Annotated in this window: 59 protein-coding genes and 1 tRNA gene (2 of these 60 only partly in view); 42 read left to right on the forward strand and 18 right to left on the reverse strand. The window is 38.2% G+C overall.

Features of this window, described 5'->3' with window-relative positions:
• The 10 genes from QEN48_RS04845 to QEN48_RS04890 form a co-directional block, all read left to right on the forward strand.
• Positions 1–37: the final stretch of a 4Fe-4S dicluster domain-containing protein gene (locus tag QEN48_RS04845; protein ID WP_280107772.1), read on the forward strand. It extends 482 nt beyond the left edge of the window; only the last 37 of its 519 coding nucleotides appear in the window; the start codon falls outside the window, past its left edge; the stop codon is at positions 35–37.
• A 55-nt stretch (positions 38–92) separates the two neighbouring features.
• The gene (locus QEN48_RS04850; RefSeq protein ID WP_280107773.1) at positions 93–356 is read left to right on the forward strand and encodes a hypothetical protein; all 264 of its coding nucleotides are present in this window, start codon (positions 93–95) and stop codon (positions 354–356) included.
• Positions 357–1,016 (forward strand): cytochrome b/b6 domain-containing protein, encoded by a 660-nt coding sequence (locus QEN48_RS04855; protein WP_280107774.1) that lies wholly within the window; start codon positions 357–359, stop codon positions 1,014–1,016.
• Between the two features lies 1 nt (position 1,017).
• Positions 1,018–1,197 carry a hypothetical protein gene (locus tag QEN48_RS04860; protein ID WP_280107775.1) on the forward strand — a complete coding sequence of 60 codons (180 nt, stop codon included), beginning with the start codon at positions 1,018–1,020 and terminating at the stop codon, positions 1,195–1,197.
• A gap of 180 nt (positions 1,198–1,377) precedes the next feature.
• Positions 1,378–1,833 (forward strand): AsnC family transcriptional regulator, encoded by a 456-nt coding sequence (locus tag QEN48_RS04865; RefSeq protein ID WP_280107776.1) that lies wholly within the window; start codon positions 1,378–1,380, stop codon positions 1,831–1,833.
• Positions 1,834–1,869: 36 nt separating this feature from the next.
• Positions 1,870–2,349 carry a hypothetical protein gene (locus tag QEN48_RS04870; RefSeq protein ID WP_280107777.1) on the forward strand — a complete coding sequence of 160 codons (480 nt, stop codon included), beginning with the start codon at positions 1,870–1,872 and terminating at the stop codon, positions 2,347–2,349.
• 2 nt (positions 2,350–2,351) lie between these two features.
• On the forward strand, positions 2,352–2,975 hold the full coding sequence (locus QEN48_RS04875) for a bifunctional precorrin-2 dehydrogenase/sirohydrochlorin ferrochelatase (RefSeq protein ID WP_280107778.1): 624 nt from the start codon (positions 2,352–2,354) through the stop codon (positions 2,973–2,975).
• Complete coding sequence (gene hemA / locus QEN48_RS04880) at positions 2,968–4,215, forward strand: glutamyl-tRNA reductase (RefSeq protein ID WP_280107779.1); 1,248 nt, start codon at positions 2,968–2,970, stop codon at positions 4,213–4,215. Before QEN48_RS04875 ends, hemA begins: the two co-directional genes overlap by 8 nt.
• Positions 4,212–4,994, forward strand: coding sequence for a uroporphyrinogen-III synthase (locus QEN48_RS04885; protein WP_280107780.1), 783 nt, complete (start codon positions 4,212–4,214; stop codon positions 4,992–4,994). The genes hemA and QEN48_RS04885 overlap by 4 nt, the downstream gene beginning before the upstream one ends.
• On the forward strand, positions 4,991–6,199 hold the full coding sequence (locus tag QEN48_RS04890) for a radical SAM protein (protein ID WP_280107781.1): 1,209 nt from the start codon (positions 4,991–4,993) through the stop codon (positions 6,197–6,199). The genes QEN48_RS04885 and QEN48_RS04890 overlap by 4 nt, the downstream gene beginning before the upstream one ends.
• A 221-nt stretch (positions 6,200–6,420) precedes the next feature.
• Here the strand turns inward: QEN48_RS04890 and QEN48_RS04895 are convergent, their stop codons facing one another.
• Positions 6,421–8,229 carry a type II secretion system F family protein gene (locus QEN48_RS04895; protein WP_280107782.1) on the reverse strand — a complete coding sequence of 603 codons (1,809 nt, stop codon included), beginning with the start codon at positions 8,227–8,229 and terminating at the stop codon, positions 6,421–6,423.
• A gap of 7 nt (positions 8,230–8,236) precedes the next feature.
• Positions 8,237–9,910: a type II/IV secretion system ATPase subunit gene (locus QEN48_RS04900; RefSeq protein WP_280107783.1), complete on the reverse strand. Its 1,674-nt coding sequence runs from the start codon at positions 9,908–9,910 to the stop codon at positions 8,237–8,239.
• Positions 9,911–10,188: 278 nt separating this feature from the next.
• Here QEN48_RS04900 and QEN48_RS04905 point away from each other — a divergent pair, with 278 nt between their 5' ends.
• The 10 genes from QEN48_RS04905 (at position 10,189) to QEN48_RS04950 (ending at position 17,467) form a co-directional block, all read left to right on the forward strand.
• The gene (locus QEN48_RS04905; RefSeq protein WP_280107784.1) at positions 10,189–10,728 is read left to right on the forward strand and encodes a pyruvate ferredoxin oxidoreductase subunit gamma; all 540 of its coding nucleotides are present in this window, start codon (positions 10,189–10,191) and stop codon (positions 10,726–10,728) included.
• 3 nt (positions 10,729–10,731) lie between these two features.
• Positions 10,732–10,998 carry a 4Fe-4S dicluster-binding protein gene (locus QEN48_RS04910; RefSeq protein WP_280107785.1) on the forward strand — a complete coding sequence of 89 codons (267 nt, stop codon included), beginning with the start codon at positions 10,732–10,734 and terminating at the stop codon, positions 10,996–10,998.
• A gap of 23 nt (positions 10,999–11,021) precedes the next feature.
• Positions 11,022–12,203 (forward strand): pyruvate synthase subunit PorA, encoded by a 1,182-nt coding sequence (gene porA / locus QEN48_RS04915; RefSeq protein ID WP_280107786.1) that lies wholly within the window; start codon positions 11,022–11,024, stop codon positions 12,201–12,203.
• Between the two features lies 1 nt (position 12,204).
• Positions 12,205–13,095 (forward strand): thiamine pyrophosphate-dependent enzyme, encoded by an 891-nt coding sequence (locus QEN48_RS04920; RefSeq protein WP_280107787.1) that lies wholly within the window; start codon positions 12,205–12,207, stop codon positions 13,093–13,095.
• Between the two features lie 53 nt (positions 13,096–13,148).
• Positions 13,149–13,481 carry a DUF167 domain-containing protein gene (locus QEN48_RS04925; protein WP_280107788.1) on the forward strand — a complete coding sequence of 111 codons (333 nt, stop codon included), beginning with the start codon at positions 13,149–13,151 and terminating at the stop codon, positions 13,479–13,481.
• A gap of 41 nt (positions 13,482–13,522) precedes the next feature.
• Positions 13,523–13,795 carry a 30S ribosomal protein S17e gene (locus tag QEN48_RS04930; protein WP_280107789.1) on the forward strand — a complete coding sequence of 91 codons (273 nt, stop codon included), beginning with the start codon at positions 13,523–13,525 and terminating at the stop codon, positions 13,793–13,795.
• A 248-nt stretch (positions 13,796–14,043) separates the two neighbouring features.
• The gene (gene dapA, locus QEN48_RS04935; protein WP_280107790.1) at positions 14,044–14,922 is read left to right on the forward strand and encodes a 4-hydroxy-tetrahydrodipicolinate synthase; all 879 of its coding nucleotides are present in this window, start codon (positions 14,044–14,046) and stop codon (positions 14,920–14,922) included.
• Between the two features lie 291 nt (positions 14,923–15,213).
• Positions 15,214–15,645 (forward strand): hypothetical protein, encoded by a 432-nt coding sequence (locus QEN48_RS04940; RefSeq protein WP_280107791.1) that lies wholly within the window; start codon positions 15,214–15,216, stop codon positions 15,643–15,645.
• A 75-nt stretch (positions 15,646–15,720) separates the two neighbouring features.
• On the forward strand, positions 15,721–15,963 hold the full coding sequence (locus tag QEN48_RS04945; RefSeq protein WP_280107792.1) for a hypothetical protein: 243 nt from the start codon (positions 15,721–15,723) through the stop codon (positions 15,961–15,963).
• A gap of 10 nt (positions 15,964–15,973) precedes the next feature.
• Positions 15,974–17,467 (forward strand): dihydropteroate synthase-like protein, encoded by a 1,494-nt coding sequence (locus QEN48_RS04950; protein ID WP_280107793.1) that lies wholly within the window; start codon positions 15,974–15,976, stop codon positions 17,465–17,467.
• Between the two features lie 90 nt (positions 17,468–17,557).
• Here the strand turns inward: QEN48_RS04950 and QEN48_RS04955 are convergent, their stop codons facing one another.
• Positions 17,558–17,881, reverse strand: a complete 324-nt coding sequence (locus QEN48_RS04955; protein ID WP_280107794.1) for a YbjQ family protein — start codon at positions 17,879–17,881, stop codon at positions 17,558–17,560.
• A 195-nt stretch (positions 17,882–18,076) separates the two neighbouring features.
• On the opposite strand from QEN48_RS04955, the gene QEN48_RS04960 reads away from it, so the two are divergent.
• The 4 genes from QEN48_RS04960 to QEN48_RS04975 all read left to right on the forward strand — a co-directional run bounded on the left by QEN48_RS04960 (position 18,077) and on the right by QEN48_RS04975 (position 22,508).
• On the forward strand, positions 18,077–19,000 hold the full coding sequence (locus tag QEN48_RS04960) for a universal stress protein (protein WP_280107795.1): 924 nt from the start codon (positions 18,077–18,079) through the stop codon (positions 18,998–19,000).
• A gap of 522 nt (positions 19,001–19,522) precedes the next feature.
• Positions 19,523–20,068: a nitroreductase family protein gene (locus tag QEN48_RS04965; protein WP_280107796.1), complete on the forward strand. Its 546-nt coding sequence runs from the start codon at positions 19,523–19,525 to the stop codon at positions 20,066–20,068.
• A 2-nt stretch (positions 20,069–20,070) separates the two neighbouring features.
• Complete coding sequence (locus tag QEN48_RS04970) at positions 20,071–21,009, forward strand: Coenzyme F420 hydrogenase/dehydrogenase, beta subunit C-terminal domain (protein ID WP_280107797.1); 939 nt, start codon at positions 20,071–20,073, stop codon at positions 21,007–21,009.
• 14 nt (positions 21,010–21,023) lie between these two features.
• The gene (locus QEN48_RS04975) at positions 21,024–22,508 is read left to right on the forward strand and encodes a DHH family phosphoesterase (protein WP_280107798.1); all 1,485 of its coding nucleotides are present in this window, start codon (positions 21,024–21,026) and stop codon (positions 22,506–22,508) included.
• Between the two features lie 54 nt (positions 22,509–22,562).
• Here QEN48_RS04975 and QEN48_RS04980 read toward each other — a convergent pair whose 3' ends face one another.
• Both QEN48_RS04980 and QEN48_RS04985 read right to left on the reverse strand, forming a co-directional pair.
• A complete protein-coding gene (locus QEN48_RS04980) occupies positions 22,563–24,182 on the reverse strand; it encodes a cation:proton antiporter (RefSeq protein ID WP_280107799.1) in 1,620 nt (539 codons plus the stop codon).
• Entirely contained in the window at positions 24,172–25,857 is a 1,686-nt protein-coding gene (locus tag QEN48_RS04985; protein ID WP_280107800.1) for a cation:proton antiporter, read from the reverse strand. The genes QEN48_RS04980 and QEN48_RS04985 overlap by 11 nt, the downstream gene beginning before the upstream one ends.
• 216 nt (positions 25,858–26,073) lie before the next feature.
• Here QEN48_RS04985 and QEN48_RS04990 point away from each other — a divergent pair, with 216 nt between their 5' ends.
• Positions 26,074–27,150, forward strand: coding sequence for a DUF5667 domain-containing protein (locus QEN48_RS04990; protein WP_280107801.1), 1,077 nt, complete (start codon positions 26,074–26,076; stop codon positions 27,148–27,150).
• Entirely contained in the window at positions 27,147–27,551 is a 405-nt protein-coding gene (locus tag QEN48_RS04995) for a hypothetical protein (protein ID WP_280107802.1), read from the forward strand. The genes QEN48_RS04990 and QEN48_RS04995 overlap by 4 nt, the downstream gene beginning before the upstream one ends.
• 314 nt (positions 27,552–27,865) lie before the next feature.
• Here QEN48_RS04995 and QEN48_RS05000 read toward each other — a convergent pair whose 3' ends face one another.
• Positions 27,866–29,437, reverse strand: a complete 1,572-nt coding sequence (locus QEN48_RS05000) for a catalase (RefSeq protein WP_280107803.1) — start codon at positions 29,435–29,437, stop codon at positions 27,866–27,868.
• 407 nt (positions 29,438–29,844) lie between these two features.
• Here QEN48_RS05000 and QEN48_RS05005 point away from each other — a divergent pair, with 407 nt between their 5' ends.
• Together QEN48_RS05005 and QEN48_RS05010 are read left to right on the forward strand one after the other, a co-directional pair.
• A complete protein-coding gene (locus tag QEN48_RS05005) occupies positions 29,845–30,003 on the forward strand; it encodes a hypothetical protein (RefSeq protein ID WP_280107804.1) in 159 nt (52 codons plus the stop codon).
• 116 nt (positions 30,004–30,119) lie between these two features.
• On the forward strand, positions 30,120–30,419 hold the full coding sequence (locus QEN48_RS05010; RefSeq protein ID WP_280107805.1) for an AbrB/MazE/SpoVT family DNA-binding domain-containing protein: 300 nt from the start codon (positions 30,120–30,122) through the stop codon (positions 30,417–30,419).
• Positions 30,420–30,615: 196 nt separating this feature from the next.
• On the opposite strand, the gene QEN48_RS05015 is transcribed toward QEN48_RS05010, so the two are convergent.
• Positions 30,616–30,690, reverse strand: a tRNA-Glu gene (locus QEN48_RS05015).
• Between the two features lie 179 nt (positions 30,691–30,869).
• Between QEN48_RS05015 and QEN48_RS05020 the strand changes: the two genes are divergently transcribed.
• The gene (locus tag QEN48_RS05020; RefSeq protein WP_280107806.1) at positions 30,870–31,697 is read left to right on the forward strand and encodes a hypothetical protein; all 828 of its coding nucleotides are present in this window, start codon (positions 30,870–30,872) and stop codon (positions 31,695–31,697) included.
• 235 nt (positions 31,698–31,932) lie between these two features.
• Positions 31,933–32,205: a hypothetical protein gene (locus QEN48_RS05025; protein WP_280107807.1), complete on the forward strand. Its 273-nt coding sequence runs from the start codon at positions 31,933–31,935 to the stop codon at positions 32,203–32,205.
• 82 nt (positions 32,206–32,287) lie between these two features.
• Here the strand turns inward: QEN48_RS05025 and QEN48_RS05030 are convergent, their stop codons facing one another.
• Complete coding sequence (locus QEN48_RS05030) at positions 32,288–32,929, reverse strand: fibrillarin-like rRNA/tRNA 2'-O-methyltransferase (protein ID WP_280107808.1); 642 nt, start codon at positions 32,927–32,929, stop codon at positions 32,288–32,290.
• Positions 32,926–33,843 (reverse strand): hypothetical protein, encoded by a 918-nt coding sequence (locus QEN48_RS05035; RefSeq protein ID WP_280107809.1) that lies wholly within the window; start codon positions 33,841–33,843, stop codon positions 32,926–32,928. Before QEN48_RS05035 ends, QEN48_RS05030 begins: the two co-directional genes overlap by 4 nt.
• Before the next feature lie 123 nt (positions 33,844–33,966).
• Here QEN48_RS05035 and QEN48_RS05040 point away from each other — a divergent pair, with 123 nt between their 5' ends.
• Positions 33,967–34,872, forward strand: coding sequence for a dihydroorotate dehydrogenase (locus QEN48_RS05040; RefSeq protein ID WP_347985105.1), 906 nt, complete (start codon positions 33,967–33,969; stop codon positions 34,870–34,872).
• Between the two features lie 128 nt (positions 34,873–35,000).
• Here QEN48_RS05040 and QEN48_RS05045 read toward each other — a convergent pair whose 3' ends face one another.
• Positions 35,001–35,177, reverse strand: coding sequence for a hypothetical protein (locus tag QEN48_RS05045; RefSeq protein WP_280107811.1), 177 nt, complete (start codon positions 35,175–35,177; stop codon positions 35,001–35,003).
• Positions 35,178–35,529: 352 nt separating this feature from the next.
• The gene (locus QEN48_RS05050) at positions 35,530–36,627 is read right to left on the reverse strand and encodes a DUF2117 domain-containing protein (RefSeq protein WP_280107812.1); all 1,098 of its coding nucleotides are present in this window, start codon (positions 36,625–36,627) and stop codon (positions 35,530–35,532) included.
• Between the two features lie 495 nt (positions 36,628–37,122).
• Between QEN48_RS05050 and QEN48_RS05055 the strand changes: the two genes are divergently transcribed.
• The 7 genes from QEN48_RS05055 to cfbB all read left to right on the forward strand — a co-directional run bounded on the left by QEN48_RS05055 (position 37,123) and on the right by cfbB (position 43,516).
• Positions 37,123–37,317 carry a hypothetical protein gene (locus QEN48_RS05055; protein WP_280107813.1) on the forward strand — a complete coding sequence of 65 codons (195 nt, stop codon included), beginning with the start codon at positions 37,123–37,125 and terminating at the stop codon, positions 37,315–37,317.
• Positions 37,318–37,383: 66 nt separating this feature from the next.
• Entirely contained in the window at positions 37,384–38,112 is a 729-nt protein-coding gene (locus QEN48_RS05060) for an amidohydrolase family protein (RefSeq protein ID WP_280107814.1), read from the forward strand.
• Positions 38,113–38,305: 193 nt separating this feature from the next.
• Positions 38,306–38,698 (forward strand): sirohydrochlorin nickelochelatase, encoded by a 393-nt coding sequence (gene cfbA, locus QEN48_RS05065; protein WP_280107815.1) that lies wholly within the window; start codon positions 38,306–38,308, stop codon positions 38,696–38,698.
• Positions 38,698–39,960, forward strand: a complete 1,263-nt coding sequence (locus QEN48_RS05070) for a hypothetical protein (RefSeq protein WP_280107816.1) — start codon at positions 38,698–38,700, stop codon at positions 39,958–39,960. The genes cfbA and QEN48_RS05070 overlap by 1 nt, the downstream gene beginning before the upstream one ends.
• Before the next feature lie 265 nt (positions 39,961–40,225).
• The gene (gene cfbD, locus QEN48_RS05075) at positions 40,226–41,329 is read left to right on the forward strand and encodes a Ni-sirohydrochlorin a,c-diamide reductive cyclase catalytic subunit (RefSeq protein ID WP_280107817.1); all 1,104 of its coding nucleotides are present in this window, start codon (positions 40,226–40,228) and stop codon (positions 41,327–41,329) included.
• Between the two features lie 18 nt (positions 41,330–41,347).
• Entirely contained in the window at positions 41,348–42,130 is a 783-nt protein-coding gene (locus tag QEN48_RS05080) for a P-loop NTPase (RefSeq protein WP_280107818.1), read from the forward strand.
• Positions 42,131–43,516, forward strand: a complete 1,386-nt coding sequence (cfbB, locus tag QEN48_RS05085; protein ID WP_280107819.1) for a Ni-sirohydrochlorin a,c-diamide synthase — start codon at positions 42,131–42,133, stop codon at positions 43,514–43,516.
• 278 nt (positions 43,517–43,794) lie between these two features.
• Here cfbB and QEN48_RS05090 read toward each other — a convergent pair whose 3' ends face one another.
• The gene (locus QEN48_RS05090) at positions 43,795–44,112 is read right to left on the reverse strand and encodes a hypothetical protein (RefSeq protein ID WP_280107820.1); all 318 of its coding nucleotides are present in this window, start codon (positions 44,110–44,112) and stop codon (positions 43,795–43,797) included.
• Positions 44,113–44,601: 489 nt separating this feature from the next.
• On the opposite strand from QEN48_RS05090, the gene QEN48_RS05095 reads away from it, so the two are divergent.
• Positions 44,602–45,099 carry a hypothetical protein gene (locus QEN48_RS05095; RefSeq protein ID WP_280107821.1) on the forward strand — a complete coding sequence of 166 codons (498 nt, stop codon included), beginning with the start codon at positions 44,602–44,604 and terminating at the stop codon, positions 45,097–45,099.
• Between the two features lie 227 nt (positions 45,100–45,326).
• On the opposite strand, the gene mtaA is transcribed toward QEN48_RS05095, so the two are convergent.
• Positions 45,327–46,331, reverse strand: coding sequence for a methylcobamide:CoM methyltransferase MtaA (gene mtaA / locus QEN48_RS05100; protein WP_280107822.1), 1,005 nt, complete (start codon positions 46,329–46,331; stop codon positions 45,327–45,329).
• 262 nt (positions 46,332–46,593) lie between these two features.
• Between mtaA and QEN48_RS05105 the strand changes: the two genes are divergently transcribed.
• On the forward strand, positions 46,594–47,667 hold the full coding sequence (locus QEN48_RS05105; protein WP_280107823.1) for an ABC transporter substrate-binding protein: 1,074 nt from the start codon (positions 46,594–46,596) through the stop codon (positions 47,665–47,667).
• Positions 47,668–48,216: 549 nt separating this feature from the next.
• Here the strand turns inward: QEN48_RS05105 and QEN48_RS05110 are convergent.
• Positions 48,217–48,426 carry a hypothetical protein gene (locus tag QEN48_RS05110; protein WP_280107824.1) on the reverse strand — a complete coding sequence of 70 codons (210 nt, stop codon included), beginning with the start codon at positions 48,424–48,426 and terminating at the stop codon, positions 48,217–48,219.
• A 34-nt stretch (positions 48,427–48,460) separates the two neighbouring features.
• Here QEN48_RS05110 and QEN48_RS05115 point away from each other — a divergent pair, with 34 nt between their 5' ends.
• A complete protein-coding gene (locus QEN48_RS05115; RefSeq protein WP_280107825.1) occupies positions 48,461–49,018 on the forward strand; it encodes an ABC transporter permease in 558 nt (185 codons plus the stop codon).
• Entirely contained in the window at positions 48,997–49,743 is a 747-nt protein-coding gene (locus QEN48_RS05120; protein ID WP_280107826.1) for an ABC transporter ATP-binding protein, read from the forward strand. The genes QEN48_RS05115 and QEN48_RS05120 overlap by 22 nt, the downstream gene beginning before the upstream one ends.
• 242 nt (positions 49,744–49,985) lie before the next feature.
• Here the strand turns inward: QEN48_RS05120 and QEN48_RS05125 are convergent, their stop codons facing one another.
• The 4 genes from QEN48_RS05125 to QEN48_RS05140 all read right to left on the reverse strand — a co-directional run.
• Positions 49,986–50,555 carry a DUF2284 domain-containing protein gene (locus QEN48_RS05125; RefSeq protein ID WP_280107827.1) on the reverse strand — a complete coding sequence of 190 codons (570 nt, stop codon included), beginning with the start codon at positions 50,553–50,555 and terminating at the stop codon, positions 49,986–49,988.
• A gap of 133 nt (positions 50,556–50,688) precedes the next feature.
• On the reverse strand, positions 50,689–52,344 hold the full coding sequence (locus tag QEN48_RS05130; protein WP_280107828.1) for a methylamine methyltransferase corrinoid protein reductive activase: 1,656 nt from the start codon (positions 52,342–52,344) through the stop codon (positions 50,689–50,691).
• Positions 52,345–52,692: 348 nt separating this feature from the next.
• Positions 52,693–56,991 carry a CARDB domain-containing protein gene (locus QEN48_RS05135; protein ID WP_280107829.1) on the reverse strand — a complete coding sequence of 1,433 codons (4,299 nt, stop codon included), beginning with the start codon at positions 56,989–56,991 and terminating at the stop codon, positions 52,693–52,695.
• Positions 56,992–57,531: 540 nt separating this feature from the next.
• Positions 57,532–57,671: the 3' portion of an LSM domain-containing protein gene (locus tag QEN48_RS05140; protein ID WP_280107830.1), read on the reverse strand. It continues 82 nt past the right edge of the window; the window shows 140 of its 222 coding nt (coding positions 83–222); the start codon falls outside the window, past its right edge; the stop codon is at positions 57,532–57,534.

The following is a 57,671-nucleotide window of genomic DNA, read 5'->3' on the forward strand; positions in this document are numbered from 1 at the left end:
AGTCGCGAAGACCGGAAAACCGATAGTGAGTCCCTGACCACAATGGTCACACTCCACTCACCACTTTATTTGGGTGACCAACAGTGAATAGTATGAACGAGATCAAGAAAAGAAAGAAACTATCGCTCGCCTCAGCAATAGCAGCGATAGCAATAACAGTAGGAACACTATGGTACGCAAGCGACTCAATAATCCCACTAACAGAAATCGATCGAATGCCAACACCCGACTACGGAGAAACAATGAACCTAGTATACCTAGTACAAGACATCATGTACATAGTAGTCGCACTTGGAATACTCGGTATATTATTTCTGGCACTACTAAGCGTAATGAAATGGAGGAGGGAACACTAAATGACAGACTACCTAACTAGATTCTCACCAAAACAAGTATACGTACACTTACTATACGCAATATCCGTCCTCGTACTCTACATAACAGGACTACCACTATTCTTCCCAGACCAACTTGGCTGGATACCCACAATAATGGGCGGCTTCGAAGTAACAATGGTAGTTCACAGAGTCGCGGCAGTAGTAATGGCATTCACAGTCCTATACTTCCTGATATACGTCGCAATAGCAACAGTCATCTACGACAAAGGCATCCTAAAAAGAGTAATCCCAAAACCAAACGACATCAAAGAAATGATGCAAGACGTAAAATACGCATTCGGACTATCCAATAAAAAACCACAACTACCTAAATACGGATACCTAGAAAAAACAGAAGTATGGATAATAGGAGTTGAAGCCGTAATATTCCTAATAACCGGATTAGTACTCTGGTTCCCAACAATATTCCTAGAATTCATGTCACTACAAACAGTACTCGCATTCAGATACATACACGGAGCATTCGCCGTACTAAGTCTAGCCGGATTCCTATTCCACTTCATGAACGTCCACATGCATCCGGAAAAATACCCAATCGAGATGTCAATATTCTCAGGAGAAATGGACAAACAAGAAGCAGAGAAAGAACACCCAAAATGGGTAGAAGGAGGACAATAACATGAACAACGACCTACTCAGAAAAATAGGAGTAATACTAGTACTACTATCAATAATCACATTACTACTCGGAGGAACAAGAATATACGAAGGAATATTAGTAACAATAGGCGTCAACATAGCCATACTAATCGCCATAATAGGCGTAATAGCCATGTTATATGGAATAATAAAAGCCTAAAACTACATTAAGGGGAGAGAAACATAGTTTCCCCACACAAAACCTCTCTCCCCCACCTCCCTACTATTTTTTATAAAAAAAAAGAAATCAATAACTCCTAGAAATAAAACTCCCGCTACATAGGAAAAACTCCCGCTAGATAGGAAATTTTTTACAGCGACAATTAAAATCAATATTACGATGGATAAACTAGATAAAAAATTACTTGAAAAACTCCAACACAATTTCCCAGTCACAAAAAAACCATTCCACAAAATAGCTAAAGACCTCAATACAGAGCCCCAAGAAGTCATAAAAAGAGTCCAGAAACTAAAACAAAAAGGATATATACGGCGAATCTCCCCAATAATAGATTCACGCAAAATCGGCCTAACAGGCACATTAGTCGCAATGAAAGTCCCAGAAAACCAAATAGAAGAAACAGCCAAAACAATAAACCAATACATAGAAGTCTCACACAACTACCAAAGAAACCATCAATACAACCTATGGTTCACACTCTCAACAACATCAAGACAAAAAATCGACGAAATAATAAAAGAAATAAAACAAAAAACAGGAATAAAAGAGATCATCGAACTACCATCAATAAAAATGTACAAAATAGGCGTATCATTCTCATTCACAGATAAATAAAAACCCAAAACATAATCTAACCAAGGTGGATTATAATTGAAAAAACTAGACCTAACCCCAAAAGAAAAAAAAGTTCTATATGCACTTCAAGACGGAATACCAATAACAAACCAACCATACAAAGAAATCGCCAACTCAATAAACATCGACACAGACGAACTACTAAAAATAACAAATAACCTAATAGACCAAGGAAAAATAAGGAGATTCGGAGCATCTATAAACCACTATAAAGCCGGAAAAAACTACAACGCAATGATAGTTTGGGACGTCCCAAACTACGATGTAGACAGAATAGGAAAAAAGATGACAGAATACGAAGAAGTATCACATTGCTACGAAAGACCAAGAAAAAAAGACTGGAACTACAACCTATTCACAATGATACACGGAGAAACAAAAAAAGAAACAACCAAGATAGCCAAAAAAATAAGCAGAGAAATAGGGCTAGAAAAATATGAATTAATATACAGCACACGCGAATTCAAAAAAACCGGCGTAAAAATACCAAAATAAAAATGAAACCCATAATTCTCTCATTAAAAAACAAAAAAATAGTCATCTTCGGCGGAGGCTCGGTAGGCCTCAGAAAATCCAAATACTTCAAAGAAGCAGATTTAATAGTAGTTAGTGAAAGATTCCATCCAGAATTCAGAGAACTAGATATAACCACAGAAAAAACAAAGATAACGAAACCAAAAATAGATAAATACATAAAAAACGCCTTTCTCGTTATTCCAGCAACAGATAACGAAAAACTCAATGAAATAATAACGAAGAAGGCTAGAAGAAAAAATATTTTAGTAAACCAAGTTGACGGAGAACTTGGAGACGTAATAATCCCATCCACTATACAAGACGAATATCTATTAGCCATATCCAGTTATGGCCGTAGTCCAGCCTTCTGTAAATATCTACGTAAAAAACTTGAAAACGAGTTAGGCCCTGAATATGGGTTGATGGTTAAGCTTCAAGAAGAGATGCGTGAAATATTAAAACAAGAAATTGAAAACCAAGGCCTTAGACGAGAAATATTATGGGAAATACTTGAGTCTGAAGAAATATGGGATTTATTACGAAAGAATTTTTACCAAAAAGCAGTTAAGAAGAGTAGAGAAATTATAGGAGAGAGAAATGGTTAATGTACTAGGCCTCCTGGTTACCCATAAATGGGCAGATATAGATCAACTTGAGTGTATTAGAATAGGTGAAACTGAGGAGGTAGTTCGTCAAATACTCTCCTATGAAGGCGTCAATGAATGCGCCGTCCTACAAACCTGCCACCGAGTAGAGATATACATAGTTCCTGACTCACTACAAGAAGGCAGGCAAATACTACTGAATTACATAGAAAACCAGACAGAGATAGATGTTGATAAATATGTCCGTTTCTATGCAGGAAAAAAACTATTACACCACATGCTCCGTCTAGCGTCAGGACTGGAATCAATGGTTATCGGAGAAGACCAGATACTTGGTCAATTAAGCGAAACCTATGAAGAATCAAGGAAATGCGATGCAGTTCAAGAAAACCTCTCAATTGCTTTTGAAAAATCTATTAACGTTGGTAAGGCTGTTAGAAACAAAACCAAAATAAATGAAGGCTGCGTATCCGTTGGTTCTGCCGCAGTCGACCTAGCGGAAGAAATACTCAACGACCTCACAGATAAAAAGGTTTTAATCATCGGTGCAGGTGAGATGGCAACCCTTGTAGCTAAATCACTAAACGAACACAACTTAGGTGGAGTTACAGTTGCTAACAGGACATATGAACGTGCTGAAAGGCTGTCAAAAAAGATTGACGGTAGACCAATAAAATACAACCAATACACAAAACACCTACCCCACGTCGATATAATTATCACCGCAACCGGAGCCCCACACCCAATAATAAATCAAGAAGACATAGAAGGCGTTAATGGAAACGAATTAATCATAATAGACATATCAAACCCACGGGACGTAGACAAAGAAGTCGGTGAAATACCCAACGTCAACCTATTCGACATAGATGACCTGACAATTGTTACAGAAAAAAACAGAGAAAAACGGTTAGGAGAGGCCGAAAAAGCCGAACAAATATGTAAGAGAGAACTAGACCTCCTAATACGTAAATACGAGGAAAAAAGTATAGATGACTTGATAGCTACACTACATGAAAGAGCTGATGAGATACGTAGGAAAGAGATGGAGAAAGCTCTACATAAACTGTCTATAGAAAACGGTGATGAAGAGATAATAGAAGACCTAACACGTTCTATAAAAAACAAAATCCTGTCAGACCCAACAATAGCATTGAAAAAAGCCGCTGTTGAAAGAGACCAAGAACTAATCGAAAAAGCATCTAAATTATTCCAAATTGATAATGAGGAGAAAAAATGAAGGTATTCGCCATAACAAGACCAAAACAATCAATAAAAAAATCTAAAAAAATATTAAAACAAAACGGATACAAACCTAAAGCAGTCCCAACAATCCAGCTTTACCCCGAACATAACAAAGAATATCAAAAACTCATAAAAAACATAAAAAACGGAAAAACAGATATATTAATATTAACAAGCCAGAACGGCGTTAAATATTTCTTCAAAGGCCTAAAAAACCCAGAAAAATTCAAACAAAAACTAAAAAATGTTATAGTCTACTCAATAGGCCCTAAAACACAGAAAGCCCTAAAAAAACAAGGCGTCGAATCGAAAATACCACGTAAATATTCATCAGAAGGCCTCGTAAACCAGATTAAAGAAGAAGTAGATGGCATGCATATCGAGATAGCTCGAAGCAACAAAGGTAGTCCAGCACTATCACAGGGATTGGAGAATGCTGGCGCCACCGTCCACGACGTATCAATATATAGTGTTGGAATGCCACAGGATATAGAGCCAATAAAACAACTAATCAAAGAAATAAATAGAGATAAAATAGATATTATAGGTTTCACAAGCCAGATGACGGTTAAAAACTACATGCAGGTTTCCAAACAAATGGATAAACACAGAATAACTGTAGAAAACATGAATAATATGTATGTAGCGGCGATCGGAGAGCCAACAAAAAACATACTAAATGAATATGGGGTTAGAGACGTAATATCTCCTAAGGACTATTTATTCAAGGAAATGGTTCAAGAAGTAAATAAAACCATCGAGGCAAAAGAATGATCGTATTTTCAAAACTACTCAGTGACAACGGAACCGTATACGAAGCTATGAGAGCTCGATACAAAAGATCTAAAGACGTAGATGACAGTCTAATTAGGTTTTCAAGTGATTTAAGGCCAGTTGTCATGTGGAACATAACCCGGCAATGCAATCTAGACTGCAGACATTGCTACCTCGATGCAAAAGACCCACATCCAGATGAACTCTCTCTCAATGAAGGCAAAGAACTCATCGATGACCTAGCAAAGATGGAGGTCCCGATGTTAATCTTCACAGGAGGAGAGCCACTAGCAAGTGATAAATTCTTCGACCTAGCCTACTACGCACAAGAGAAAGGCGTTAGAACCGTTATATCCACGAACGGAACATTAATAACCAGTGAGAAAGCCCGTAAATTAAAGGACGCAGGAATACGGTATGTAGGAGTAAGTCTCGATGGAGCAAGAAAAGAAACACACGACAACTTCCGAGGAATAGAAGGAAGTTTCGAAAAAGCATTGAATGGAATAAAGAACGCTAAAAAAACAGGAATCAGAACCGGAGTTAGGTTAACACTACACCAAAAAAACTGGAGAGAAGTACCAGAACTACTGGACCTAGCCTTAAAACACGACATAGATCGTTTCTGCATATACCACCTAGTACCAACCGGAAGAGGCCAGAAAATAATTGACATGGACATCACACTAAAACAAAGAAAACAAGTACTAGAATTCCTATACAACAAAGCAATCGAATTGAGAGACAGAGATATAGAGATATTGACAACCGACTCACCAATGGACGGAGTATACATACTAGAAAAAATGAAACAAGAAGGAGTAGACCAAGAACGCATAAACGAAATAAAAGAACTACTCCAACTATCCGGAGGCTGTTCAATAGGAGCAAAAGTAGCAAACATCGACCATCTAGGAAACATAAACCCATGCCACTTTGCACCACACAAAAAAATCGGAAACATACGAGACAAAAAACTCAGCGAGATATGGAACGAAAACCCCAACCAAATACTCTGTAACCTAAGACAAAAAGAAGAAAAACTAGAAGGCAAATGTGGAGAATGCAACTACAAACAGTTATGCGGCGGATGCAGACAAAAAGCATGGCACAAAAACGGAAGCTTCTTCTCAGAAGACCCCGAATGCCTCTACGACCCCAAACAAAAACAACTAAAAAAACTGACCAAACCAAAACAAGAATAAACCCCCATTTTATTTTTTGATAAAACTATAGTTCACATTACCTCCAGATTTAGGTCTAAAAAAACATTTTTTAAGCTATTTTTTATTTACTTTTGCCGAGAAGACACCTTCCTAATCGGTAGGTTAGGTGAGTGAGGATGTCACTTTTGTTAGAGTTTGACTGAAAAATAAGTCCTCTCTTTTTCTTTAGGTCCGGGGAGGATGTTAAAAAAAGGGAGGTGTTAAAAGATGAATGTGAACATAATGTAACCAATTAATAACATTAATAATGCGTGTTTGATTCCACTGTACATTGTTCCTTTTGACAGTTGACCCGCAACCAATCCAGATACAAAACCCATCAATAAAGCTGAATGAAATATTAAAGTCTCCATCATTTCAAGTTCTTCTTTATCGAAACCAAACTCTATTTGACCAACATCCTCCATCTCTTCAGCTAAAGGCATTTCCGCTAGAAATTGGGTTGATAAAATTGCGGCTGTGAACAAAAATATTAGAAATGAAAGCCATACTAAGGCTATATAAGGAACTATATCTCTCCTTAGCCTTTGATTGAGAATTCTTCGGTTGTTTATATCTTCAGTAGCAACATTTAAAACAGTACTAACTTGACTGTGGGCTCTTGTACCCTCTAAAATAAGGATTATTGACCTTAAAACCTCTTTGTTTTTCATTCGGAATGCAAACCTGGCTAAAGCCTCTCTAACGCTAAGGTTCCATTCAATACCACGGCGCACCCGACTGACCTCTCGACCGATAATACCTGGGACTTCAGAAATCTGTTTAATTGTTGCTTTAAGAGACATACCCGTTCTATTAAGACTACTAAACATTCTTAATAAATCCGGGAATTGAGATTCAATTTTTTGGCGCCGCCTTGCCTCTAATTCATAAAAAATAGACATAGGTAAGAATAAAAACAAAGCGATTAATACCGCTTGAAGCTCGATAGTTTGAACAAAATAGTAAAAACCGTTTATAGCTAAAACGTATGTTAGATACAATAGTGATAGAGGGATTGAGAAGTATAGAGTTTTAATTGGTTCAGACCGTAAAGCCCAGCCGGTTTTATCTATTTTATCTCTTAGACTTGTTTTAAATCCAACTTCACCTTTTAAATTGTTTTGGTTCATTCCCTCAAATTTCTGTGTAAATTTATCGTAATCCTCTTCTCTAATCGATTTTTCTTTTTCAGGAGCAACTGTTTTTAATAAAATAATGAAGAAAAAACCACCCAACGGCAGTAATAGGTATATCGAATAGGTTAATTCAACTGGGAACGCACCGAAACTCAGTCCTAATATCACGACTCCAAGTATAATAACTAAGGGACCTGCTACAAAACCAGCTACATATGCCTCTGAAATATATCCTAAGAAAGTGATGTATGTTTTCTGTTCTTCAAGAGAGTCTTTTAAATATTCCTTTGATTTATTTTCTAGATAGTTAGGTAGGTCGCCTCCAGCCCTAATAACCGGAAGCATGTCTGTGAGAAAATCCTTAAATTTTTGTGACGGTGTTACCTGAATGCATTCTTTTATTGCTTCTTGTATGTCTTTCGAGAAAAAATCCATTTCAGTAGTGATCAACTTTGCTTCCTTACTGATCTCACCATACGCCTCTTCATGCATAGCTAGACGCCTGAATATGTCTTCTATATCCATACCGCCTTTGGATAATGCGTACATGAATGTGACCGCACTACCCATATTAATGTTTATACGGCGTTTACGTCCGTCTATCAATAATTTAGGATAATATAAAATAAATAACCCAGTTATCAGGCCTAATAAAGCTGTTGTTATGATTCCAACTACGATATAGATATCGGTTAATAAAAATAGAGAACCTATTATTCCAATTAGAAGGATTATTGTTGTTGATAGAAATGCGGTTGTAACCAGTTTTTCTGGAGTTATGGATAGTCGAGCAGATTTTAGTTGTAAAGAGAGCTCATCATGATCTATATGTTTGGAGAGAAACTGTTTATAACGATTTAATACTATCTTTAATACTTTCTTTAGTTTCATTTTCTATCTAATTGGTTGGTTTTTTTATTTCTAGGTCTTTTAGTAGGCCTTCTTTGTCTTTTTGGTATTTTTTTATTGTTTTGACGACTTGTTTGTAGCTGCGGATGTCTTTTTCAACCATTTTTTTGATTATTTTTTCTCGGATTTTTAGTTCTTCTTCTAGTTCTCCATAGGAGATTCCTTGTTCTTCCGATATGTTTTTTATGTTTATTGGTCTTGACATTTTTTTGAACTTTCTTCTTGAGGTGTCCCATCGGTATAGTAGGTTTGTCATGATTCCGTCTGCTTCGGGGTCGTATTCTCCGATTTCTTGTATCTCGATTACTCTTCTATATTTTTTGTCTTCTTGTTTGACTAGTGATTGGACCATTATTATGTCGAGAGCGGGGATCATGTTTTTTGGTACGCTTATTGGGGGGTTTTCAAGTCTTCTGATGGCTCTATGAACGCTTGAGGCGTGTAGTGTTGAGAATGATGTGTGTCCTGTTGACATTGCTTGGAATAGTGATACGGCTTCTTCTCCCCTTACTTCTCCTACGATTATGTATTCGGGTCGTTGTCGGAGCGAGCTTCTAAGTAGGTCGTACATACCTATTTCTTTGACGTCTTTGTTTTGTGATGTTTTTGTTATAGATGGAACCCAGTTTTCGAATGGTAGTCTTATTTCGTGTGTGTCTTCTATTGTGACTACTTTTGAGTTTGTTGGTATGAAGAGTGTTATTGCGTTTAGTGTGGTTGTTTTACCTGTAGCTGTTCCACCGACTACCATTATGTTTTTACCGTTTTCTGAAAGTAGCCATAGGTATGCAAGTATTTCTGGTGAGAGTGTTTCCCATGCTACCAGGTCTGTTGGTGTTATCGGTTCTTCTGGGAATTTTCTTATTGTAAATGTACTTCCTCGTAATGTGACTTCTTTTCCAAGGCTTAGTTGGGCTCGACTTCCATCGGGGAGTGTTGCTTCTGCGGTTGGGCTTGCGAAATTAATTTGTCGATCGCTTCTTTGAGCGATTGTCATAACGAGTTTTTCAAGTTTTTCCTCACCTATCTTTATGTTGGTTTTTAGGTTTCCGTGTCGTTGGTGGTAGACGTAGATCGGTATGTTTACACCGTTACAGGATATATCTTCTAGATACCTATCTTTCATTAATGGCTCTATTACGTCAAAACCGAAAACTTGGTTTTTGATGTAATAATGTATTTTTAAGAAACTCTTGTTATCGATTTCTTGGTCTATGCGGCGGCAGACTTCGATTAGGTTGTTATGTAATATTTCTTTTTTGTCTCCGATAATCTCATCTTTCAGTATACGGTCTTTAAGTCTTTTATATATAATTTGGAGCAGTTCTTTTTCTCTTTCTGTTAGTTCTGGCTCTACAACTACGTATTGGCTTTGCATATCCTCTACGTCTTTGTATATTATGCATCGTGAAAACCCTGGGTCTAGCCAGTATGTATCGGTTGTGTTCCAATAACCGTCAACTATATCCATGTCTTCAAACCAACGAATTGAGTTGTAATGTAGATTTTGAAGAGATGGATCGAAATCAATTTTTCCCTTTAAAAGCCCTATCTCTTTTGCTAAATCGTTCACTTCATTCAGTTTAGGGTAGTCATCTTTATCTTCACCGTTTTCTGAAAAAAGTGATTCAAATCCATTTGACCATCTCTTAAATCTATTCATTTTTATTCCACAAATCCAAGAACTATTAACCAAAATAAATGGGGTGTATGTAGTTTGATTATATGTATCCAGTTTACTTATAAATTAATGAGTTGCATTTAACATTTTTGTGTTTCTGGTTTATTTACGTACCATTGTTTTTGGGGTTTCTGGGGGTTTGTACGATATATTTATCATGATTTATAATTATTAATGTATACATTATTATGTTGTGTGTCCCATAAACTTCGAGTTTTGGGAATGAGTTAAAATTGAATAAATAATTAGGAAGTGAGTTGATGAAAGAGATTAGGATACATGGAAGGGGTGGACAAGGCTCCGTTACTGCCGCCGAACTGCTTTCGGAGTCAGCGTTTGAAGACGGATTAGAGGCACAGGCATTTCCAGCTTTCGGTGTGGAAAGACGGGGAGCCCCCGTGAAAGCATTTGCAAGAATAGATGATGAACCAATCAGAATCCGAAGCCAGATCTACGAGCCCTCACACGTCATAGTTCAAGACCCAACACTCATCGGAACAATAGACGTAACTAAGGGAATACTGGATGGTGGAATGATAATAATAAACACATCCAGAAACCCTGACCAACTTGACCTCAACACACAAGCCGAAGTCGTAACTATAGACGCAACAAAACTAGCTCTCGACATACTTGGGAAACCCATCATGAACACAGCGTTACTAGGAGCCTTTTCAGGAGCAACAGGCATAGTAAGCATCGAAGCAATGAAAAACCGAGTTAAAGCAAGGTTCCCAGGAGAAATAGGCGAGAAAAACGCTTTAGTTATGGATAAAGCCAAAGAGAAAATGGAGGAATAAAAAATGGTAGATTTCGCTGGAAAAGCAGAACCAGGAACCACAAAAAAATACAAAACCGGTACCTGGAGAACATACAAACCAATTCTCGATAAAGAAGCCTGCATAGGCTGTGAAAAATGCTGGGAATACTGTCCAGACTCATGCAAAATAGAAACCGAGTACGATGGCGACATAATATTCGATACAGACCTTGACTACTGCAAAGGATGTGGCATATGCGCAGAAGAATGCCCAGTAGAAGCCATCGAAATGGAGTTAGATGAAAAATAACAAAAAACATTGAGGAATCATTTATGGTTGAAAGAAGAGTTATGGAAGGTTCACACGCTGTTGCACACGCAGTAAGATTGTGCGCACCAGACGTAGTATCAGCATACCCAATAACACCACAAACCCACATAGTGGAAAAAATAAGCCAGTTCGTCGCAGACGGCGACCTAAAAAGCGAGTACATGCGTGTTGAAAGCGAGTTCTCCGCAATGAGCGCAAGCGTAGGATCAAGCGCAGCAGGAGCCCGAACATTCACAGCAACAGCAAGCCAAGGACTCATGCTAATGAGCGAAGTCCTCTACAACGCATCCGGACTAAGACTACCAATAGTCATGTCCGTAGCCAACAGAGCAATGGGAGCACCAATAAACATATGGAACGACCACTCCGACAGCATGGGAGTCAGAGACGCAGGCTGGATACAACTATACGCCGAAGACAACCAAGAAGCACTAGACATGACAATACAAGCATACAAAATAGCCGAAAACCAAGACGTAATGCTACCAGCAATGGTATGCATGGACGGATTCATACTAACACACACATACGAACCAGTCTCCATACCAAAAAAAGAAGAAGTACAGGAATTCCTACCCGAATTCGACCCAGAAGTAAAACTAGACCCCCAAAACCCAGTAACACTAGGAACAGTCGGATTCCCATCAGACTACATGGAAATACGACACGAACAATACCAAGCAATGGAAAACGCCAGAGACATAATGCCAGACATATTCAAAGAATTCGAAGAAAAATTCGGACGAAAACAACACAGCCTAATAGAAGAATACAAAACCGAAGACGCCGAAATAATCATAGTCAGCCTTGGATCAATAATGGGAACAATCAAAGAAGCAGTCGACGAACTAAGAGAAGATGGAAAACAAGTCGGAGCAATCAAAATAAAAGCATTCAGACCATTCCCAGACCAAGAACTAAGAGACGCACTACAAAACACCAAAGCAGTAGCAGTACTAGACAAAAACATAACCCTCGGCAAAAAAGGAGCACTATACACAGAAATGAAAGACACATTATACCAAGCCGAAACACAACCCCAAATGACAAACTACATAATCGGCCTTGGAGGAAGAGACATACCAAGACAATCAATCAAAAACATAGTAAAACAAACAAAAGAAAACCTAAACTCCCCACAAACACGAGAAGTCAGGTTTGTAGACCTAAAGGAGGAAAAATAAAATGACAAAACTAAGAGAACAAGAAGACTTCGTATCAGGCCATAGAGCCTGCGCAGGATGCGGACTCGCATTAGGAGCCCGACTAGCAATGAAAGGAGTCGAACAAGACTCAATAGCAACCTGCGCCACAGGATGTCTAGAAGTCATAAGCACCCCCTACCCAGAAAGCTCATGGGAAATACCCTGGATACACTCATTATTCGAAAACTCAGCCTCAGTAGCAGCAGGAATAGAAGCAGCACTAAAAGCCAAAGGCGACAACAAAACAAAAGTAATCGCCCAAGGAGGAGACGGAGCAACCGTCGACATAGGAATGAGAGGCCTAAGCGGAATGTTCGAAAGAGGCCACGACGTAACCTACATCTGCTACGACAACGAAGCATACATGAACACAGGAATCCAGAGATCAGGAGCAACACCCCTAGCAGCAAGCACAACCACCAGCCCACCAGGAAAACAATCCTACGGAAACGAAAACACAAAAAAAGACGCACTCGCAATCGCAGCAGCACACGGAGTAGGATACGTAGCATCAGCAAGCATAGCATACCCAAAAGACGTAGTAGAAAAAGTCAAAAAAGCAAGCGAACTAGACGGTCCATCATACGTCCAAATCCACGTCCCATGCCCAACTGGCTGGGGCTTCAAAGAAAGAGACACAATAGAAATAGCACGACTAGCAGTAGAAACCGCATTATGGCCAGTATACCAAATGGAAGACGGCCAAATAACCAACATAAGAAAAATAAAAGACCGCAAACCCGTAGAAAGATACCTCGAAAAACAAAAACGATTCAAACACCTATTCAAAAAAGACAACGGCGAAAAAAGAATCAAAGAAATCCAAGCAATCGCAGACCGAAACGCCGAAACATTCGAACTAGACAAATAAAAAAACCAAGGGGGATAGAAACATCCCCAACCAACCAATTTTTTTGATCAAAAATGGAAGACGCCATACAAAAAAACAAAAACCACATAGAAATCAAAATAAACGCCAACCCAAACGCCAACCAAACCAAGATAACAGGATACAACAAATGGCGCCAAAGAATCAAAATAAACATAAACCAACCACCAAAAAAATCCAAAGCCAACAAAGAACTAATCAAATACCTCTCAAACACACTAAAAATAAACCAAAACAAAATATCAATAAAAAAAGGACACAACCAAAACAAAAAAACAATAACAATACAAACCAACAACAAAAACAAAATAACACAAAAACTAACAAACCAAAAACAAAAACAAAAACAAAAACAAAACAACCAATAAACTTTTCCTAACCAAAAAACAAACAAAACACGTAAATCTTAATGGACTGCGCGACTAAATACAACAAAAAACAAAAGGCCGGTGAAATATTGGGTAGAAGTAGACCAAAATTTATACGAAGTATTGGAGAAGAACTGATTAAGTACCATGGCGAAAAATTTTCAGACAACTTTGAAAAAAACAAAGAGATGGTTGACGAACTAACAAACGTCCAAAGCAAAAGACTGAGAAACAGAATAGCAGGAATAATAACAAAGAAAAACAGCCAAAACACAGTCAACGAAGAAAACAAAGTCGACGAAGAAAACACATAAAAACTGGATAACTTTATTATCCAGAAAAAACCGATACAACATAAACAACCAAACCAAAGAAATTGGTTGTAACACAAATATCGGTTTTAAAGCAACCTTATTTCTAACTAAAAACCCTAACTAAAAAACCATCCCCACCTTTACATCGATATTATTTTTTTTAAGAGGGAAAATGGTTAAAAGGTAAAACCTCTAATTAATGTCGTTAGAGATAACTAAGAATAAAAAATCTATGGGTTGTATTTAATATGGAATTAAGAGGCGTATATCCGGCTTTAATAACTCCTTTTAACGAAAATGATGAAATTGATGTTAAAGGCTTTAAAAGCAACATTGATTATGTAATAGATAACGGTGTTTCAGGTCTTGTTCCCTGTGGAACCACAGGTGAATCCGCTACACTTTCATACAGCGAACATAAACGGGTTATCGAACTCGCCGTAGAAGCTTCAGGAGGTCGTGTACCGGTTATGGCCGGCACCGGATCCAACTCAACTCGCGAAGCAATCGAATTAACTGGATATGCAGAAGATATCGGAGTAGATATAGCGATGGTCATAACTCCATACTACAACACACCAACACAAGCAGGCCTTATAGAACATTACCGTGAACTAGCAAACACCGTCAACATACCAATAGTTATATACAACGTTCCAAGCCGAACAGGAACAAACATAAAACCTGAAACAGTAGCAACACTATCTAAAGAAAAAAACATAATTGGAATCAAAGAAGCAAGTGGAGATATAAATCAAGTCAGTGAAGTTATCGAAAAAACAACAAAAAACTTCAAAGTACTATCAGGAGATGACTCTATGACACTACCAATAATGTCATTAGGAGGAAAAGGAGTAGTCTCAGTCGCAGCCAACCTAACTCCAAAAAGAGTCTCAATGATGGTTAAAGCAATGGAAAACAACAACATACCCAAAGCCCAGAAACTCCATTACGAACTCTCACCATTATTCAGAACACTCTTCATAGAAACAAACCCCATACCAGTCAAAACAGGCGCAAAACTAATGGGACTAGCCTCCGGAGAACTAAGAAGCCCAATGGTCAATATGGAAAACGGAAGCCGAGAAAAACTGAAAAAAGTACTAAAAAACCTAGACCTAATCTAACAAACAAAACAAACAACCTCAACCACCCAACCAAAAAAACACCCAACAAAAACCCCTCTCCCTCCCCAACAACCTACCTATAACTCAACTCAATAAAAACTAATGAACCAATAACCTCCACAAAACCAAAACCATAAACCTTTTTCCACTATAGTTTGATAATCATCTATCTTAAAGCAGGCCTAGAGCTCATTTTCTCTCTAGGCAGAGAGGGGATTGTCATTTAGTTTAATAGAATTATGTCGGTTTGGTGTGGTAAGTATTATTCATTTATAAAAAAAAGTTATCTTGATGTCCGATTTTGACGTTGACCCAAAAAAACTGGTTGTTTTTAAGTTAGCCAATAAATACGTTTTTAAACAATATTTCGATCAAAGTGAATTGTTTTCCAAACTTAGTGATTTCTATAACCGAAATAAATATCGTTTCGAGTTTAAAGAACCCGATAAAAAACAGGTTCTCGATATATTGAATGAGCATTACTATCGCCCTCAAGTTGTGTTTGATTTAACTCCATATTGCGTTGGAAAAGAGAGGTATACGAAACACGCTACTATACTCAAAAACTCGGTTTCCCAACGAATGATTCAAGACTACAACATATTCTTGATGAAAGATAGTTTTTCAGTTGAAAAAGCGATACAAGAGGGTGCTAAACCCATAAAGAAATTAGAAATCGAGAGAACAACAGAAGAAATCTCAAATCCAGAAAAATGGAAATAAAAACCACTTTAAAAACCATTTTTAGATATAGATAAATACAAAACCCCAATTTAATGGTAGAGGGAGATAAATAAGATGATAATCACGATACCCACTATAATAGTGACATTACTAACAGTCTCGATCATATTACTATCAGTTTTACTGGGTTACTTAGTCTATCGTGACGCCAAGAATAAAGAAAAAGATTATCCAGTTCTTAAAGGACTAATAATAGCGATAATAACTCTATTTTTAGCACCAATCATCATCGCTGTTTTATTATTAATTATAGCATTACTAACTCTAATAATGTTTATATTAATGATGTTTATCTAAACAATGGGGTATGGAGCTTATATCTGAAATGGCCTCAATTTTGTTTATTACTGGAAAAAAAGCCTACAACGTCTTGAAAGAACAGGCCAATGAATTAAGAGATAAAGGACTTGATGTAGATATAGTTAAATTACCGATAGATATAGCTGCTTTTACCACACCCAAATTGATTGAACAAAAAATCGATAATTCTCTATATGATTGGGTAGTTGTTTCTGGAATGAGTCCACATGACTATTCAGTTTTCAATAATGTAGTTAAGGGCCCTAGAAATGCATACGATATAACAGAGATAACTAGTCAAAATATCGGTAAACTTGATCCTGAAAAACCTGCTGATGAAATAATCGATATCGATGAGATCTCAACAGAATCTCTAAAAGAGATATTAGGCGAAACAAACCCAGTAATGAATATACGGGATATTGAAATCGGTGGAGACACAACTATTAAAATCATAACCGAAATAGTTGACGCAACAAAGAAAAACTCAACAGAACTAAGACAACAAGCCAGTAGACATATCAAAGATGGAGCCGACATAATCGATATTGGAGTCCATCACAACGCTACAACCAAAGAAATCCAAAAAGCCATAAACACAATTAAAGAACTATATCCAGTAAGCATAGACACAATGAACCCTGAACACATCGAAACAGCGATAGAATCCAATGTAGACCTAATCTTAAGTGTTGATAAAAAATTAATAAACCAGTTAGGCAAAAAACTAGAAAACCAAAACATCGTAGTGATAGGAAACCCAGAAAAACCACGAGAAATACATGAAAACATAGATAAACTAAAAAAACTTGGAGCAAAACCAATCGCCGACCCAATACTAGACCCACCAAACCAAGGCCTCATAAAATCTCTAAAAAGATACATAGATTTTCGAAAAAAAGACAAAACAACACCACTCCTAATGGGTGTAGGAAACGTCACCGAGTTAATAGACACCGACAGCCATGGAATAAACGCCTTAATGGCATCAATCGCAACAGAACTAGATATAAACCTACTACTAACAACAGAAGCAAGCCTAAAAACACATGGCTCCACAAAAGAACTCAAAACAGCAACCCAAATGAATTTACTAGCAAAAATCCGTGGAACCACCCCAAAAGACCTCGGACCCACCCTAATAAAACACAAAACAAAAAAACGTAAAGAATTCCCGCCAACAAAAGCCAAAAACATAATAAAAACCAAACAAACCAAACAAACCAAACAAACCAAACAAACCGAAAACTGTGAAGGATGCTATCAAATCGGAATCGACAGAGAAACAAACCAATTATACGCAACATACTACAACTGCAAAACCAAAAAACCCCAAACAACTATAACTGGAGAAAACTCAGAAACAATAATAAACAAAATAACAGAAACACAAACAATAACCCCACAACACACCGCATACCTAAGCAAAGAACTCTACAAAGCCGAAATAGCATTAAAAACAAACAAAAACTACATACAAGACACACCACTCTACAAATAAAAAACTAAAAACAAAAAAACCAGAAAAACAAACCCCCAAAAAAGGGGTTAAGGCCTGAGCAGAATAAAATTTTGTATTCGTTTTACTTGGTTATTTTTTGTTTTTTAATTTAACGGCTGTTCCGTATGCGAGTATTTCAGCTCCAGCGCTAGCTATCATAGAAGTCATAAACCGGATGTTAACAATTGCATCAGCATCCAGTTTTTCAGCATCCTCGACCATCCTGTCAACAGCTTCTTCACGAGCCTCTGTATACAACTCAGTATACGCCTTCAACTCACCACCAACCAAATTCCTTAACCCCTGAGTGATATCTCTGCCTATATTTCTAGCTCTAATCGTATTACCACGAACAACCCCTAAATCCTCAACAATCTCTTGATCTGGAAAACTATCAACTGTAGTTAATCGCATACCAATAAATTAACCTATAAACCTATAAAACATTCTAAAAAAAATTATAAACCTATCAATCCAGAAAAACAACCAAAAAAACCTTCTTTAGAACTGTAGAACTATTTTATCTCTAAATAAAGGATTTGATTTTATAGGTAAATGTTTTGTTGTGGCAGTAGATATCTCTATTTATAGGGTTTGTTTAGTAGGGGGTTGTGTATTATTTCAGATAATGATGTTTTTAGAGTTGTTGTAGCTGTCAGGAATCCGGAAACTGAGTTCTGTTTATTAAAGATAGCGAGTGCTATAGCTTGTAGTGAGGGACGTGGTGAGTTGGTTGTTGTTAATGTTGTTGAGGTTCCGCCTCAAATCTCTTTATCGCAGAGTATTGATGCTGGATCTAAAGGCCTTGAGATACAGAAATCTATTTTAGATCAGGCTGAGAAACTTATTAAGGAGTTAGGTGTTTCAAGTGAACTTGCGATTAGAACTAGAGCTATTGTAGGGCGTGATGTAGGTAGGTCGATTTTACGTGTTTTAGATGAAGAAGATGCTGATCACTTGGTTGTTGGTTGGGATGGAGAGGTTTCTAAAAAAGAGTATGTTCTTGGTTCGAAGATTGATCCTGTTGTACGTGGAGCTTTTTGTGAAGTTACAGTTGTCAAGGATGGTGATTCACCCAATAGCTCTATTGCATGTTTGGTTGGTGAGGGAACCAACACTCCATTTACCGTTAAACGTGGAAAACAAATTAGGGATCAATTGGATGGTGACTTGACTTTAATTAATTTTCAAGAAATCGATGGTGGAATGTCAAGTGATGAGGTATATGGAGTTAAGAGAACCGGCCGAAAATTAATTAAACGCATGTCTGAAGAAGGAGGCCTAGAAGAATCCTTTGAAATATCCGTTATTGTTGGATCCGACAGAACTAAACGGCTTTTAGAGGAGATTGAAGGATATGATTTTATTTGCGTCGGAGCTATTAGACCTTCTAAAACCAATCTAAATACTTTGTTCGGGCCATTACCAGAAAAAATAGGTAGCCATAGCAATGGAACCGTCCTGATGGTGATGGGTCCACAAGAAAAATCGAACGGTTTTTTCGCCAAAATCTTCAACCGAATAAAACCATAAAACGAATAACCCCAACCACCCACCAAATTTAATCTAAATAAATTTAAGTTAAAGACCTTGAAACAGAGATCTAAAGGCATTAAAAAACCAAAACACCTTAATACGTGAATAAAATCTAATAAAGAGGTATAAGAGGTTTAATGTATGGTGATGGTTAGAAAAAGAGATAGAGCTATTTGATTTATCTCCAATGTTTCTTGGTTTATGGCTCTATCTTACTTTTTATCTTACTTTGTTTTAGATTTTTTTCTTAATTCAGGTCTAAGACTTCCCGCTCTTCAGAAGGGATGTAGGTATCACTGTGGGAACATTATGTTTAATCTTGAAACAAATAGACTTCGCTTTTTTGGTTTTTTTGTAGTTGAGTTTTTTTGTAGTTGGGTTTAAGGTGTGGTTTGGGGTGGTGTGGTGGTTGGGTTGTGTGTGGGGTAGGGTAAAAACATTTATCTGGAGGACAAATACCTTAAATAGTTAGTGATGTTTTGATGTTTTTGTATTCAATATTTAATTGGTGATTGATTTATGGATTTGTCTGACGTGGAAGTTTCATTAGATTTGTTTGATGTTATTCGGTCTAGGAGGAGTGTTAGGAAGTTTAAGGACCAGAGTGTTGGTGATGAGGAGGTTGTTAAGGTTCTTAAGGCGGGTGTTTGGGCTCCTTCTGCAGGCAACCTTCAGTCGCGGGATTATGTTGTTGTTCGTGACGGTGAGGTTAAGCGTGAGTTAGTGAAGGCTGCTGAACAACAGTTCATTTTTGACGCACCTGTAGTAATAGTTGTATGTGCTAATATGGAGCGCGCTAGTGAGAAGTATGGTGACCGTGGATATAACCTATATTCGATACAGGATGCTACTGCAGCTGTACAGAATATGTTGTTAACTGTTCATGCATTAGGTTTGGGGAGTTGTTGGATTGGTGCGTTTGATGAAGAGAGGGTTAGTGAGGTTCTTGGGTTACCTAGTGGTGTCAGGCCTGTTTCAATGTTGCCGATTGGCCATCCGGATGTTGATCCAAATCCTCCGAAGAGATATCCGTTGGAGAAGTTTGTTCATGAAGAGAAGTGGTAACTGTGAGTTTTAGTTGGCTTAGAAAGGAGGTGGTTGAAAGCGGTTTATGCCGTATATGTGGTGCTTGTGTTGCTGCATGTAAACCAGGTGTTATTGAGGTTGAGCGGGGTCCAGAGCTTGTTGGTGAATGTATTGAATGTGGTTTATGTAGTGATGTATGTCCGGCGATAAACAATTTGAAGAGCCTTGGAGTCGATGAGTTTGATAGAAAAAAGGGTTTTGTTGTCCGTAGTCAGAAAATGGATGTTATTGAGAGAAGTCAGGATGGTGGGGCGGTTACATCTATATTGATTTCTTTATTGAATAGTGGGTTGGTTGACTCTGCTGTTGTTGTTGGCCAGACAAGTGATTGGAAACCGATTCCACTTGTTGTTACTGAACCAGGGGAGGTTTTAGATTCTGCTGGTACGAAGTTTGGTTCTGCACCAATATTATCTAAGGTTAGTGAGGCTTCGGAACATGGGGATGTAGCCGTGGTTGGAACACCCTGTCAGATTGAGGCTGCGAGACTACTTGACGAGAGAGGTATAGGGAACATCAAGTATTTTATCGGTGTTTTCTGCATGAAGAACTTTCAACATGAATTGCTTTTTGATTTGATTACAGATAAAGCAGAGTGTAAAGCCTGTGATATCAAGAAAATCGGTATAAATAAAGGTAAATTCAATTATAAAGCTGGTGAACAAGAATCTGCTTTAAAGTTGTCAGAGATAGACCATTGTATACGGCCCGTATGTAGGGAGTGCACCGACTTTGAATCAAGATATGCCGACATAAGCGTTGGTTCGGTAGGTTCACCAAAGGGATGGTCAACCGTTATAATTAGGTCAGAAAAAGGAGAAGAGTTGTTCAAGGCCTCTAAAAAACACCTAGATATTGATGAGTTAGGTTCTCAAGAACCTGTAGATCGTTTATGTCGCATTAAGCAAAAAACAGTTTAAAGAGATTGGTTTCTATGTCTGAAGAAAAGGAAAGTCCGGAGAAACCGGAGGATGTCAAGTACGCAGTTCTAGGTTGTGGAAGCACAGGGACCTTTGTCGCTGACTATCTCTATAAAAAAAATGAAGAATTCTTGATTATGGAGTTGGATTCAGATAAGGTTGAAAACCTACGTGACAAGGGATATCACGCAGTTCAAGCAGACATAAAAAAAATGGATGAAGTAGAATTAGATTTAAGTGAAGTTCAACAGTTCCTCATCCTATCTTCAGACCACGAATCCAACATAGAGGCATTGAAACAGATTAAAAACCGATACCCAAACTCCTTAATTATAGTTAGAGCAGTAGACCCTGTATACAAACAAACAATGAAGGAGATTGGGGCTGATGTAGTTCTTCATCCTGCAAAGGTTATAAGTGACGCCGCAATCAGAAACCTTGAAAGAATGGAGGTTGTTAGAAAAACAAGCAAACTCAAGAAGGTGATTACAGAGATAGGTCAGGAAGGCCGTTTAGGCATTTTTTTACATTCAAATCCAGACCCCGACTCGATAGCCGCTGGCTATGCATTGCAAAAAATCGCTCAACAACTAGATATAGAGTCTGACATCGTTTATAGTGGAGAGATTGGACATCAAGAAAACAGGGCGTTCGTAAACCTACTCGACATAAACTTAATCAGGTTCGAAGAAGTAGGTGGAATCGAGAAATACGAAAAAATAGCTTTAGTTGACAACGCAATACCAGGCCAAAACAACGCATTACCAAAAGACATAGAAGTAAACATAGTTATAGACCACCACGACATCGATGTTGACCTCAAAGGAGATTTCATAGACATAAGAACAGACGTAGGATCAACATCAACAATAATGACCAAATACCTACAAGAACTCGATATATTCGTAGATCAAGAACTAGCAACAGCCTTATTATTCGGAATAAGAACAGACACACTAGAATTCAAAAGAAACGTCAATCCATCCGACATGACCGCCGCAAACTTCCTATACACCCTAGCAGATAGAGACCGGCTACAAGAACTAGAAGCACCGGCAATGGACGCAGAAACACTAGACATATTAGGAGATGCAATCAAAAACCGTGAAGTATATGGTTCATACCTACTGTCAGGAATAAAAGAATCAACAGACAAAGACGCCTTAATACAAGCAGCAGACTACCTACTACAACTAGAAGGAATAACCACCGTAATAGTATATGGAATAGTTGAAAACACAATCCATATCTCAGCAAGAAATAAAGACGTGAGAGTGGATATCGGAGAAATATTAAGACGAGCCTTCCAAGACATCGGTAGTGCCGGCGGCCACACAAGAATGGCTGGAGGCCAGATACCTATAGAGATATATGGAGCAGTAGAAAACCAAGAAGTATTAAACGACCTAGTTAAAAACAGCGTTAAAAACCGCCTATTAAACATAGTTGGAATCGAAACAGAAGAAGAACCTAAAACAGAACCCGAACAACAAACCTAACCAATATAAACGACAAATTAGCTTGAATATGGATCTAGGACCACATTCCTTTCTTTAGGGTGAGGAGGGATTCGATTCTTTTTGTTTGTTTTTTAGTATTTTTTGTATTTCGTATATTACTTTGTCTTGTGATAGTATGTTTGGCATTATTACGTATGTTGCGCCTTTTTTTAGTAGTTTACGGCTGTTTTCTATATCACTACATCTGACTATTTTGTCTGCATCTGTGTCGAGTGATAGTATTTTGTTTGTTACTTCTATGTCTGGGGCTGTGGAGATGATTAGTTTTGCTTTTTTGTATCTGGATTTTTCCCATGTGTATTGTTGAACTGCGTCGCTGATTACGTAGTTTTCGGTTTTTGTTTTTAGTTCTTTTTTGGCTGCAGGGTCGTTTTCTATGACTATTGTTTGGCAACTGATTTCGTTGCAGCTGTTTAATATTTTTTTGCCTTGTCGTCCGTGGCCAACAAGTATGATATGGTCTTTTATATCTGGGTTTACATTGCTTAATTCATCTGTTTTGGTTGTTTCGGGTTTGCGGAATATTTTTTTCATAATATTGTTGTAGATGTATTCATCGTATTTATGGGTGTATGTGGAATATATCATTAGGGTTGCTGCGGATAGTATTATTGCGTCAAAGAGTTCTGGAGCTATTAATCCTATTAAGAATCCTTCTATAGCTATTATGAGTGTGAACTCGCTTATTTGGTCTGTACTTATGCTTGTTAAAGTTGAGGTTCTTGTGTCGTATCCTTCGTTAACCAGAAACGCCGTGTTTACGATTGGTTTTAATATACCTGTTAGTAGGATTAGGCCTGCCGTTAATACTAATGTCTCTGTTGTTGGCATTGAGAGTAATGCACCAAGCATTGTGAAAAAGAGTACTATGAAAAAGTCTTTTATTGATTCTATTCCGTTAATCATCTCCAGGGATTTAGTAACATCGGTTCTAATGGAGATACCTGCTGCGAATGCTCCAACGACAATTGAGATTCCTAGGAACTCGCTGAGTCCTAAATAGATTATTAATATGGTTATGCTTCCCATTAACATGAGTTCGCCTGAACCATTGGTGATGTTAACCATATATTTGAATAGGTATTTGTATATGAGGAAGCCGGTTAGTATTAATAAGCCTCCGGCTATTATGTTCTGGGTTATCTGGATTGGTGTGAAGGCTTCTGCACTTAATATCAAGACTATTAGGATTGCGAGTAGGTCATCGAAGAAATGTATTGTTTGTGATAGTCTTCCATGTACAAAGCTCTCTCTTTTTTCATAATCTTTTAATTCAAAACCTATTATAGTTGAACTTAATACAACTGCTACAGCGAAATAAAATGAGTTAACAAGGTTTAAACCTAATAAAATACCTATAGCTAATGCGATTGGGCCGAGAATTAGTATTTGAAGTCCTACAGCTATCTCGCTTTCCCATATAACCGATTTAATCTTATTGAAATCGATTGAAACACCGAAAACAAATACTAGAAACGCGATCCCCCAGTATGCTAGATCTAGTATGTTCTGGCTATCGATATAGAATCCAGCTATAATACCGGCAAATATGTAGAATGGTATGGTTGGCAATTTAAAGTAGTTTGATATTATGAGTAAGAAACCAACCAGTATAAAGATGATTGATAGGTCAAGAACAAGTTCAGTAGCCATCTGTCTCCCCCTTTATTCTATTTAAATCACGTTGGATTATCTCATTGAAATGGCTTCGATTCTTTATATACATCTTTAGGTATTCTCCCATCATTTCTCCAGAAAGTTCTTTAGGAATTACTACCAGGTCTGCTCCAACCTCACGAAGTTTCTCGGCGTCATTGGAGTTCGATGCTTCGAAGACACATATTGTTTCTGGTTTCACTTCTTCGAGTATCTGTTTGTTTACATCTATCTGTTCTGATGAACTGAACACGAAGTCTGCATATTTAAGGTTAACTGCTTTTCTAACCTCGGTGTGTTTAAAATCACCATAGATGTATTCATGGTCTTGTTTTTTTAATAAATCGATGTTATCGGTTTGACGGTCAACAACAACAACTTCTGGATACTCTTTCTTTAGTAAGGGAACAACTGCTTCAGCAAGTTCATCATAACCAACAACAACTGCATGGTTTCTATACTCCCTTATCTCAGTATCTTTACGGCCTGGAGAATCAAAAACACTGAATAAATGCTCAACTTCTTTATAGATCTCTCGGTTGTAGTTGATTACATAGGTTGAAGCACTCATTGTAATCAACGCCATTAAACTGAGGTAACCAAGAATTTCAGCTTCTATAAATCCTTGCTGCAATGCAAGTGCACCCACCACCAGAGAAAATTCACTTACCTGAATCATGTTTACACTGCCTAAGAAAGAGGTTTCAATAGAGAAGTTCTCCCTCCATATTAGATAAAACATGATCCAGAAATTACCAACAACCAAAACGATAGAGGCAACTACCGCTTCAAACCAATAGTAGAACAGTTCATCTGCAGCTATTTGAAGCCCAATACTGCTGAAAAACACAAGAATGAAGAAATCTGTTAAAGGTTTCATTCTGTCTTGAAGTTCATCGCTGTAAGGAAGTTGCGCTAGGCTTAAACCGGCTAAGAAAGCTCCAACCTCAATAGATAGATCGAAAAACTCTGAAATATAAATGAAGAGAAATGCCCAAGACAATGCTATTATAAAGAAAATATCTTTTTGGTCGGCAATTCTCTTAAACAACTTTGGCAATAGATATCTCGAAGAAGCAATAGAAGCTAAACCAACCGCTGAAATCAACAAAAATATCTGGCCAAGACTTAAAGCAATCTCATTAGGGTTAGCGAGGTTTTCAGCACCTAATAAAGCCAGAACAATAACCAGATATATATCTTGAACAATCAAAACACCCACATCGATTTTACCAGGCAAGGTTGTAATCTCTTCTTTATCTGTTAATATTTTAACAATAATAGGTGTGGCACCGAAAACAGTTGCCAACGCAATTATAACAACCTCAATAAGAGTAAAACCAAGAACCCAAGCAATAGCAAAAGCAAGAGCAGTCTGCAAAACAGTCTGCCCAACCGATATATTAATAATAGGTCTTAATATCTCTTTAATATCTTTAAAACGAAACTTCAAACCCAATAGAAACAAAAGAAAACCAAGACCCAGCTCTGCCATAACCTCAACCAAACCCTCTTCCGTAACTATATCAAACAAAACTGGACCTAAAATCACACCCGTCAAGATATAAGCTACAATTGTCGGTTGCTTCAACTTCTGCGCTATAACACCAATAAGAGTGGCTCCAACCACAACAATTGCGAAATCCGTTAAATAAGCTATCTCAACAGGCATCAAACACCATCCATAAACAAACCGACAAGCAAAATTATTTCTAAACCCAGTTAACTTTTATGAGAGTTTGAGAAAGCAGTAAGTCCCCTCCTCTTCAGGGAGAAAACGATGTCACACCCTACCACCCCAAAAACCCCAATAAATCAAGTATTTTTGTAATAAAAAAATAACAAGAATTAAGAGTATAAAGAACATATCTAGTAATGAATTATGAATATGAAGAAAAATTTATTTATGGCAATAACAGTCGTTGCCGTATCACTATTATTATCGCTATTGTTAGTTGCCCCGGTATCAGCTGAAACAATAGACAATGAAGCTGTTGATGATGATTTCCAAGTAGGAGAGGTATTGCCTGACCACCATTTATATGGATTAGAGCGAGTTGGTGAGATCTCAGATAAATTTGCTGCTGACGGACCTGAAGAAGCATTGATAGGTCTAGAAATCGCTGAAAAGAGATTAGGCGAGATCAATGCAATGATAGAAGATATGAACCCAGATCCAGATAGAGCAGATATTGTCCAGACCTTGGCACAAGACTACCAAGATGAACTGGATGAACTTAATGATATTAAAGCTGAGTTAGCTGATGAAGAAAGAGAGGATGTAGAGGACAAGGTTTCAAACGCAATGAACAAACATTACACTGGCCTTGAAAAAGCAAACCTAACCATAACTGGATTAATGGATCAAGTGCCTGAAGAAGCAATCCCTGGACTAGAGAACGCAACACAAAGCATACAAGATGCACATGAAAAATCAGATGAAACAAGAGAAGAAGCACTCTCACACCTAGAGGAAGTAAACCCATTAAAAGCTGCTGAAAACCGATTAGCATTTGCAGAAACAAGAATCGACAATACAAATGAACTACAAGAGCAAGGCCATGATAGGCATGTTCAAGATCGAGCTAACGCATACTCAGACGAAATGGACAAAGTGATGGATCTAATCGATAAATCTGCTGACCAAGAGTTTGATACAGAAGAACTTGAAGAAAAAGTAGCCTACGCAACCCTAAAACACATGGATGTTTTAGAGAACATATCTGAGAAAGTACCTGCAGAAGCTCAAGAAGCAATAGAGAGAGCCATGAACGCCTCAATAACCGGACATGAAACCGCATTAGACAACCTACCAGAACAAAAACAACAAGAAATTAGAAACTACATAGAGGAAAACCATCCAGGCATTAAAGATAATATAAGAGACATAGTCAACGAAAATGCTCAACAAAACCCTAGCACCCAAAACATAGATGAAAAACCAACAGTTGGTGGTGTATTATGAATAAAGTTAAATTAATAGCAATATCCACGCTAATACTGGCGGTATTAATCGTTCCAGGCTGCATCGATATAGGTGACATAGAAGCACCGATATATCCAGGAGCAGAGGAAATAGATATAGAAGGAGTTGAAGAAGAAGTACAAGCTATAGTTCCATGGGAAGACACCAACATAAACACCTACACAACTGAAGACACACCAGAAGAAGTACAAACATGGTACAATGACGAGATGGATGAACTAGGTTGGGAAAAACAATATGAAGACTATGGAGCAACCTTCTGGACTGCAAACGATCAAGGAATTGCAATACAAATAATAGAGCCAGATGTAGCTGAAGCACAATACGATATCGATAAAACAATAATCATAACAATAACAACTCCAACACTCGAACAATAACCCAATCCACCCCCCCTCCCCTTAATCTTTTTATTTCATTTTTTACGACATATTTTCATACTAGATAACAAAAAAAGATAGATAATCTCTTATTTTTATTACAAAATGTTTATAACAACTTCAATGATTATTTGGACTCCATTTCTTTACTTCTTAGCTAATTTAAATTAATAAAATAAAATTATGGCCATTATAGTAAATCTAAGATAGGTAATTGAGGCCTAAAAACTTAATGTAGAGGGGTATTGATTGGTGTGAGGAATTGAAAAAAAGTTGGGGGGGGGTCGGTAAAACCCCTCTCTATTTGTTTTGTGTTATAGTAGGTCGTTTACGCGTTTGGCGTTTCTTATTTCATTGTCGTCTAGTTCTAGTAGTTCTTGGTCGATTGCTTCTTTTATGTCTATGTTTAGTCTTTTAGCGACTCCTCGTCCTAGGTCTGGGTCGGCTTTGTAGAAATGGACAAGCTGTCGTTTCTGTATTTTTTTGTCAACGGGTTTCATGTTTTCTGCATAGTTATCCATTAAGTGTTGTCGTTGTTCTTCGGTCATTACTTTGTGGAAAAGGTCGCCTGGTTGTTTGTAGTTGTCGATTCTTTCTTGTGCTTTATATCTATCTGCGTTTCCTGAGATTTTTAGTGGTGGTTGTTTTACTGAGGGTTTTTCTGTTGGGCCGCCGAAACTGTTTGGCTCATAGTTTGGTCCGGACCCTAGGTTTCCATCGGTCCGCATATATCCGTTTTGGTGGTAGTTGTTTTTGTCTGTGTTTTTTGGTTTGTTTACAGGTATGTTCTCAAAGTTTGTGCTTAATCTGTAGCGATGGGCGTCGTCATAGGATGGTATTCTTCCTTGAAGCATTTTATCTGGGCTATGTCCTATTCCTGGTACTACGTGGGCTGGACTGAATGCGGATTGTTCTACGTCCTGGAAGAAGTTATTGGGGTTTTTGTTTAGCTCTAGGGTTCCAACCTCTATTGGGGGGTAGTCACCGTGGGGCCATACCCTAGTAAGGTCAAATGGATTTATGTGGTATTCTTCAGCTTCTTTTTCAGGCATTATCTGTGCTTTTAATGTCCATGTTGGATAATTTCCTTCTTCTATAGCGGTCCATAAATCTTCTCTGTGGTAATGAGGGTTTTCACCGGCCAACCGCTTTGCCTCCTCAGGATCAAGGTTTTTAATCCCTTGGTCTGTTTTAAAATGGAACTTAACCCAATAACGTTCTTCATCTTCATTGTATAGTGAAAGTGTATGGCTTGAATACCCATTCATATGTCTCCATGACGCCGGTATACCTCTATCGCTGAATAATATGGTGATTTGATGTAGTGATTCTGGAGATAGTGACCAGAAATCCCATTGAGGTGTTGGATCTTTCAATCCACTGCCAGGAACCTCTTTCTGCGTATGAATGAAGTCTGAAAACTTAGATGGATCACGTACAAAGAATACTGGAGTGTTGTTTCCAACAAGATCCCAATTCCCCTCTTCTGTATAGAACTTTACTGCAAAACCACGAGGATCTCTAACCGTATCCGCCGACCCACGGGAACCTGCAACTGTAGAAAACCGAACAAACACATCCGTTTCCTTACCAACCTCTGAAAAAAGATCTGCCATAGTATATTCAGAGATCTCATCATTAGTTACTGTAAACGTACCGAAGGCCCCACCACCCTTAGCATGAACAATCCTTTCAGGAATCTCTTCACGATTAAACTGAGCCATCTTCTCCAAATAATGATAATCCTCCATTAACATCGGACCTTCAGGCCCAGCAGTCTTAGAATTCTGATTATCAGGAACAGGCTCACCAGAATTAGTAGTAAGCGTCTCCCTATCCTCATCCTCGTTGGGCTCTCCCAACCCATGTTTATGTTTTTTACCCATAACCTTTCACAAACAAAATATAAGACAAACATCACTCATATAATTTTTTAAAACAAACCAAAAAACACATTAAAGAAAGAAACATCAAAAAACATTGGAAGAAAAAAGGTAAACAAAATATATTTAATGGATAAAAAAGTTTTTTAAAGAAACAGGTGCACACATCCTCGGCGGCCTCTCAGGACGGATATTATTTAGGTTTTTGGACAAAAACTTAAAAACTAAAATATGCTCTGCATAAACCCCGAACCTCTCTACCTTAAAAAGTTAAATAGGGGTTTATGCCTCATTGGCCGCCTAAAACTACCTCTTTCCATAAGTTTCAAACTTACAACACCCACGCTTAATTTTATCTAAATCCTTTTATTAAACAACTATACATTCAGCAGCACCGAGAATCCTTAAGCATGGGGCGCTCTCCTTTCTCATCTGTAGATTTCTGGCAATCCATATCCAATTACGCCAATTATATAATAACAGGAGACACCGATCTTTTAGACCAAGAAAAGTACAAAGGCATAAAGATAATCAAACCAACCCCCTTCATTGAGAAAATAAAAGAATAATATATCTTTAATCAAATACCTCAGCAATGACTGTACACTCTCTACTCAATCAAAGTAGAGTCTATAATAGAAAAAAAGTTACATATCTTAAATGTAAGATATATATTACGATATATATGTCTGAAATAGATATGATAACCGTAACCTCAAAAGGACAGATATCCATACCATCAAAAATAAGAAAAAAATACGAAATAGAAAAAGGAGACAAACTCTTTTTAGCCACAAAAGACGACACACTCATCCTAAAAAAAATAGATAAAGAAGTACTCGAAAAATCCATAGATGAAATACTCAAACTAATCCAAGAAAAAAGTAAAAAAGAAGGGCTAAAAGAAGAAGACGCATGCAAAATAGTAAAAGGACACAGAAAAGAAAAAAAACAAAAAAACAATGACCGAGGACTAACGCTCTAAAAAAAGAAATTCTCTCAATCTCTAGAATCGGGGATTACGTTGCAAATCAATATCTATCAATAGTTTTAAACAGCCCTCTATCAATGTTTTTATTTTTTCTATTATTTTTTTTTTAGTTATTTTTCCTGAAATAATCCTATTATATATATTGATATTCTTAGGTTGTTAAGAGAATAGAACTGAAATCTATTTTGAATGCTCCGACGGGGATTTGAACCCCGGTACTCGGCTCGAGAAGCCGAAATGATTGGCCTGGCTACACCATCGGAGCGTTGTTTTTTTGTTTGTTTTGTATTGGGATATCTCTTTTTGTTTTTAGTGTTTTTTGGTGTTTTTAATGATTTTTCGTTATCGATAACTTTTTTATTGTCTTAGATTTGATTTGGTATTAGGGTTTGTTGTTTTTGTTTTGTGTTTATTGTTGTGTTGAGTTTGTATGGAGAGTTTGTTATGTCGATTGTGCCAATTGATGAGGTTGAGAGGACTAAGGAGGTTTTAGCGGGTTTTTTGGGTTTGGAGGCCAGTGATATATATCGTAAGACGGATTGGTATAAGGATGAAAGGCCTTCGGAGAGTTGGTATGAGTTTGAGGGTTGGGAGTATGTGCCTGGTGAGGTTCCGAATAAGGTTTGGTGGGATAAGCCTTTTTGCAGGGTTAAGGTGTTTGAATATTGTGATTCTGTGATGTATGTTCTTCAGTTTACGCCTGGTGGTTCTGTTGTGCATAGTTTTTCTGCCTCCACTGATGACTGGCCTAGTAATTTTGAGGAGAAATATGATGACCGGCCTGGGTTGGATCGATGGGTTGAGATGAAGATTGATAGTTATAGGGATTACGATTTGTTGGAGAAACGTGTAGGTCCAGATACCTCGATGAATAATCTATATTTGAATAGAGTTGGTTTTGAAGAAGGTTTGCTTGATTATATCGAGCTTGGTAGTGCGATGGGAAATCCTTTTTTAGAGGTATGTTATCCATCTGGTGTTTTGTTTATGGCTTTGGTTGGTGAGTGGTTGGATAGTGAGTGGCAGTTGCTGCATGTAGAAAACCAAAAAATGATTGATGAGACTGGATCTATTGCTAAATCAATGTTTGATGAAAAGGTTTTTGGTGAAAAGGGATTTAAAGACCCTGTTAAACTAATGGTTGACCAAGAGGTTGTCTATAACTATTTAAAAACGGTTATAGATAGGGAAAAAAAGAGATCTAGAGACAGAATAGAGAGGTTGGATAGGTTGGAGCGTTATATAGCTCTTGAACCTAAACAAAGAACATAAAAAATTTTTTAGGTAAGATTTTTAATCTTTTTTTTAGGTAAGGTTTTTAGATTGTTGTTTTATATTTTTTTGTATGGAGTTTTTGTTTAGGGAGAATTTTGAATGTATTTGTTGTGGTAGTTGTTGTAGGAAGTTTTCGGGGACTTTTTCTCTACCTAGAGAGCAGGTTTTGGAGTGGCGGAATAAGGTTTTTGATTCTTGTTTTGGGGAGTATCCGGCGATTAAGTTTGTTTCGATGGACTATACTATCCAGGGGGTGGATGGTCTTTTTTTCCATCCTGAAACCGGTGAGCACCTTGATATCTGTCCATTCTTAGAATGTAATGAGGAATCTAGAGACCTGGATTTAAGGGTTGATGTTGATGATGTCCATTGTAATTGTTTGATTTATAGTGATAGGCCAAGGGGATGTAGGGAGTTTCCGTTTACCGATGAGTTTGTTGATTTATCTCAAACTGTCTGTCCGGTTGTTAGAGATATACGGTTGAAGCTTAAAGAAATGATTTAATCATCTCGTTTCAGGCCTATATACCTCTTGTATTCAGGGATTTTTGACTTGACTCCTTTTTAATTCTGTTTTTGGTTTCTGTTTATTTTGGTTTGTGTTTGGCGTGTATTGCCATGTGGTCGGTGTGTATTGGTTCTAAGTTGGTTTTTTGTTTGATTTTTATGTTTTTGAGTTTTTTTATTTCGTTTTTTATTATTTGTTGTGCGTTTCCTGTTACGTTGATGCTTCTTGCTTTTATTATGAGTATTATGTTTCCATCGGGTTTTAGGAATTTTTTTATGTTTTTGTTTGCGATTTCTGCTTGGTTTTTTTGTGTTATGTCTTGGTATAGGTTGTCGACTGGGCCTATTGTTTTTTGGTAGTTTTGTGGTTGGTTTGCGTCGCCGTGTATTGGTATCATGTTTTTTCTGTGTTGGCATCGTTTGATTAGGTCTTGTAGTGTTCTTGGTGAGTATTCTACGCAGTATATTGTTCCTTTTGGTTGTAGGTCTGATAGGTGGCTGGCTGTTGTTCCGCTGGCTGCTCCGAGGTAGAGTGTTTTGTCTGTGGGCTTTATTTTTATTTTTTTATTTTTTTTGGTCATTGCTGCTAGTTTGCTTCTTTCTGGTTTCCAGACTCTCCATTCGCCGTTGTCTTGGATGAGTTCTTCTCCGTATATTTTTTGGCCTGGGTATTGGTTTTTGGTGGTTGGTGTGTTGTTTATTTCTCGGTAATTTTGGTTCATTTGTTTAAAACCTCTTTTCGTCTTTTTTCTAGGTCTTTTAGTAGTTTTTCGGATTTGTTTTCTCCACTGAAGTAATCTATTCTGCTTGCTAACGCTGTTTTTGATGCAAGTGTTCTGGCTAACGGGCCTCTTTTGCTCCAGTGTGTGTTTTTTATTAGGTCGTGTTGGAAGATTACTCCGTGTTTGGGTGGTTCTGAACCGTTTTTTAGGTGTCTGAATAATGCTTTTTCTGCTCCAAGGACTTGTATTGTTCCGCTGGGCATTAATGCAAGTTTTTTTAGTCCACCTGCTAGTGAGATGAGTCTTGCACCGATTATGGGGCCACAGACTTCTGTTATGTTGGGGGCGAAATTCTGCATCTCGTTTTCTAGATAGTTTTTGGTTTTGTCCCGTGTTTTCTGAAGCTCTATCAATTGTTTGGAGACGTTATCTATCTGTTGGTAACTATCTTTGTTGGTGAAATCATTGGGGGTGAGTTGTTGTTCAACTATTTTTTCTGCAATTTTTTCTCCTGAATCGTAGTTAGTTTGTTTTTGGGCATGTGTCCATTCTTTTATAGATTCGGCCAGTAGGTTTATCGATTTATCAAGTTTATCCATTGTTTCAACGGCCCTGATAACGTCTTCCCCCCGCTCTAATAGCGATTGATCAACCTGTTCCTCACTTAATCGATGACTTACTTCATGTAATAGATCACTGTAGCCTTCTTCATATTGAGGCCATAACTCTAACCTAAATTCTTTTTCAAGTTCAGGTGGAGCGGGTTTAGCTTCATAACTCTCTATATAACCATTTTTATTTTTTTTAATTGACTCAACGATAGCTTCCGGGTTTTTTGGATATAACCGACTGTCAACCACATTCAATTCATCATCTATAATGAAGACTCCGAACCAAGTTTCAATAAAATACATCTCACAAACCAATTGTTCCAGACAACAAAAAATACCAACCCCCCTAACCAAGGATTTAGGGGTAGAGGGAAAAAGTGGGGGTTGGTATAAAAGTTAAATATCTTGAGGTGGTAGTATTTGGGGATGTCGTTGTCAGTTAAAGTTGGTGAGGTAGGTTTCAATAACCCATGTTTATTGGCTGCAGGTGTTTTAGGCACAACTGCAAGTTCATTGAACCGGGTTGTTAGGTCTGGTGCCGGAGGAGTTGTAACTAAATCAATTAGTCTTGAAAGCAGGTCTGGAAACAAGGGCCCAGTTATCTCCAAAACAAGCTGTGGATGGATAAACTCAATGGGATTACCCAACCCCGGTGTAGATGACTTTAAAGATGAACTAACCCAGTTCGAGGGCGATGTCCCCTTGGTCTGCAGTGTTTTCGGAGAAACTCCAAGTGATTTTAAAGAGATATCTAAAGAGATAACCGATTATGTTGATGTCATCGAGATGAACCTTAGTTGCCCTAATGTTGAGGGCGGCATAATAAGCAACAACCCAGAACAAGTATATAGATATACAAATGAGGTTGTTTCCAGTGTTGACACCCCAGTCTGGGTCAAACTATCACCAAACGTAAGCAATATCGGTGAAATAGCTCTGGAGGCTGAAGAAGGTGGTGCCGACGCAGTCGTAGCAATCAACACCTTAAAAGGCATGGTTATCGATATAGATACCCAAATACCCGTATTAGGCAACCGTGTTGGCGGTGTATCAGGAAACGCAATCCACCCAATCGCCGTAAGAATGGTCTACGAAATAACCAAAAAAATCGATATACCAGTCATCGGAGTCGGAGGAATAAACAACCCAAAAACAGCAATAGAAATGATCCTATCAGGAGCACAAGCCATACAAATAGGAAGCGCAGTAACAAACAACATAAACATATTCAAAGAAATCAACCAAGGAATAAAAAAATACATGCAAAAAAAAGACTACCAAAAAATAAACCAATTCAGAGCAAACGCACACAAAAAAACAACCAACAAATAAACAAAACAAACCAACAATAATGCTATCCTAAATCAAGACAAACTTAATTTTTTCTTTATAGGCAAGGGAAAAGAGGGTTTTTATCTTAATTTAGGGCTAGGAACTCTTTTCTTTAGTAAGAGGCCACTTCACTTTGGTTCTTTCACTAACCAATCGGTCATTCCATAAGACTGTATATAGTCCCGCTCGTTCATCTCTTTAATAATTTCAATCAATTCTTCTTGGTCCTCAATGCCATATTCCTTTTTAAGTTCCCTAACGATCTCACCGGTATTTGTAGTTGAACGACCCTCGTCCCTAACCATCTTATACAGATCTAAATGAAAATCTTTTAACTCCTCATCACTTAATTTCATTATATCAAATAAATCTATAGTTCCAAACCTTTTTATGTTAATGGTTCAAAAAACCGCTAAATAACCATACCTAAGTAAATAAGACCACTTCACAAAATAAAGAAACCAAGATATAGAGCCCTTTTTATCCTATAGGATCTAGAGAATGAGATTTAGAGAGTTCTATATTGACGTGATCGTCATTGATATGTATTTTGTGGCGGATGAGGTGGATGAGAACTGATAAGGCCTGCTTAAATTTTTTTTGTAGGGGGTTGTTGTGTATGGTTGGAGTGGATTTAGGTTTTGGTTGGTGGTTTGTTTAGGTTGTTTTTTGTTTTGGTTGTGTTTGTTTTAGCATTCCATGTTTTTTTGCTAGTTTGGTTGTTTTTTGTTTGGCTTGTTTCCAGGTCATTTGGGTGGTGTTTTGGTTTTTGAAGAGTTCTTGTTTTATTGTTTTTCCGAGTTTGTCGTCTTTTTTTACTTCTAGGATCTGTGATTCTGGGTGGTGTCTTGGTTCATTTAATATTTTATCTATGTCTCCATCTGTTAATCCGATTATGGGTATGTCGTATCTAGTTAATATGTCGCCAGCGATGGCTGTAGTGTCATCTCCAACTGTTATACAGCCACATACTCCTTTTGATGCTATTTCATGTACTTTATGGGCAGAATGATCCAAAAAACCGATTAAATTTTTCTTATCGATATCTATAGAGCCTCGGCGCTCAATGTTTCTTTTAAATGTGTCTGTGGAGACTATTTTGGCATCACTAATGGAGATAGATCCAAGTTTTTCTAAACCATGCTCCTTAACTCGGACATTTCTTAACTCAATGATTTCACCATCTTCTTCAACAGCAACTACATCACTGGAGACAGCTTTACCAACGATAATCCCATTGATCAACACAAACTCCCCTTCTTCAACAGCCAAGACACGCTTAAAAGTTTTTCCATCCTCTTGCCATAAAACACGGCCATAATCCGGTGTGTCAACCAAATCAAAACCAAGGTCATCGGCCAAAGTTAAACCAAACTTACGAACCTTATCACTCCAACAAGCCATCACACCACTATTCGTCTCAATACTTATCAAAGGAATATCACCAGCCTTCTTCCTGATATACCAACACTCAGCCAGAGACTTATCCGGACTACAGGCATGGGTCACACTAAACAAAACATCATACCTATCACGGTTCTCAACAGCCCAACCACTCCACTTACCATCAACACACAACGCATCAATACCACAATCAATCACAGCTGTCCTAGTAAGCGTCCCCGACACAACAACATCAACATCACCATACTCCTCCAACTGACCAACAATCTCCTCACCCAAACCAACATCAAAAACATCAGGCATATGAAAATAAACACAAACATCCAAACCATCACTAGAATTACCAATCATTAAATACCACCTAAACCAACCAATATTAATCCTGTTAATACAAAATAATTCCTAAAAAACCACACCAAAAACAAACCACACCACAACCAAAAACGACACAAAAAAAATAAACCAAACAAAAAATAGCCAAACCACCTACACGACGTAAAAACCCACCTACATAAGGTTCTGAAAATACCTTAACCCCTGTCTCTAAAACCTAAAACCCCTCTCCTATTTAGGGGAAGAGGTCATAGACCAATAGCCCAAGAGATAATGTATTATAAAGACCTGTTTCCTTCAGTATTTTGTATTTCTTTTTTTTTGTTGTTTGGGTTTTTAGGTTATTTGTTTGGTTTAGTTGTAATTTTGTTTTTTTCCCGGGGCTTTTTAATTGGTTTTGGTTGTTCCGACCCCAAGATTCGGGGTCCTTTTTTTAGTTTGGCAGTCATTTCTTGGTGGTAGTTAGTTCTTTATTGTTTTGGGTATTATTTTGGTTAGGTGGGTGATTTAGTTATGGATTCTGTATTTGATTCTGGTTTATATGATGAGAATGGTATGTTGAAGTTGATTTGTCCGGATTGTGGTGAAAAGAAGTATATGCGTGAAGTGGATTGTGAGTATCGTGTGGAGAATGGGATAGAGGCTAGGTGTGTTCACTGTGAATATAGAGGTATGGTGGAAAGCTGGACGGTTGAACACGGCCATTAAACCGATAAACAGTGGTTTATCTGGTTTTTTATTTGTTTAAAAAGGTTTTTTGAGGGGTTTTTTGGTTTGATAGATGGTTTTGGTAAGATTGATGCACATTCGCACCTCGGTTATTATGGTGGGTTTTTTGATGTAGAGATTGGTGTGGGTGAGTTGGTTGGTTTGATGGATGAGTTTGGTTTTGATAGGTCTGTTGTTTGTTCGCTTGATAATGAAGAGGTTTTGAAGGCTGTTAGGCGTTATCCAAGTCGTTTGGTTGGTAAGGTATGGCTTGATCCTAAAGAACAAGGTGTTGTGGATAAGGCATGGAGGTATGTTGATGAGTTTGGTTTTAGAGCTATCAAGATTCATCCATTGTTGCATTCGTTTCCTGCTAACTCTGATTTAGTGGATCCGGTGGCAAGGGTGGCTTGTCAACTTGATGTGCCTTTGTTTGTTCATTCTGGACATCCGCCGTTTTCTTTACCTAACCAGATTGCTGGGTTGGCTAAGAAACATAGAGATACTAATGTTGTTTTGGTTCATATGGGACATGGTCATGGTGTGTATATTGAAAACGCTATTCAAGCGGCTAGTGAACATCCAAATCTTTTTTTAGAGACCTCTGGAATGCCGATGCATACAAAAATTAAAGAAGCATTTGAAAGAGTTGATTCTCATAAAATTCTTTTCGGAACCGACATACCGTTCCATCACCCATCTGTTGAGTTGGAGAAAGTGAAAGTAGCAGACCTAACAAGCCAACAAAAAAAGAAATTGCTACAAAAAAACGCTAAAAAACTATTAACTCTTTAAACCAAACCGCTTAACCCCCTGATGCCCTCTGTAGTGATTGGGGTTTTTTATTATTTTTTGGTTTGTTTTTTGGTTTGTTTTTTGGTTTGTTTTTTGGTGTTTGGTGGTTTTTTGGGTGGTTAGAGTTATATTATTTGAAGTTGATTTTTTTTGTGGCCTTTTTTTTGGGCTGTATTTTGGAGATTTGATATTTATGGATAGTAATATTGGAGTTTTGGTTATTGGACATGGAAGTCGGCTTGAGCATAATAAACAGTTGATTATGGATTTTGCTGAAAGGCTTGAGGAACATTTTGATGTGGTTGGGTATTCTTTTTTGGGTATGAATGAGCCTAAGGTGCCTGATGCGCTTGATGAGTTGTTGGATAGGGGTCTTGATAAGATTGTTGCTTTCCCTATGTTTTTGGCTCATGGTGTGCATACCACTGAGGATATTCCTGAGGTGTTGGGTGTTGAGGATGGTGGGCGTAAGGTTGTTGAGCGTGATGGTCAGGAGACTGAGATTATTTATTCCAGTCCTTTAGGTATGTCTGATGAGATTGTTGAGATCGGTGTTAAGAGGATAAGTGAAGCATTGGATAAATAATGTCTATTTTGGGTCATCGGGATTATTTGGTTTTGGACACGGTTCATGGTGCTGATGTATTGGCGGATCGTTTAGGGAGGTTGGGTTGTAATTCGGAGGCTATAAATCCATATAGGGGTGAAAAGAGGGATGTCACTAGTTATGACGCCCTTATCTCCCCTGTACATATGTATCCTAGCTGTAGTATGTTAGTGGATGCTATAGAAAATGATATACCGGTTTATAGCCATCATGCTGCAACTCGAGACATCATCACTGAATTAGGTTATTTAGGTGATGTAGGTAGGTGTGTTGAAGTCACTGGTACCGTGGGTAAAACCAGTTGTTCATTACTTTTATTGAAGATGTTGAATAAAGAGGGCATAGAGACAGTTGTACATTCATCTAACGGCCTTTACCACAACCAACTTGATAACCGGGTTGCTCAGTATTCAGTAGCTCCATATGGAACCATACTCGCTTTAGAAAAAGCAATCGAACTAGATTTAACTCCAGATACCTGGATATCTGAGTTTTCAATCGGTTTCACAGGAATAGGAGACATAGCCACATTAACCAGTCAAGACCAAGACTACTTAATCGCAAACAAGACAAAAAAAGCAAGCGATACAAAAATAGAGAGCATCAAAAACCTACAACCCACGACCCTATTAAACACACCAAACCTCGATGAATCAGACAACAAGGCAACCGACCTCGAGGTTGAATACAAAAACAACAACAACCTTAAAATAAACTATGAAGTCAACAAGTTAACCGGAGAAACAAACAAAGGAACGGTTGATTGCGAACTCCAGTTATATCCCTATTTCAAAGACAGCGTACGCATGGCAATTATAACCGCTGCATCACTAAACTGCAGCCCCCAAACAATCAACCAAATATTAAATAGGTTTAAGGGCGTTCCAGGCCGCATGAAAAAAAAGAAAGTTCAAGGCCGTAAGTTTATCGATAACTCTTGTGCAGGAACCAGGGTCTCAAGCCTCAACCAATACCTCCAAGAACTACAAAACCAAATGAATGACCTAATGGATGTAGTTGTCTTGGTGGGTGAAGACGAACAAAACATCTGCGAAGAAATGGATCTAGAAGAAGTTCAAAAAACCGTTAAAAAACACCGGTTCAAAGAACTGATAACAGTAGGACAAAAATACAGTGAATTAGGCCACAACGTCAACGACGTTGAAGAAGCAATCGAACTAGCAATCCAACTATCAAAACCCGGAGACAAAATACTAAACTTCGTAAAAACCTGGCGATAATACCCCCCCTTACTAAAAAGAAAGGGGTCTTAAGGCCTGAATAGGAATAAAAACCAACCTAACAACCCAACACCATAACCCCAAACCAAATTTAATTTATAGGTTTTTTATGGTTTTTCATGGGTTTTTAGGGGTAGTTATCGTTGGTTTTTTTGGGTGGTGTTTCTGTTGTTTTGTTTGTTTTTGTGGTGTTTTGTTGGTTTGGGTTTTGGGGGTATTGTTTAATTGTTTTGTAGGTTTATCTTCTGTTTGTGGTGGTATTTTTATGAAATCTAGTGTTTTTGAAAGTAAGGAGATTTTGCATCCGCGTCCTAGTAGTATTGTTGCGGCGATGTATACGATGCGTGATTTGGGTGTTGATTTGATTGTTATGCATGGGCCTCCGGGCTGTAGTTTTAAGCATGGTAGGTTGTTGGAGGAGGATGGTGTTGTTGTTTTGACTTCGGCTATGGGTGAGGATAATTTTGTTTTTGGTGGTGAGGAAGTGTTGGTTAGGGCTTTGGAGCGTGGTATTGAGAGGTTTAGTCCTGAGTTGGTTGGTGTTGTTGGTACTTGTGCGTCGATGATTATTGGTGAGGAGTTGGGTTCTGCTGTTGGTCGTGTTGATTCTGATGTGCCTATTGTTTCGGTTGATGTGCATAGTGGGTATAGGGATAATACGGTTGGTGTTACGATGACTTTGGATAGGGCTTGTGAGGTTGGTTTGGTTAGTGAGGAGGAGGTTAGTCGTCAGAAGGAGATGTTGGAGAAGGCTTCTTTGGTTGAGAAACGGTTGGGGTCGGCTAATGATGAGTATATTCCTCCTATGGAGGGTGATCTTAAGGTGCGTGTGGCTAAGGAGATTAAGTCGTTGATTGAGAGTGGTGGTAAGGGTGTTGTTGTCTTGAATGCGAAGAAAGAAACCTCTTATATTTTTAGTGACATAATGCATGCTATAAACCAAGCAAGTGAACTTAATCAGGAGTTTGAGTTGGTTAATGTTGCTAACTTGGTTAGTGAGAGAGGTCTGCCTAGGGTGCGTGAGAATGCTGAAACGGTTGACCGTCAATTAAAGGAGCGGGGTGTGGATATTGATTTTTATTCTGGCAGTCTTGATGAATATCCAGTTGCTGGTGACCGTGCTCGTGAATGGATAATGGAAAACCACCCGGACTATGATTTTCTTGTTTTGTTAGGTGTCCCACACGCCATCGAGATCACTGAGGGCAAGATAATAAGTGTCACAAATGGACCTAGAGGGGTTGTCCCGATGAAAAAAGAGCTAAACCACGATTGGGTAGTAGTTGAGAAAGACCTGCATACTAGATGTATGGGGGTTAGAGATATCAAGAAATCTATAACCGGTGAGACATTAAGGGAGTTGATCTAACTGACAACTAAAATAGCTTTGTATGGAAAAGGCGGTATAGGCAAATCAACAATAGCTTCAAATGTTGCAGCAGCAACAGCAGAAGAAGGCTATAGAGTTACAATAATAGGTTGTGACCCAAAAGGCGATTCAACAACAAGCTTGATGGGTGGAGAGAGAATACCATCGATATTAAGCTACCTAAAAGAAGGCAACGAAATAAAAGAAGAAGACGTAGTTCACAAAGGATACAACGACGTAAACTGTGTAGAGGTCGGAGGACCAGAACCAGGTATCGGGTGCGCAGGCCGGGGAATAATAGTAGCCCTAGACCAACTAAAAGAAGAATCAGACGTAGTCGATAACTCAGACCTAGTTATATATGACGTGCCCGGAGACATCGTCTGCGGAGGCCTCGCAATGCCGGTCAGAAAAAATTATGTAGACATGGCATACATCGTTACCTCCGGCGAATACCTACCGATGTACGCAGCAAACAACATATGCAGAGGCCTAACAGTATTAGATGGAGAACTCGGAGGAGTAATATGCAACTCCCGACTAAACAACGAAAAACAAGAAGAAAAAATAGTTAAAGAGTTCGCAAACCAACTGGACACAAAATTCATCGCCTACGTACCCCGACGAAACAAAGTCCAAGAATACGAAAGACAAGGAAAAACAATCGTAGAAGCCAACCCAAAACACGAAGTCACAAAGGTCTATAAACAAATATCCAACCAAATAATGAACCTAAAACAAACAACAAAACCAAACCCCCTACAAGAAAACAAACTAAGAGAACTAACGAGGACAATTTAAATGCAAACACCCTGCATCCTACTATCCGCCGACCGAAGCAGCGCCGGAAAAACAACAATAGCAACCGGCATAATGGCAGCATTAACCCAAAAAGGACTAAAAGTGCAGGGATTCAAAGCAGGCCTAGACTACATAGACACAACCTACCACGAATACGCAACAGGCCGGCCATCAAGAAACCTAGACGGCTACGTAATGACCAAAAAAAACATACAAAACATCTACCAAAACGCCACCCAAGACGCAGACATCGCAGTAATCGAAGGAGTAAGAGGCCTATACGAAGGCATCGACATCGAAACAGACACAGGCAGCACCTACCAAATATCAAAAACCCTCAACACACCAATCATCCTAATAATGGACGTCACATCAATCACCAAAAGCGCCGCAGCAATACTCAACGGAATAAAAACATTCAAAAACGCCAACATACAAGGAGTAATCCTAAACAAAGTCGGAAGCCAAAAACACAGAAAAAAACTAAAAAAAGCAATCAACAAACACACAGACATCCAAATAGTAGGAATAATACCACGAAACAAAAAAATGGAAATACCATACCGCCACCTAGGCCTAATACCAGCAACCGAAATGCAAAACAAAACAATAAAAAAACACAACAAACAACTCCAACAAACAATACAACAAACAATCAACCTACAAAAAATACAAAAAATAGCCAAACCACCAACAACAAAAACCACAAAACCAACCACAATAACAGAACCCACAAAACCAACCATACCAAAAACCGGAATCAAGGTTGGCGTAGCCCTAGATAAAGCATTCACATTCTACTACCACGAAAACCTAGAAATACTAAAACAATATGGAGCAGAAATCAAATACTTCAGCCCAATAAAAGACGAACTACCCAACGTAGACGGCCTATATATAGGTGGAGGATACCCCGAAATATACGCCGAACAACTCGAACAAAACCAAAAAATAAGACAACAAATAAAAACCAAATCCCAACAAGGAATGCCAATATACGGAGAATGCGGCGGCCTACTATACCTCCTAAACAAAATAGAATACCAAAACCAAGAATACAAAATGACCGGAGCACTCAAAGGAAAAGGCATAGTAGGAGAAAACAGAGTAGTAGGATACACAAAAATAAAAACAACAAAAAACAACCCACTACACCAAAACCAAAAAACAATAAAAGCCCACGAATTCCACCACTCCGAAATAAAACAACTAAAAAACCCAAAATACAGCTACAAACTCCACAGAGGAACCGGAATCCAAAACCAAAAAGACGGCCTAACAAAAAACAACACAATAGGAACATACCAACACATACACCTAACACCATACCCAGAAATAGCAAAAAACTTCCTCAAAAAATGCAAAAAACACAAAAACAAACACTAAACACCAACAAAAAACAAAAAAAGGCTTCAAATTGAAGACCAACTCCCAACCATCTAAAAACAAAACAACAAACCCAAAAAGAGAGCAGCGCTGTAGGATAAGGCTAGTTCATAACCATACCGATCAAAAAAAAAAATAATTTAATAAAAATCTATTCTCTCCAATCTAATAAACATCTTCTAAATAAACCAACCTAAATCTCTCTATTTATCCAGAACAATTAAAGAAAAACCTTTTTTTTAATGGCGATAAGCAAGGGAGGTAGAGCGGAGAGTGTATTATTTGAATTCTGTTTCAAGTAGTTCATCGTTTTCCATTAATTTTCTTTCACTAGATAACCCAAGTTCAGCCCTACTTATATTCGAGATTAAAATTGGAATAAAACATTGTGGAACACAATTAGGCTTCATAAAATCATTAATTTTTTTATAAAACACTTCAGGCTGCATCAACTCCATCTTAGTAAAAACAACTTCACTACCAAGATGACCACAATCACTATCAACCAAGACCCTAACACCATCATCGGTTTCTTCAGCCCGAACCTCATGCCTATGATCACAAAACGGTGTAGAAACAACCAAAACAATACTCATAAAAAAACCTCAAAACAAAATAGATATCAACCCTACTTATAACCATCGAAATATAAAAAACACCAAACATCTATTCTCATAGACCTAACCAACTGTCTGGAATGCAGAAACAGACAATGACTATACCTCGTGTATCAATAAAAAACTCCAAACATCATTTTTGGCAAATAACCCTACTGCCCAAAAATAAAATAAAAAAATTTAAATAAAGATTCAAAGTTTTCTTTAAAAAAAGATAAGCTATATGGGTTTATTAACTGGTTTTTTTTGGTATTTCTATCCTATTATCCTTAAGAAAAATGTTTTTAAAGCTAATTTATTGGTTTAATTGTTTTTATTTGTATATTACATATTTTTAGTTTGTTTAGAATAACATAATGTATTTAAATAACTCCTAACATATCATTACATAGGGTTTCAGGTGGATTTAACCTAATATTTGTTGGAATTACTTGTTTTTCTACCTGTTATCCAGGAATATTGATCTAGATGTCAGAATATATTGATGAGGAAGGGGTTGGAGAGGTTTTAGGGTCATTACCAGTTGATATGCGAGGTTTTATTTTAAACAAGCCATATACGTTGGTTTTCACTCGAGATAAAACTATTTTTGCTAGAATGACATCAAAAATAATAAAAGAACACGCTAAAAAAACCAGGGAAAACACTGAGAAAACTGGTGGAGGCAGATTAGACAAAATAAAAAACCAATTAGGTGCACACCTATCACACCACCAAAAATACCAGAACATGACGATCCAAGAAATACTAAACGAAGACCAAAAGAACTTCATGATAGACAACCAATCAATCAAAAAAATCAAAGTAAGAAAAAGAACAGTAGACCACAAAGGATTTCCAGAAACAGAAATAAGAATATTAATAAAAACCCCAGGAAAAAAATATAAACTCAGAGTAAACGACCAAATAAACAACAAAGAAGCCATACAAACACTAAAAAAAGCCTATGGACCCAAAATAACATAATTTGAAAACAAACACCCAAAAAAACCTATTACAAACCCAAATACAAAAAAAACACTAAACATCTATTAATAAACCTAACTACCAGAATAACGATTCCAAAAAAAAACTAGATTCTTTGATTTTGGATTTTAGTTTGATTGAAGTCGATATGACTCAATCGGTTCTTTATTATTTGGCTTGGTTTTGGGTTTGTGGTAGAGGACCGTTGGATTGGTCCTCTTGTGTGTTTATTCGTAGTATTCGTCTCGTGCTTCGACGAGTGCTTGTATTGCTTCTAGTGGGGTTCCTGGTGCTATTCCGCAGCTTGGTGCGAGTACGTCGATTCCTGCGTCGAGGTTTTCTTTTGCTTCTGCTTTGACTTCGTCTGGTTTGCCTCTTAGCATTGTGTTTGCTGTTGAGACGGTTCCGACGATTGCTGTTCCGTTGGCCATGTCTTTTGCTTCTTGTACGTTGACTTTTTCTTCTATGCTTATTGCGTCGAATCCTGTTGCGGCCATTTGGTCGATTATTGCGGTTGAGTCTCCGCATATGTGTAGTACGTTTACGCTGCTTGTTTGGTTTGCGAATTCTTCTAGTGTTGCTCCTAGTTTGTCTTTGAACATGTTGGGGCTGAGTAGTTCTGGTGATGCGACTGGGTCGCAGACGCTTAGTATGTCGGCTCCAGCGTCGATTAATGCATTTGCGTATTCTATTGTTGCTTGTGTTGCTGGATCTAGTACGTGGTCTACTTTTTCTGGGTTTGTTAGGAACCATTTCATGAATGTTTCTGTGCTGGTTAGGTGTGCTGCGAGTGTTGTTGGGCCTGCGAATCCTACTATTATTGCTACGTCGTCTCCTACTTCTTCGTTTGCTATTTCAACTGCTTCAATTATTTTTGGGATTCGGCCTTTCTCTAGGTAGTCATCTGGTAGTTCGAATGTTTCTGGGTTTTCTTCGTAGGGATGTCCTTCTATGCTTGGTTGTTGTCCATGGCTACCCATATCTACTTCTGCTCCTAATGCTTCGGCTTGTACTGTAAGACAGTATTGAAGCCTGACAGCTTCAAGTCCACCTATTTCGTGTGCTGCCATTGCGAGATCGAACATTTTTTGTGGGTCACTATGGGCTTCTGGCCATGCAGCTCCGGATCTTTCCATTAAGTCTTCTGTACCTGTTTGTGTTACTGAGGCAACGGGTGTAATCTCTACATCCCCCCCAGTTAAAGCATCCATCAAATTTTCTTTTATATTCATTATATCAATTCCTCATTGGATCTGTTATCCAAAAAATCAACTAAAATATATCGTAAATAATTATATAAAATTATCGATGTTATCCTTAAGTCAGACCCAAATAACCAAAATAAAAACAACTAAACCACATATGGAGGCTAATAAAACCTTTTTAGGGTTTTTATAGTTTGATTGGTGGTTTTTTGGTGTTTATGGGTTGGTTTATCGGTTTTGTTTGGTTTTTAGATTATATTATATCTTTTAAAGGACATATAATTATTATATGAAGTATACATCTAAAATATTATTGCTTGTATTATCTATATTTGTTGTTTCCTTAACACTCGGTTGTGTAACCACAGACATAACAGTCGTAGATCGAGATGGACAAGCAATGAACGATGAACTCAAAGCAAGCAGCATTGCAGGATTCATAGGTTGGGAACCCTATAACTCACAGGCAATACATGAAGGCCATGGGAAAGTATTGATGCAGAGCGGTGAAATCTGGCCAGACCACCCATGCTGCATACTCGCATACAACAACGATTGGTACGAAAAAACAGGACAAGAAACAGCAGACAACATACTAAAAAGAATAGCATGGACACATATACACGCCACAAACTGGGTAAACGAAGCCAAAAACCCAAATCACCAAAACCACACAAAACTACTAACTCAAGCAGAAAACTTCACCGAGAGAACAACCCCAATAATCGAGTTAGCACTACCCAACATCCAATACACATACCAACTCAACCAACAAGAAATCACAACCTTCATACAAAAACAACTAGAATACGAAATATACGACAAAAACAAATGGCAAGCAACAGGCTACGAAAACGCCAGCAACTACACAACAAACCTAACAACAAACAAATACACTGACTGGGCAATCCAACACCAAAACCACACACCAACCCAAATAACCGAAAAAACCGGCGGCCAACAACACACAATTAATGTAGGCATACTACTACAAGACCTACACCAAATCACACACATAACAGCACAAGAACTAAACCTATACGAACAAGTAAACCTAAACGTCAAACCAGCCCCAGGCAGTCCATACGCAAACGGCGCCGAACTCATGAGACAAGGAATATACGACAACAAAGTCGACATAGCATACCTCGGAATCGCACCCGCCGCAACCCACACAATCAACACAGACGCAAAAATAACAATAATAGCCGCAGTAAACACAGAAGGCAGCGCACTAATCGTCAAAGAAAACATAAACACAATGGAAGACCTAATCAACAAAAAAGTCGCAGTACCAGGCTCAGGAACAGTACAAGAATTCCTACTAATAATAGCAACAGAACAAGCCGGACTAACACTCTAAAAACACCAACAACCCACAACATCCCCACCCCCTCAACCCCTCTTCCGAGAAAAAAGAAGGATGAGGGGAGGGTATATTAAGAATAATATAGATTTAGAGCTAACACCTTCCCTACACTACAAATAGGTATACCTATGGAACTACCTCAAGATAACAATGAAATAAAGAAAACTCACTAACATCCACTTCCATATGGAAAAAGGAGTTATTGCTCTATCTAACCGACATAAATGTTGAAAATGATATACATACATTTCTAAGGTTGGTTATCAATGACTATAGACAAATTATTAGGCGTCGATTAAATATTAATTTAGTTAACTGGGTTTTTTTATCAGTGTTTTTGTACTGAGTTATTTGGTTTATTGGGGGGGGTTTCAGTCTAGAAATACATATTATTGGCGAGATAAAGAAATAAACTAAAGCATTATTGGAAACACATCTACTATAGGTCGTTTGTTTAAGTGAGTTTGGGTTATGGCTTGGTAAGGAGTAAGTATTGATGGATCTACGAATTAAAAAAGATTTCACTAGAACGGTACGGAAATATCAATCACCATTGTTGAAAACTCTGTCGATTTTGCTGTTGGTTTTGGTTTGGCATTTGTTGGTGACTCTTGCTCGGGCTGGTGTTTTTGATATTCCTGGGTTTGGTGTTGCAAGTCTTCCAACACCACTAGAGACGTGGCAGGGTTTTGTAGATTCTTTATTCACGAGGCAGGTTGGACCGATAACTCGATATGGAACCCTTTTACACATCAGTTATAGCTTAGGTCGAGTGTTGATTGCTTTTATGGTGGCATTAACTATTGGAATACCACTTGGCCTAGCTATTGGATATAGTCCGACTGCGAAAAACCTATTCAATCCAAGCGTCCATTTAATCCGTAATATACCTCCAATTGCTTGGATACCTATAGCCATCTTCTTGATCGGTGTTGGCTGGCTCCGCCCCGTATTCATAGTTTTCATTGGAATAATCTTCCCATTAATACTAAACACAGTATACGGCGTGCAATCCGTTGACAAAAGGTTAATAGAGATTGCAAAAACCCTAGGGGCGAACAAACTACAGGTCCTGCAGAAAGTAATCATACCCGGTGCACTACCATCAATAGTAACAGGAATAAAAATAGGCATAGGGATCGGATGGATGACAATAGTAGCAGCCGAAATGCTAATCGAATCAAGAATCGGAATCGGCTATTTCATATGGGAGAGAGGTCGAATAGGCCAATACCCACAGATGGTGGCAGGAATGATAATGACCGGAATAGTAGGCCTAACAATAACAAAAGCAATAGAAATAACCAAAAACAAAGTGATAAAATGGGAACAGCCATCGAAATAACAAACCTAACCAAAACCTACGGCCAGAAACCAGGGCTAACAGCACTAAAAAAAATAAACCTAGAGATACCAGAACAAGAATTCCACTGCATAGTAGGACCAAGCGGCTGCGGAAAAACCACACTACTAAGAATAATAGCAGGACTAGAAAAACCCACCACCGGAACAGCAAAAATACAAGGACAACCAATAAAAAAACCAACACCCAAAACAGGACTAGTATTCCAAGAATACACACTATTCCCATGGAGAACAGTAAAACAAAACATCATGTTCGGCCCAGAAATACAAAAAACACCCAAAAAACAAAGACAAAAAAAAGCACAACAATACATCAAACTAGTAGGCCTCAAAGGATTCGAAAACACCTACCCACACCAACTAAGCGGCGGAATGAAACAAAGAGTATCAATCGCACGAACACTCGCAAACAACCCACAAGTACTACTAATGGACGAACCATTCGGAGCACTAGACGCACAAACCAGAAACCAAATGCAAAAAGAACTACTACAAATATGGCAAAAAACCAAAAAAACCATACTATTCATAACACACAACGTAGACGAAGCAGTCTACCTAGCAGACAAAATAACAATAATGACCCCAAGACCAGGCCAAATAAAACACCAAACCAAAATAAACCTACCAAGAACAAGAGACAGAACAAGCCCACAATTCAACAAACACAGAACACAAATACTACAAAAAATAACAACAAAATAAACCCAACCCCAACACCCAAAAAACCGAACCATTTTAATTAAAACAGTAAAAAACAACCAGAAACAATCACCAAGAAACAGAGACAATAGTTCTAAGCCGACTATAGCTCTAAAATAAACTATCGAAAACACTGATCTACAGATAAACCCCTTTTTTTAGAAAAAGGTTTTGGATATTTTTTGGTGGTGTGTTGTTTGAGAGGGTTAGATATAGTATAGGTATTAACTCACACTCTATGGGGGTTAGTCTAGGAGCATTATTGTGTAGATTGTTGTTTGGTCTTCTGGGTCTTGTAGTATTTTTAAGTCTATGCCGATGTTTTCTGCGGTTTTGAAGGCGTTTATTCCACTGCCCTCTATGGTGGGTCGTATTTTGGTTGGATGTCTACAACCCTCTTTACAGCTTGTTTCAGGGCTATTGGTTTGGATGGTGCATTCTTTGCAGTAGCTACATGGTAATCCCCAGAATGAAAAGGCTTTATAATAACCATTTAGAAATGACTGTCGTTCAGCCTCCAACATCACCTCATGCACACCCCGAATCTGTTTCTGAAAATAATGACCCATAGATGAAGTTTCCTCCCCCGGATCTAAGTCTCGGAAAAAAAACATAACAGCCCAATCAAACTCACCAACCAACTCCCTAGTCTCATCAACACTCGGCGTATAAGGAGGACAACTATAAAACTTACCATAAGAACTACAGCCATACCGACAACGCAAACGCACCCAATCCTCAACCACAATCAAACCAGCATCAAAAACACAATAATCACCATGAACCTCATCCAAAAAACCAACATCCAAAGACATAAAAAAACCAACCAAACAAATAAACCCAAAACCACAAAAAACCAACTAAAAAATAAACCCAAAACCACAAAAAACCAAATAGACAAAGAAAACAAACCCTAAAAAGAAATGAAAAAACCCCTTTTGTGGGGGGTTATTTATGGGTTTTTTTGTCATTAAATGGTTTTAGGTCCATTTTTGTGATTTTTAGTACGTTTTCTGGACAGGCCTGTTCACATCGTAGACAGCCATGGCCTAGGCAGGGAGCGGTTTCCATTTGGATTTGGTGGCCGGTTGGTGTGTCTTTTACTTTGATTGCTTTTTCTGGACAGGATTTTAGGCATTTTTGGCATCCGTTGCAGCCTTCAAATTCTTTTTGTACGATGCCTCCGATTTCTTTTAGGATTTTTAGGCCTTTGTCTCCGATTTCGATTATGTCTCGCTCTACTTTTTCATATATTTCGGCATCAGATACTTTTGTGGGTAGTCTTGAGATGTTGCTTCTTTCTAGAAAGTCATTGTACATTTTGAATGGCATGCCTTCTTGCCAAAAAGCTAGTTCTTGTATATAGATTTTCTCGAAAACCTCGCTTTCAGCGAACATTATGTGGCGAGCGCGTATTGAGTCAGCAATCTCCTGTAACCGATCAATCTCCCCGGGGTCACGAACCAAATCGGTTGCTAAACTTAATGAGGTATTACCAACCTGATGAATCTCATTAACACTAGGAGGCACCAAACCAACCTCCTGTGCCTTTCTGGCATCTACGTAGGTACCGCTTGCACCACTCATATACATATTATGTAAATCCTCCTGCTCCGTCTCAGTAGCCTTCAACAAGGTCATATGGCCCGCCCGGATAGCGCCAAACGCCTTACTAGCCTCCAAATAATCCTCCTCGGAAACTGAAATCATGTCTTGTAGGTAGATTGAGCCATCTGGGGTTTTAAATTTAGGTCGGTCAATTAAACCACTATCCAAACCACCTGCAATTGCAGCAATCACACCAGTACCCGTAATACCCTCAGCCTGTAGGTGCATTTCCCCTTCATCCTCAACCTCACCTGTCTTTGGGTTTACGATGTCTCCGGGCCGTGGATTCAAATCACTATCCAGTATTATGGAGCGCCAAGACCTACCATCAACATCACAAATACTACCAGGAGACGCTAACATACCCCTAGAAATATGCTGGCCCTCAATCGCCGGACCAGCCGCAGCACTACCACTATAAATCTCATCATCCCCCGTCTTAATCGCCATCTCAGCATTCGTACCATAATCCGTAACCATCGTCGGCTCATCACGCTCCAAAAAATCAGTCTTAACCATCATCGCCAAAGCATCAGCACCAACCTCATGCTTAATCGCAGGAGGAATATAAACATCAGCATCAACACCCAACTCCAAACCAACATCAACACTCGAAACAACCTTACCAGAACGATCCGGCTCATCAACATCCAAACGCCGAATCGCCTCCTCACCAGCATACGCCAAATCCCGAATCTCAATATCCTCAAAAATACTAAGCTGAATCGGATTACCACAAACAGCAACCCTCACAACCCTACCCAAATCAACCTCCAACAAATCTAACAATTGATTAATAGTTCCTATAATTAGATTATGGGCACAATCACCACCCCTCTCAATACTAAAACTCAAATGATCCATAACATTAGCACCAGGAATCGGATGCTTCATAGTAATAGCCGTAGACAAAACCCGACCACTACCTAAATCAACAGCCTGCGCACGAATACCACTAGTCCCAACATCAATACTAACACCAAACTCACCACTCATAAAAAAACACCACCAAAACACAAATAAAACACACACAAAGATAACACTTACCCCACCAACACCCAAATAAAACACAAAACCAAACCACAAAAAAAGAACTCCAAGAAACCAAATAAAAGTTTTTCACTCAGATAAACCAAAAATCCCTTTTAATAACCAAAAAAACAGAAATAAATAACTCTAAGAAGGGAAATCAGTAAGTTAACTCCAGTAATCCAAAATTAAACTGGATGGTAAGTTTCTCTACAGTAGAAATTTTGATATAAAATCTAGATATATCTGTTTTTGTTTGTTATTAATTGAAATAAAAAAAAGAGTTGGGTTGGGTCGGTTAGGACCCATTTTGTTTTAGCTTTGTTGTGTTCTCTTCCTTAGGAAGAGGGCTGCTACTGCTCCGAGTAATGCTATTAGTGCGAGTAGTACTGTGAAGCCTGGTACTTCTTCGATTGTTATTTCAACGGTGTCGTCTTCGTAGTTGATGTGTTCTTGTGCGTCGTAGTCAGTTACTTCGTCTTTTTCTGCTGTTACTGTGAATGTTCCTGCTTCTTCGAATGTTAGTGTTGCGTATCCGTCTTCATCGGTTGTAGCTTCTTCATCGTTGAACCAGACAGTTGCATCTTCAACAGCTTCACCGTCAGCGGTAACTCTGAACTCTATGTCTTCTCCTTCAACCCAATCGTCTTCATCAGTTACTATCTCGAGTTCAAGTTCCTTGGTTACGTCAGTGATTTCATAGCTGTTGAGATATCCAGCTATCTCATTATGATCGATTATTTTTGTTGCTGTGTCGTCTTTGTCTCCAATGTAAACATTTGAGCTGTGGTCTCCGAGTACGTTAGGTGTTACGGATAGTGTTAGTGTCTGTCCATCGTGTTCATCGCTGAATGATGATGTTCCGGATACTGTTCCGGCTTCGATTCCTGTGTCAATTACTATCTTTTTCTGGTCTAGTGGTGCGTCTCTGTCATCTGCTGGACCTATCAAGAACCTGATTTCATTCCGCTCTTCATAAAGTACATCGAGTTCTGGTTTATCATCCACAATCTCTGAAGTTACACCAGTATAGAGTTCAGTCATCTCAACGCTTGGTATGTCTGCAACAAGTTTTGGTTCCTCGACTGCTTCGAAAATGTCAGCAATTTCTTTTAAGACTTCTTCATCGTCTTCAAGGTCCAAACCGAGAACTTGCCACATGACTTCTACGGGTTCTTCTGGTGTGAATGTAAATTCAGCCATACCAGACTCATTTAAGCTTAGTGATTGAATATCTGTACTGTCCTCCCAGTCATCAATGAATGTGTGGTTTAGTAGGTCTCCTGTTGAGTTAACTAAAATTATACTTCCTTCAATTGCTTCGCCATGTACGTCTTCAGCCCATACTGTTACATTGTATTGTTTATCAAATTCTGCCGTTGCAATGAATTCATCCATGCATTCGAATGTTGCGTAGAGCTCGCCATCTTTGTCAAAGGCTTCTATTGTGTATCCAACTGTTGGTAGTTCAGCGTCGAATGTTCCTGTTCCACCTTTCTGTTCAGCGTATTCAACTGCTATTCCATAGGTACCTGTTTTATTGTATATATTCCACTCATATTCTTCAAGTTGGATCTGGTATTCGCCTGCTGTTGCATTAATTTCTTCGATGTTATCTTCATCTATAGGTACCCATAGATCTTCTTCCCAGGCAAGTTCAAGCTCGACGTCATAGTCATCTGCGTTTTCAACTAAGTCGGTTATAGGTTCGCCGTCTTCAGTGATGGTTATATTGAAATAGTCAATCTCCATTCCCGTTGTAATTACGCTTGGTTCGACATCTATGTCAAAGGCATCTTGTGCTTCAACTTCAACTGAATCGTAGTAGGCTAGTCTAACGTTATCGTCTTTATCGTAGAGGTATGCTGATATGTTGAGCTCACCTGTTGTTATGTTGTTCCATATTGTTTCGTTAAGTTCGAATTCATAGAGTCCAGCGTCAGTAGTGTCAACTGTTCCATCGAATTCAAGTAGGAATTCATCGTCTCCCCATTCTTGTGAAACCGTGACTAATGCGTTGTTAATGTTGCTATCTTCTCTGGTTAGATGGAGTATGAGTTCTTCTGCGTCACCCCAGTTAACTGAGTCAAGTTCGTCTCCGTCAAGTGTTATGTCACCAGACATCCCTTTAACTTCAAATTGTCTTTCAAGCTCTACGATATCACCGGAAACATTAACCTTCATTGTAATCGTAAGGTCATCTTCTATTAGAGGTGCTAACTCCAATACAAACTCATTACCATTCTCTGTCCAGAGTTCATCATCGTATCCATCGTAAGTAGCAGATATTCCTGCTCCTTCAACAACTACTTCTTCTAGGGTTGCAGATGTACCTTCAAATTCGATGTCTCCTCCAGTTTTGTTAACTAGAGTAAACTTATACTCGTATTTCTCAGCTTGATTATACTCGCCATTTTGTGATACTACTCTGTCATCATCTTCAATTATAGTGTTTGTTGGTAGTACTGTTATTGGTATCTCTTTATCTAAAATGTCAATACCGTTTATCTCCATTTTTTCATCAATTGCATTTACATCATCGGCTTCAAAGACATCAATTGACGTTACACCATGCAAGTCTATTTTATTTTCAGTGACATTCATTGTCGCATCGAAGTCTAAATATTGGGTTTCAACGTAAGCGGTTACATCAAGTGTACCTTCATCAACGAAAGTAACATCAAACTCTAGTTCTGGATCAATCACATCTCCATTGAAGTCTGCATCGAAGTCATCGACTGCTAGTACGAGCGTTGTGTAATATCCATCGTCATCTTTCTCTGAATAGATACCCAACTCATCAACATCAGTTGTCTTATTTGTGATTATTGTATAATCATTATTTTCCTCGACATCCATGGCTACTCCTTCAAGCACATAGAACACTTTAGCTTCATCTTGAATACCGAAGTCGCCAACAAAATCATCGAAGTTAGAGATATTAAGTGTTAACTCTTTCTCTTCAATAAGAGACAAAGCACTTGTAGGCGTTACATCAACCTCAAGAGCATCCTCATTAGTTATCACATTAAACGATAACTGTTCAATGTTATCACTAATGTTTTCATAGCCGCTTGTATCGTCAATTTCGTTGGTAGTATAATCGAATACTTGCATTAATATTGTTATATTGTAGGTTGCTGCATCAAATGGAGTGAATTGATCTGTCCATTCACCGTCTTTATTAGTTAAATCACTTTCAACTAATCCCTCTAATTCATGGTTTAAAGTAACACCGTAATCTGTTATTGGTTCACCTTCGGCATCTAATAGAGTTCCAGACCAAGGTTTATTTTCTGCTGGATTATAAGCGTATTCTTGCTCTGCATCAGATTCGATGTCTACTATTACTGGTAGAACCGTATACCCGTCAGCGAACACATTCGCTTCTAAATCCTGTGTTTTAATTAGGTAGTGTCCAGCTAGGTAGTCACCATAAGTAGAGTCGGCAGTAAAGCTGGTTATATCATTACCAGTGGCCGTGTCACCATAGTCAATCTGTTCACTTGAAATGTCTAGAACTTCCCAATCAACAGATTGTGTTAATTTATCTCCATCAGCGTTTTTATAGAACTCTAAGTCGAGAGTTACATCATCGTTCCACATCACCTCATGCTCTGAAAGCGCTGTATAAGGAGCAACTTCAAAAGTTTCTCCGTTACTAACCTCGACTCCATCTACATGTGTTATCTCGTGGTCACCGGCTTTTTCAGGATGGAAATCACCAACATAATCATCTTCTTCATTCCATTCTAGGGTTACAGTCCAATTTTCTTCACTATCAGTATGTTCAACTGTAACCTCTATCTCATCAACATCCTCAATTTTGTCTATTCCTGCATTGATTTCACTGACTTCATCTTCAGAATACCAAGTTGCATCCTCGTAAGCAGTAGCCACTTTAACATCGTCAGCCACGACATTTGTTATTGCGCTGATTGTTACTTCTTCTGTATCACTGTCATCTTCTGACTGGACAGTTATGTCGCCAGTACCTGCATCGCCATATTCAGTTGCCCAAGTTAAAGTTAAGTACTCCGAGTCACCAGAATCGAGTTCTACATTTTCGCTGTCAACAACATCACCCGCGAAGTTCAATAGCTCTATTGTTTGTTCGGCACCATCGGCACTACCTGGGTTTTCTATTGTAGCTGTTACATCAAGGTTTTGGGTTTCATATATTGGTTCGTTTGTATCTGTTATTTCTACATAGTAACTTGCTATTGCTTCGATTGTTACTTCTTCTGTATCACTGTCATCTTCTGACTGGACAGTTATGTCGCCAGTACCTGCATCGCCATATTCAGTTGCCCAAGTTAAAGTTAAGTACTCCGAGTCACCAGAATCGAGTTCTACATTTTCGCTGTCAACAACATCACCCGCGAAGTTCAATAGCTCTATTGTTTGTTCTTCAGTATTATCACCTGTATTTTCGACTGTATAATATACAATAAGGTCTTCATTTTCGTCGATTGGCGCATTTGTATCTGTTATTACTATTTCAAAGCTATTGGTTTCTTCAGCTACCGCTGTTGCTCCGATTGCTCCGAATGCCGCTAGTATGAGTAGGGCGGTTACTGCGATTGTTAGTATTCGTTTACTTGTAATATCCATTTTAATTTTTACCTCCTTTAATTCTCTATTCATATATTTCTCTATTCAACCAACTTAAAGATAATGGGATTAGTTCTTTAGAAACCAATATCTGGTCTATTAAGTTTTTTATGAAACTAGAAATCGTTTTGGTTGGGTAGACCGTTATTCATCGGTTTCCCTTTCCATCCCCTCCATTATCAAGGGCATTATGGTTGACTTTTAGCCCATCTACTTATGACTTTCTAATGTGATATATTATTTATGGTAACTAAAACCAAAATAACACCAAAAACCAAAAAGAAAAAACCCCCAAAATACCTTAAATAAAGAAATAATTTAGATTCCATAAAAAGATAAAACCGAGATTCAATTAACTATTGAAGAAGTATCTTATTATTTAAATTTGGTTTTAGGGAAAATAGGTTTGGTAGAGAATTAGTTTTAGTAAAAAAGGGTTGTTTGGAGAGGTTGGTTTATCCTCCTCTTCCTTTTTTATTTTGTTGTTTGTTTTGTTGTTTATTTCGACTCAGGGCTAAGACCTCTCCTTAGGGGAGGTTGTTACTGGGTTTTTTCTAGGTATATTATGTTGTTTCCTCTGAGTATTACTGATCCGAGTGCTCGTTTTTCTTTTCCGTTTTTGATTTCTTTTGTGTCTTCTAGGTGTATGTTCATGTAGTCGTCTGCTGCTTTTAACCTGC

Origin of the sequence: Methanonatronarchaeum sp. AMET-Sl, from assembly GCF_029854155.1 — an archaeon.
Classification (GTDB): domain Archaea; phylum Halobacteriota; class Methanonatronarchaeia; order Methanonatronarchaeales; family Methanonatronarchaeaceae; genus Methanonatronarchaeum.

What these genes read in the sequence shown, in the direction of transcription:
- cfbA (WP_280107815.1), top strand. Translation starts at nt 38,306, where the DNA reads ATGGATAGTAATATTGGAGTTTTGGTTATTGGACATGGAAGTCGGCTT.
- QEN48_RS05035 (WP_280107809.1), bottom strand. Translation starts at nt 33,843, where the DNA reads ATGTATTTTATTGAAACTTGGTTCGGAGTCTTCATTATAGATGATGAA.
- QEN48_RS05105 (WP_280107823.1), top strand. Translation starts at nt 46,594, where the DNA reads ATGAAGTATACATCTAAAATATTATTGCTTGTATTATCTATATTTGTT.
- QEN48_RS04990 (WP_280107801.1), top strand. Translation starts at nt 26,074, where the DNA reads ATGAAGAAAAATTTATTTATGGCAATAACAGTCGTTGCCGTATCACTA.
- QEN48_RS04900 (WP_280107783.1), bottom strand. Translation starts at nt 9,910, where the DNA reads ATGAATAGATTTAAGAGATGGTCAAATGGATTTGAATCACTTTTTTCA.
- dapA (WP_280107790.1), top strand. Translation starts at nt 14,044, where the DNA reads ATGGAATTAAGAGGCGTATATCCGGCTTTAATAACTCCTTTTAACGAA.
- porA (WP_280107786.1), top strand. Translation starts at nt 11,022, where the DNA reads ATGGTTGAAAGAAGAGTTATGGAAGGTTCACACGCTGTTGCACACGCA.
- mtaA (WP_280107822.1), bottom strand. Translation starts at nt 46,331, where the DNA reads ATGAATATAAAAGAAAATTTGATGGATGCTTTAACTGGGGGGGATGTA.
- QEN48_RS05120 (WP_280107826.1), top strand. Translation starts at nt 48,997, where the DNA reads ATGGGAACAGCCATCGAAATAACAAACCTAACCAAAACCTACGGCCAG.
- QEN48_RS04945 (WP_280107792.1), top strand. Translation starts at nt 15,721, where the DNA reads ATGATAATCACGATACCCACTATAATAGTGACATTACTAACAGTCTCG.
- hemA (WP_280107779.1), top strand. Translation starts at nt 2,968, where the DNA reads ATGGTTAATGTACTAGGCCTCCTGGTTACCCATAAATGGGCAGATATA.
- QEN48_RS04955 (WP_280107794.1), bottom strand. Translation starts at nt 17,881, where the DNA reads ATGCGATTAACTACAGTTGATAGTTTTCCAGATCAAGAGATTGTTGAG.
- QEN48_RS05055 (WP_280107813.1), top strand. Translation starts at nt 37,123, where the DNA reads ATGGATTCTGTATTTGATTCTGGTTTATATGATGAGAATGGTATGTTG.
- QEN48_RS05040 (WP_347985105.1), top strand. Translation starts at nt 33,967, where the DNA reads ATGTCGTTGTCAGTTAAAGTTGGTGAGGTAGGTTTCAATAACCCATGT.
- QEN48_RS04965 (WP_280107796.1), top strand. Translation starts at nt 19,523, where the DNA reads ATGGATTTGTCTGACGTGGAAGTTTCATTAGATTTGTTTGATGTTATT.
- QEN48_RS04875 (WP_280107778.1), top strand. Translation starts at nt 2,352, where the DNA reads ATGAAACCCATAATTCTCTCATTAAAAAACAAAAAAATAGTCATCTTC.
- QEN48_RS05005 (WP_280107804.1), top strand. Translation starts at nt 29,845, where the DNA reads ATGGGGCGCTCTCCTTTCTCATCTGTAGATTTCTGGCAATCCATATCC.
- QEN48_RS04885 (WP_280107780.1), top strand. Translation starts at nt 4,212, where the DNA reads ATGAAGGTATTCGCCATAACAAGACCAAAACAATCAATAAAAAAATCT.
- QEN48_RS05025 (WP_280107807.1), top strand. Translation starts at nt 31,933, where the DNA reads ATGGACTATACTATCCAGGGGGTGGATGGTCTTTTTTTCCATCCTGAA.
- QEN48_RS04855 (WP_280107774.1), top strand. Translation starts at nt 357, where the DNA reads ATGACAGACTACCTAACTAGATTCTCACCAAAACAAGTATACGTACAC.
- QEN48_RS04925 (WP_280107788.1), top strand. Translation starts at nt 13,149, where the DNA reads ATGGAAGACGCCATACAAAAAAACAAAAACCACATAGAAATCAAAATA.
- QEN48_RS05125 (WP_280107827.1), bottom strand. Translation starts at nt 50,555, where the DNA reads ATGTCTTTGGATGTTGGTTTTTTGGATGAGGTTCATGGTGATTATTGT.
- QEN48_RS04985 (WP_280107800.1), bottom strand. Translation starts at nt 25,857, where the DNA reads ATGCCTGTTGAGATAGCTTATTTAACGGATTTCGCAATTGTTGTGGTT.
- QEN48_RS04865 (WP_280107776.1), top strand. Translation starts at nt 1,378, where the DNA reads ATGGATAAACTAGATAAAAAATTACTTGAAAAACTCCAACACAATTTC.
- cfbB (WP_280107819.1), top strand. Translation starts at nt 42,131, where the DNA reads ATGCAAACACCCTGCATCCTACTATCCGCCGACCGAAGCAGCGCCGGA.
- QEN48_RS04940 (WP_280107791.1), top strand. Translation starts at nt 15,214, where the DNA reads ATGTCCGATTTTGACGTTGACCCAAAAAAACTGGTTGTTTTTAAGTTA.
- QEN48_RS04950 (WP_280107793.1), top strand. Translation starts at nt 15,974, where the DNA reads ATGGAGCTTATATCTGAAATGGCCTCAATTTTGTTTATTACTGGAAAA.
- QEN48_RS05050 (WP_280107812.1), bottom strand. Translation starts at nt 36,627, where the DNA reads ATGATTGGTAATTCTAGTGATGGTTTGGATGTTTGTGTTTATTTTCAT.
- QEN48_RS05130 (WP_280107828.1), bottom strand. Translation starts at nt 52,344, where the DNA reads ATGAGTGGTGAGTTTGGTGTTAGTATTGATGTTGGGACTAGTGGTATT.
- QEN48_RS05115 (WP_280107825.1), top strand. Translation starts at nt 48,461, where the DNA reads ATGGTGGCATTAACTATTGGAATACCACTTGGCCTAGCTATTGGATAT.
- QEN48_RS05000 (WP_280107803.1), bottom strand. Translation starts at nt 29,437, where the DNA reads ATGGGTAAAAAACATAAACATGGGTTGGGAGAGCCCAACGAGGATGAG.
- QEN48_RS05090 (WP_280107820.1), bottom strand. Translation starts at nt 44,112, where the DNA reads ATGAGTATTGTTTTGGTTGTTTCTACACCGTTTTGTGATCATAGGCAT.
- QEN48_RS05070 (WP_280107816.1), top strand. Translation starts at nt 38,698, where the DNA reads ATGTCTATTTTGGGTCATCGGGATTATTTGGTTTTGGACACGGTTCAT.
- QEN48_RS04920 (WP_280107787.1), top strand. Translation starts at nt 12,205, where the DNA reads ATGACAAAACTAAGAGAACAAGAAGACTTCGTATCAGGCCATAGAGCC.
- QEN48_RS04905 (WP_280107784.1), top strand. Translation starts at nt 10,189, where the DNA reads ATGAAAGAGATTAGGATACATGGAAGGGGTGGACAAGGCTCCGTTACT.
- QEN48_RS05020 (WP_280107806.1), top strand. Translation starts at nt 30,870, where the DNA reads ATGTCGATTGTGCCAATTGATGAGGTTGAGAGGACTAAGGAGGTTTTA.
- QEN48_RS05095 (WP_280107821.1), top strand. Translation starts at nt 44,602, where the DNA reads ATGTCAGAATATATTGATGAGGAAGGGGTTGGAGAGGTTTTAGGGTCA.
- QEN48_RS04975 (WP_280107798.1), top strand. Translation starts at nt 21,024, where the DNA reads ATGTCTGAAGAAAAGGAAAGTCCGGAGAAACCGGAGGATGTCAAGTAC.
- QEN48_RS05045 (WP_280107811.1), bottom strand. Translation starts at nt 35,177, where the DNA reads ATGGTTAGGGACGAGGGTCGTTCAACTACAAATACCGGTGAGATCGTT.
- QEN48_RS04890 (WP_280107781.1), top strand. Translation starts at nt 4,991, where the DNA reads ATGATCGTATTTTCAAAACTACTCAGTGACAACGGAACCGTATACGAA.
- QEN48_RS04860 (WP_280107775.1), top strand. Translation starts at nt 1,018, where the DNA reads ATGAACAACGACCTACTCAGAAAAATAGGAGTAATACTAGTACTACTA.
- QEN48_RS05135 (WP_280107829.1), bottom strand. Translation starts at nt 56,991, where the DNA reads ATGGATATTACAAGTAAACGAATACTAACAATCGCAGTAACCGCCCTA.
- QEN48_RS05030 (WP_280107808.1), bottom strand. Translation starts at nt 32,929, where the DNA reads ATGAACCAAAATTACCGAGAAATAAACAACACACCAACCACCAAAAAC.
- cfbD (WP_280107817.1), top strand. Translation starts at nt 40,226, where the DNA reads ATGAAATCTAGTGTTTTTGAAAGTAAGGAGATTTTGCATCCGCGTCCT.
- QEN48_RS04895 (WP_280107782.1), bottom strand. Translation starts at nt 8,229, where the DNA reads ATGAAACTAAAGAAAGTATTAAAGATAGTATTAAATCGTTATAAACAG.
- QEN48_RS04995 (WP_280107802.1), top strand. Translation starts at nt 27,147, where the DNA reads ATGAATAAAGTTAAATTAATAGCAATATCCACGCTAATACTGGCGGTA.
- QEN48_RS04850 (WP_280107773.1), top strand. Translation starts at nt 93, where the DNA reads ATGAACGAGATCAAGAAAAGAAAGAAACTATCGCTCGCCTCAGCAATA.
- QEN48_RS05010 (WP_280107805.1), top strand. Translation starts at nt 30,120, where the DNA reads ATGTCTGAAATAGATATGATAACCGTAACCTCAAAAGGACAGATATCC.
- QEN48_RS04930 (WP_280107789.1), top strand. Translation starts at nt 13,523, where the DNA reads ATGGACTGCGCGACTAAATACAACAAAAAACAAAAGGCCGGTGAAATA.
- QEN48_RS04910 (WP_280107785.1), top strand. Translation starts at nt 10,732, where the DNA reads ATGGTAGATTTCGCTGGAAAAGCAGAACCAGGAACCACAAAAAAATAC.
- QEN48_RS05110 (WP_280107824.1), bottom strand. Translation starts at nt 48,426, where the DNA reads ATGTGTAAAAGGGTTCCATATCGAGTTATCGGTCCAACCTGCCTCGTG.
- QEN48_RS04980 (WP_280107799.1), bottom strand. Translation starts at nt 24,182, where the DNA reads ATGGCTACTGAACTTGTTCTTGACCTATCAATCATCTTTATACTGGTT.